Below are 57671 nucleotides of genomic sequence, written 5' to 3' on the forward strand. Positions count from 1 at the left end.
GCGCGAACGGCAAGGCGCGCGTGCAGGCGATCGCCAACGACATCGAGGGCGAGTACGAGATCGGCGCGGTGCTGGTCGGCGCGGACGGCTATCCGCCGGTCACCTTCGTGCTGCGCAACATCGGTTCGCTGATCTACGCCGACGGGTTCGACACGCCGTGCAGCCCGTTCCCGTGAGGTACTGAGGTCGCCGCGCGGCAGCCGGCCGCGCAGTGACCGCGATATCGGAATGCCCCGGCGGTTTGTGCTGTGATGCGCGGGCCCTGCACCGATCCGGTGCAGGGCCTGTGCGTTTCAGGGGGAACGATGAGCACACGAATCGCGGCGAGCCTGGCGCTCGCGGGTTTGGCTTGGGTGGCCACGTGGGCGGGCGCGACCACGCTGGAGGAGGACGAGGCGCGCATCGAGGCGCTGATCCGGGCCGAGCGTGCCGGAAAGACCGTCGATCCCGCGCCGCCGCCCCCGGTGGCGGCGGCAACGCTGATCGTCGCCACCGCAGTGCCGGTGCCGGCGCCGGTGGTCGCCTCGGTGGTCGCGCCGCCGGCATCGAGCGAGGAATGGCTGGCCGCGCCCGCGCGCGACGCGGGTCTGCCGTTCTCCGAGCTGGCGCAGCGGATCGGCCAGCGCGTCACGATCATCACCGCGAACGAACGCGTGCACCGTGGCGTCGTCGGCTCGGCCGACGCGCGCCAGGTGACGCTGCGCGTGAAACGCGTGGGCGGCAACGCGACCTACACGCTCAGCCGCAGCCAGATCGCGCGCATCGAACCGCGCTAGGAGTCCTTCGATGACTTCGCTGCTGCTGCTCTCGCTGGCCGGGCTGATCTACCTGTTCACGGTCACGCGCGTGTGGCAGGCGAGCAGGAAGCTGGCGGTCGGCATGATGCTGTTCATGCCGACCGGGCTGTACGTGCTGGCGCGCTACTGGAACGACCGGGAGATCGGCGTGCGCGTGCCGCTGCTGGCCGCGTTCGCGATGTTCGGCGTGTCGTGGGTGCTGCTCGCGCCGGATCTGCGGCGGCTCGAGGTCTACGCGAGCGAAGCCGACGCGGGCGCGATGTCGCCGGCGCCGAAGGCGCGCGTCGCCGATGCCGTGGACGACCGGCTGCGCCTGTCGATCGCGCTGGCCAAGCTGCCGCAGCGCGGCGGACGCGTCGAGATCGAACCGGCCAAGGCGGCGATCGAGGTGCCGCCGCATTTCCGTTTCGTCGATCGCGCCGGCCTGCTGGCGCTGTACGCGGAAATCGGCACCGAGCTGGAGCCGTCCAGCGTCGGCTGGCTGGTGCACGAGGACGTCGACCTCGGCGCCGACGACGCCTGGTTCGTCGAGATCGAGTGGCTCGGCGACGGCTACGTGCGCGAGAACGGTTTCGCCGCGCGGCCGAGCGAGCGGATGCTGGCCGAGGCGCAGAGCGCGATCGCGCAGTTGTCCGCGCGCCAGGGCGAGGAGGCGCAGGGATTCAGTCTGGTTCGCTACGTCGAGGAGCCGGCGTTCGACGTCGGCCGGGACAGCGCGACCTGGGTCGAGGAACTCGCCTACGCGGGCGACGCCGAGCATCGGCTCGACTGCTACGCGGCCAAGCTCGGCCGCGGCGGCGCGCTGCTGTTCTCGATCCTCGAAGTGGGCATGCGACGGCAGGAGCTGTGCCTGCGCAGCGTGCGTCTCGCCGCCGGGCGCACGCACTTCGATCCCGGCCAGACGTACGCCGACCATTCGAGCCTGTTCGACCGCAAGGCGAAATACGATCTCGCCGCCGTCGTCAGCGGCGCCGCGGCGTTGCGGGAACTCTGAAGAACGATGGGATGGCCACCGTCACGTCGGTGCCGGCTGCCGGATTCAAGCAGTAGCCACGAACCCGGGGAGTCGGCTGAAAAGCGGCCTCTCGCAGAGACGCAGAGAGAAAAATCTTTCCTCTGCGTCTTTGCGTCTCTGCGAGAACATCTTCTTCGTCTGCCGCGATCGCGGCGCGCGGCGACGGAACTATCTCCCGCCGAACAGAAAGCGCCGGTAGCCGCCGGCGACGAGCGCGGCGATGTCGATCAGCAGTCCCGGCACCCACAGCCCGCGCGGATAGGCGAGATACGAACCGGTCCATTCCGGCCCGAACTTCTCCTTGTAGCGCCGCAGTCCCTGGTAGTTGTAGAAGCGTCCGCCGTACTGGAACGCCAGCGCGGCGAGGCGCTCGTTGACGCGCGCGTAGGGGTTGTCGCCGACCGCCGACAGCGGCGCCATGCCGAGGCTGAAGCTGGCGTGGCCCTGTTCCTTCGCCCACTGCATGACCTTGGCGAACAGGAAATCCATCGTCCCGCGCGGTGCGCCGTCGACGTGGCGCATCAGGTCCACGCTGGCGGTGCCGTTCGGGCCGTACGGCGGCAGCACGTTGGCGAAGGCGAGCAGTTCGCCGTCGCGGCGCACCAGCGCGAGCGGGCTCCAGGCGAAGTAGTCGGCGTCGAAATGGCCGAGCGAGAAGCTCTTCTCGCGCGCGTCCTTGTCCGCCAGCCAGTTGTCCGAGACGCGTTCGAGTTCGCTCATCAGTACGGTGTCGAACGGCGGTTCGACCAGCTCGAAGGTCAGGCGCTCCTTGACCGACCGATTGACCGCCTGGCGCAGGTCCTCCCAGCGCTTGCCGGCGAGCGTGAATTCCTCCAGCCGGATCGTCGCCAGTTCGCCGAGCTTGAACAGGTCGAAGCCGAGGTCGTGGTAGAGCGAGAGATCCGGCTCCAGCACCTCGTAGAACAGCGGCACGCGGTCCTGCGCGTCGGCGAAGTGGCGGAAGTCGAGGATCGCGCGCTTGATCGCGCTCTCCGGTCCGCACGGCGAACCGAGCGCGACCAGGCGGTCGCGCACCGCGCCGTAGGCGACCACGGCATGATGGTCGCCGGACCAGAACAGGTGCTTGTCGCCCATGAACGACAGGTGCGCGAACTCGCCGCCGCCGTGTTCGAGGTAGACCTCGCGCGCGCGCTCCAGCTCGGCGCGGTCGGGACGCTTCAGCGGCGGCCGGCGCACCGAGAACGATTGCCAGATCAGGTAGATCGCCAGGCCCAGCGCGGCAGCGAACAGGCCGCGCGCGAGCTTGGAGGAATGCTCGCCGTGGCCGAAGTACCAGAAGTCGAAACTGTCGTCGCCGAGCACGGCGAACACGCCGATCGCGAAGAAGGCCAGCACGACCGCGATCAGGCCGGCGAACCAGGTGAACGTGGTCAGCGAGGTCAGGCTCATCGCGCGCTGGGTGAACTCGCGCTTGCGCGTGCGCAGCAGCGCCGCGATCGCGAGCAGGAACAGCGCCTCGCCGAAATGCAGGCCTTTGGTCACCGACAGCGCCGCGCCGACCACCAGCGCGATCGAGGCGAGCCGGTAGGCGACGCGCAGCCGCCCGTCGATGCCGCGGCCGAGGCCGAGCAGCAGCACGCCGGTCACGATCGACAGCCAGTACGAACTCTCGACCGCGGCCAGCGGCAGGTGCTCGCGCACCACCTCGATGTGCTCGTGCACGCTTGGGATCGCCGCCGAGGCGAGCAGCACCAGGCCGGCGAGGAAGGTCAGCACCGCCAGTACGCGGATGCCGAAGCCGGCGAGCAGGCTGGCGGGGAGCCCGAGCAGGCCGAACAGCGGATGCGCGCGCAGCCGCGCACCCGCGCGCACCACGGCCGGCAGGCGCTCGGCCAGCATGCCGGAGCCGAAGTACAGCCCGGCCAGCAGCGGCACCAGGTAGTACGCGATGCGGAACAGGAACAGCGCCGACAGCACCGCCGCGCTCTCGTAGCCCTCGCTGGTCAGCGCCAGCAGCATCAGCCCGTCGAACACGCCGAAGCCGCCCGGGATCAGGCTGAGCAGGCCGAGCGTCTGCGCCGCGGCGAAGCTGCCGAGCAACGGGCCGGGTCTGACGTGCACACCGGTCATGTACAGGCAGGCGTACAGCACCGCGGCGGCGAGCAGCCAGTCGACGAACGACAGCACGGCCAGGCCCAGCTTCAGGCGCAGGGGCGGCAGCGCCATGCCGCGCGGCAGCCAGCGCATCAGGCGCCGCCGCGTGGTCAGGACGAAGAACGCCGGCAGATACAGCGCCGCGGCGACCAGCACCGTCAGCGCGAGCCAGCGCGAGGTCGCGCCCGGCGTGATCGGCGTCTGGCCCAGGCTGAGCGTGGCGACGATCAGCACCGACAGGCCCAGCGGCAGCGACAGCACCTGCAGGCCGATCAGCGCCGCGCCGACCGGCAGCTCGACGCGCCGCGCCGACAGACCGAGCAGGCGCACGCCGGAGCCGACCGCGCCGGACAGGTTCAGCGTGTTGGACAGCGTGTTCGCGACGAAGGCCAGGCGCAGCACCTCGCGCACCGGCATCGGCACGCCGAGCCAGCGCGCGATGACGACGTCGATCGAGCCGGTGAAGGCCACCGCGAACAGCGCCAGCGCGGCGACGCCCAGGGCCGGCAGCGTCGGCACCTCGAGCAGGGTGCGCTGCATCTCCTGCAGGTTGAACTCGCTGATGCCGCGCACCAGCAGCCAGCCGACCAGGAAGAGAAACGCGAGCGGGACCAGCCAGCGCAGGTACGCGCGCCAGCCGTGCTTCGCGGCCGGCGCCGATTCGTGGATCGTTTCGTCGCTCATTGCCTGGCGATCTTCCGTGACAGGTTGCAAAGTGTAACGGCTTCGGCAAGGCGCGTTCCCGTGCCCGCGCGAGGGAGGTTCGCGCGCAGCGCGCGGCGAACGCCGGCTCGATCGACGCGAGAGCGTGGCCGGCACGGCGCAGCTGCGCGTGTGCGCAGGCGCGGCGGCTGGCGGAAGCGTTCGCGCGCGCTCAGCGGCGCCGGCGAAGCGGCGAAGCGAGCGCGGTCACGGCCGCGTTCCGCCGGCGAGCACGTCCTCCAGGCTCTGCCGGTACTGCGGCATCCAGTTCTTCGGCACGCCGAAGCCGTGGCCGACCTTCGGCAGCATGACGGCAAGGGAGTCCTTCTGTCCGGCGGCGAACTCGGGCGCGAACTTCGGATCGCAGACCTGATCGCTTTCGCCCTGCAGGATGCGCCAGCGCGCGTGCACCGTCTCGCGCTTGTCGAACACCCAGGTCGGCGGCTGCTTCTGCCAGTGCGCCGTGAGGCCGCCGTCGCCGGGGCAGAACGGCTTGTGGATCAGGAGGTCGGGGCAGAAGCCGAGGCTGATGCCGCCATCGAGGCGCCGGCCGGCGTCGGCGGCGAGCGCCGCGTAGACCACCGTCGCGCCCGAGGAGTAGCCGATCAGCGCCGGCCGCGTTTCGCGCGGCAGGCCGACCTGACGTGCGAGGTCGCGGCCTAGCGCGGCGAGGCGGCCGTCGGCGTCGCTGCAGGCGGCGTCGGCCGCATCGAGTTCCTTCAGGAATCGCGGTGTGCTGAAGCCGGCGACCCAGTAGCCGAGCGCGACCGCCTCGTGCGCCATGTCGGTCACGCCGAGATTCCAGCCGCCGTCGCCGGAGGCGAACAGCACCAGGCCGCGCGGCTCGCCCTTGGGTTTGTAGAGCGCCACTTCGCCGAAGCCGGCGATCTCGAGCCAGCGGTCGACCTGCGCATCGCGCGGCGGCGGCGGTTTCGGCTTGGACTTGCGCGCGGCCGGCGGAGCCTTGCTGCCGGGTGACGCGGTGCAGACGATCGCGCTCGAACCGAGGCAGAACGCGAGGGCGAGGAGAAACACGCGAAGGGGACGGATCACGCGACCGTTCCAGCAAGGGCGGCCGCGCCACGCTAGCGCAGAACGCGGCGGGCGTCACCGGCGCGGGAGGCGAAATTTCGTGACGCGACGCGCGCGCCTCCGGTCAAGTCCGCTCGCGCCGGCGCGATTCGTCGTCGGCGTGCAGCTCGAACCACATCGCATTGAGGATCGCGAACGACAGCGCGAGCCCGAGTCCGAGAATCCAGCTGAAGTACCACATGGGCAAAACTCCGGTTTGGTGATTGGTGATTGGTGATTGGTGATTGGAGAAGAGCGTGTCGGCACCCGCGGAGAGGGCCTTGCTTCTACGAATCACCAATCCCCTCTCTCAATACAGACTGTGCGTCCGCCGCACGTGCTCCAGCGACACGCGGCCGCGCAGCACGTGGTACACCCATGCCGTGTAGGCCATCACCAGCGGCAGCAGGATCACGGTCGCGAGCAGCATCAGGCCGAGCGTCGTGCGGCTGCTGGAGGCATCCCAGACGGTCAGGCTGCTGCGCGGGTCGAGGCTCGACGGCAGCAGGAACGGAAACAAGGCCAGTCCGGCCGAGGCGATCGTGCCGGCGACCGCGATCGAGCTGGCGACGAAGGCCGGCAGATGCCGGCGCCGGCCGGTCAGGAATGCCGCCGTCAGCGCGGCGACGAGCGCGAGGATCGCGGCCAGCACGGCCCAGCCGCCGAGCGGCGAATCGACCAGCCAGTTGCCCTGCTGCACGACGGTCTTGGCCAGCGGGTTCGACGGCCCGTCGTACAGGTTGCCCTGCAAGGCGTAGCCGGTCACGCCGAAGTACAGCCACAGGCCAGCGGCGAGATAGAGCAGGACGAACGTCGGCGCGAGCACGCGCACGGCGCGCTCGGCGCGCGCGAGCACGACGTCGTCGCTCTTCAGCGCGACCCAGGCGGCGCCGTGCAGCAGGATCATCGCGACCGAGACCAGTCCGACCAGCAGCGGGAACGGGCGCAGCAGGTCGAAGAAGCCGCCGTCGTACGTCAGGCGCAGCGTCTGGTCGTAGCGCAGCGGCACGCCGAGGAACAGGTTGCCGAACGCGACGCCGAACACCAGCGCCGGCACGAACCCGTGCACGGTCAGCAGCCAGTCCCAGAAGCCGCGCCAGCGCGGGTCGGCGAACTTGTTGCGGAAGTTGAAACCGACCGGCCGCACGATCAACGCGAGCAAGGTCAGCAGCATGGCGAAGTAGAAGCCGGAGAACGCGGCGGCGTAGAGCAGCGGCCAGGCGGCGAAGATCGCGCCGGCGCCGAGGATCAGCCAGACCTGGTTGCCTTCCCACACCGACTCGACCGTCTCCAGCACGGCGCGGCGTTCGGCATCGTCGCGGCCGAGCACGCGCAGCAGCGCGGCGATGCCGAGGTCGAAGCCGTCGGTGACGGCGAAGCCGATCAGCAGCGCGCCGAGCAGCACCCACCAGATCACGCGCAAGGTTTCGTAGTCGAACATGGCGGTCTCCGTGCGTTCGCGTGTCAGTCCGCTGCGCGCGAGGTGTGGCGCTTCATCGCGCGCCCTCGATCACCGCGTGGTCGGGCACCGGCTCCGGCGCGGCCGGCGGCCACATGCCGAGGCCGTCCGGTCCCTTGCGCGCGTACTTCAGCATCAGCACCGCGTCGACCACGGCGAGCGCGGTGTAGAAGACGACGAAGCCGGTCAGGCTGATCGCGACCTGGCTGGCGGATACCGAGGACACACCGAGCGCGGTCGGCAGCACGCCCTCGATCGCCCATGGCTGGCGGCCGTACTCGGCGACGATCCAGCCCAGTTCGGCGGCGAGCCACGGCAGCGGCAGGCTCCACAGCGCGGCCTTGAGGTACCAGCGGTGGCGGTCGAGCTGGCGCCGCGAAGACAGCCAGAACGAATAGGCGAACAGCGCGATGAACCAGAAGCCGCAGGCGACCATGATGCGGAACGCCCAGAACAGCACCGGCACGTCCGGAATCGTGCTGGCCGCCGCCTTGGCGATCTGCGCCGGCGTGGCCGCGGCCGGATCCGCCGCCACGCGATGCAGCAGCAGCGCGTAGCCGAGATCCTTCTTGTACTGCTCGAATTCGGCGCGCGCCTCGGCGTCGTCGCGGTTCGCGCGCAGCCGCTGCAGCGCGGCGTAGGCCTTGGTGCCGTCGGCGATGCGCGTCTGCGCCTCGGCGACCAGCTCGCGGATGCCGGGCAGCACGCGGTCCAGCGAGCGCGTGCCGATGATGCCCATGACCCACGGGATGTGGATCGCGAAGTGCGTCTTGCGCTGCTCCACGTCGGGGAAGCCGAACGCGGTGAACGAGGCCGGCGCGGGTTCGGTCTCCCACATCGCCTCGATCGCGGCGAGCTTCATCTTCTGGTTTTCCGACACGGTGTAGCCGGACTCGTCGCCGAGCACGACCACACTGAGCGCGGCGGCGAGGCCGAAGCTCGCCGCCACCGTCATCGAGCGCTTGGCGAATTCGACGTTGCGGCCCTTGAGCAGGTACCAGGCGCTGATCGACAGCACGAACATCGCGCCGACGACGTAGCCGGCGCTGACCGTGTGCACGAACTTCGACTGCGCCACCGGATTGAAGAACACCTCGCTGAAGGAGGTGATCTCCATGCGCATCGTGTCGACGTTGAACTCGCTGCCGACCGGGTTCTGCATCCATGCGTTGGCAATCAGGATCCACAGCGCCGACAGGTTCGTGCCCAGCGCGAGCAGGAACGTCACGATCAGATGCTTGACGCGCGAGAGGCGATCCCAGCCGAAGAAGAACAGGCCGATGAAGGTCGCCTCGAGGAAGAACGCCATCAGGCCCTCGATCGCCAGCGGCGTGCCGAAGATGTCGCCGACGTAGTGCGAGTAGTAGGCCCAGTTGGTGCCGAACTGGAACTCCATCGTCACGCCGGTGGCGACGCCCATCGCGAAGTTGATGCCGAACAGGACGCCCCAGAACTGCGTCATGCGCTTCCAGATCTCGCGCCCGGTCATCACGTAGACCGCTTCCATGATCGCCAGCATCCACGCCAGGCCCATCGTCAGCGGCACGAACAGGAAGTGGTACAGGGCGGTCAGCGCGAACTGCAGGCGCGACAGCGCGACGACGGACTCATCGATCATGCGCGGTCTCCGAAGCGGGGGCGAGCAGGTGATTGCGCACCGCCGGCGGCGCGGTGTCCGCGCGCGGCAGCGGCCGGATGCAGAAGAACCAGAGCAGGATCAGCGCGAGCAGCTTGAGCAGCACGATCGCGGCGAATTCGCGGCCGAAGCGCCGGCCGCCGCGGCTGCGGAACCAGGAGTAGGCGGGCGGTGGAGGCTGGCTGTCCACGACGCGCCCAAGGCTACGCCGATGGGCGGGTTTTGTCGTGCGACCTGGTGTCGCAAAGGGAACAATGGGAAGAAATCGACGCGTGGCACGGCAGCGCCTCGTGGAGGCGATCGGCGCCGGGAGGAGGCGCCGATCGCGTCCGAAGCCGGCGTCGGGCGCTCAGCCTCCGTCGAAGCCGTCGGCGAAGATGCGATCGAGGATCGGATTGCCGAGCGTGCCGTCGCCGCGCAGGTTCTGCACGCGGATCGTCGTCGCGCCGTCGGCACCGTCCTGCCACGCATAGATGACGGCGTTTCCGGAAGCGCCCTTCACGGCCACCGTGCGGCCCGTGGGACGCGCGTTCTTGATCGCCACGTTCTGTGCGTCCCACACGTAGTTGCCGCTCTGGTCGAGGCGGGTGGCAGTGATCGGCTGGTCCGGAGCCGGAATCGCGCCGGTCGTCCAGCTGCCGATGAAGCCGCCGCGCGGGCCGCCGAGCAGCGACGGCGCCGACACCGCGGTCAGCTGCGAGATCGAGTGCGTGCCGTCGGTCGCGATGGCCATCGGCACCAGTTCCTTGCCGGTGTCGCCCCACTGGCGCTGGCCGCTGGCGTCGACGCGCTGGGCGTATACGCCGTCGTAGACCTGCATGTCGTCGCGCTGCACGGTGTCGATCCAAATCGCGTAGATGTCGCCGCTGGCGCGGTCGAACGCGGCCGCTGTGGCGACGTGGTCGTTGACGGTGTCGGTGGTGGTCAGCACGCCGTTCGGATCGAGCATCGGCGCGCCGTTCGCGTCGAGACGCTGCACGCGCGCGAAGAAGCGCACGCCGACGACGTCGTAGTCGTAGAACACCGCGCCGCCGTCGCCGGCGTCGATGAACTCGGGGAAATACCCCATCTGCAGTCCGCCCTGGCCGAACACGCGCACGCCGCCGGTGCCCCACAGCCCGGCGCCGTCGGCGGCGGCGAGCTTCTGCGCGCGCAGCGTGCGCGCGGGACCGGCCTGGTTCGACCACGACACGATCACGTTTCCGGCGTCCGACGGCTCGATGTCGGCCAGCAGCGCGAGGCCGTTCGGCGGGTTGACCGCCACGCCGCCCTGGGTCCACTGCGCGGCGCCGTCGACGTCGAGCTTCTGCACGCGGATGAAGTTCGGATCGACGCTCCAGGCGACCGCGACGAAGCCGTCGCTGGTCATCGCCAGATGCGCGGCGTACGGCCGTTCCGTCGAGGCAGGCGCCGACACCGTGATGCCGGCGGCGCCCCACTCCAGCGTGCCGTCGGGCGTGACCTTGCTGACGGCGATGTGCTCGTCGTCGGAGTTGTTCGCGCAGCAGTTGTATCCGAGGTAGGCGTTGCCGTCGGCGTCGATGGCGAGGCCGTAGTCGTAGGTGAAGCCGAGCTGGCGTTCGGCGACCAGGATGCCGTCGTGCTCCCACAGCTCGTTGCCCTGCGCATCGAGGCGCTGGAGATGGATGCCGAAGCCGTGCGCGATGTCGTCGAACCAGCTCACGTAGTAGCCGCCGTCCGGCGTGGCGACGATCTTCGGCTGGGTCTGGTCGGCGTATTCGTCGGCGACGATCAGATTGTCGCCAGGGTTGGCGGACCACTGGGCATGGCCGCACGCGGGGCCGAGCGCGGCGGCGGCGCCGAACACGGCGACGGCGAGCCCGGCGTGACGGAACGAGGACGATTTCATGGCGTGATCTCCTGGCTGGGGATGCTCTGATCGGTGGGTTTCCGGCGCTGCGATGCCGTCGGCGGGGTGGATGAATCGCAGAGGATCCGCACGCTCGCCGGCAACTCGGCGATGAACGAATCGAAACGATGCTGGCGCAGGCCGTAGCCGCCGATGCGGCGTGCATCGGCGTCGACGGCGGTTGCGGCGACCAGGGTCCAGTCGCGCGGCACCTCGACGCCGTGCGCGGCGAGGAAGACGTCGAGCCGCTGCGTGCCTTCCCGCGCGGTCCATACGACCGCGCGGCGCTGGCGGCTGCTGCCGGCGTGGCCGACGCGCAGGGCGCCGTCGCGGCTCGCGGCGACGAATTCGAGCGGCGCGGGAAGTTCGGCGGAGCCTTCGGCGACGCCGGGGCAGCGAGGAAGGGTCCGCACGTCCTCGTCGATGTCGGCCGCTCGAACGCGGGAATCCACGGTGTTTTCTTCGGCGGACGTCAGGGGCTCGGAAAGCGACGACGCCTGCGCCGCTTCGCCGGCAGGGGCGGAGGTCGGCGCGGACTCGTACGCCTGCAGGCCGCCGGCCGCCGTCCACGAGAACGCGATGCGCCGGTCGTCGCGATCGTGCGCGATGCCGCCGAGCTGGCCGGTGTCGTCGATGGTGCGGCCGATGCTGTGCGCGCCCGGCAGTCCGGCGATCCGGTGCGCGTCTGCGGCGGCATCCCACCAGGTCGCGACCTCGTCGGCGTTCTCGTCGAGCGAGGAGCCGGCGACGTAGCGGCCGGACGGCGAGATGCCGCGCACGGAAACCGCGTGCGGCAAGGTCTGCGCGCCGTGTCCCTGCCGCCAGCGGAAGCCGCCGCCGGCGCTGCCGGCGAGGCTGCCGGCGGCGCTGCGGCCGTCGTCGGCGAGCGCGGTCAGCTGGCTGCCGGGCAGATCGAGCGCGAGGAAACCTTCGGCCATCGCCGGCAGGGGCGACAGCAGCAGGGCGATGGCGAGGCGCAGCGACATGCCGCCGACTCTCCGCCGACGCCGCGTCGAACGCATGAGTCCGCCCTGGCGCGCCCTTGAAAGCGCGTTGAACGTTGCCTGACAGCGGGCTGAAAACGCGCCTTTTCAGCCACTTGGCTACAGCGGCAGGCGTGGATCGCGCTCGCCCGCCAGGCGCTTCGCGCGCGCCTCCGCGTCGCCCGCGAAGCCGCTGTTGCCGAGCGCGCGATACAGCGCGGCGACGGCGCGGGCGGCGCCGTAGTCGCGTTCGGCGTACGGCGCCAGGCGTCCGACCACGGTCGCCGCGAGTTCGGCCTGCCGGTGGCGGACCAGGTAGTCGGCATAGGCGATCGCCGCGGCGACGAAGGCCTCGGGTGCGCCGTGCCGGTCGGCCTCGGCGAACGCGTCGGCGTAGGCCTGGGCGGCGGCGGGATCGTCTTGCAGCGCGAGCTGCTGCGCGCGGCCGAGGCGGCGGGCGAGGTCGACGTCGACGCGCGGGTCGTTCGGCTCGTCCTGCCGCGCGCGTGCCAGCGCCTGGTCCAGCAGCGCCGGCGCGGCGCCGCGCCGTGTCGCGACGACGGCGAGCTGCACCACGTCGCCGGCGTTCAAGTCTTCCTGCCGCTCCGCCGCCCGCGTCAGCGCCGCGCCGGCGCGTTGTGTGGCACCGGCCACGTCGCCGCGCTCGAGCCGCAGGCGCGCGCGCAGGAGGTCGAATTCGGCGCCGTCCGCAGCGTCGCGCCCGCCTGCGTCGAGCTTGGCCTGCGCCGCGTCCAGCTCGCCGTTGGCGATCAGGGCGGCGCAGCGCGCGGCCGCGATGCGGCGCTTCAGCAGCGGGTTTTCCAGTTGCGCGGCGAGTTCCTCGGCGCGCGCGCTGGCGGCCAGCGCGCCGGCGCCGTCGAGCAGGGCCAGCTGCGCATTGGTCTTGCCGAGCAATGCGGCGGCGAGGTGGTCGCGCACGCCGAAGCGCGTGAACACCGCGATCGCACGGTCGAAGGCCTGCACCGCATCGGCGTAGTGGCCGCGATTGCCTTCGAGCAGGCCGAGATTGACGTCGACCGTGGCGGTGCCGGTGCGGTCGCCGGCGCGGTCGAGTTCGACCCGCGCGCGGCCGAAGTCGGCCAGCGCGGCGTCGAAGCGGTTGCGCGCCGCCTGCGCGGCGCCGCGGCCGCTGTAGGCGCTGCCGACCAGGTCCGGCGGCGCCTCGTTGGATTGCGCCAGCGCCGCGATCGCCGCCGAGTAGTGCCGCTCCGCGTCGTCGAAGTGCGCCTGGCGCACGGCGACCGCGCCGAGCCCCATCAAGGCCTGCGCGCGCACCGAGGCGGTCGTCGCCGCCGTCGCCAGCGGCGCGAACGCCTCGCCGGCGGCTTGCAGCTGGCCGGCGCGGAACGCGATCTGGCCGATCCGCACCGCCGTTTCCGGATCCCGGCGCGCGGCGGCGGGCAGCGCGTCGACCAGGCGGCGCGCGGCGTCGAGGTCGCCGGCCAGCATCGCCGCGTCGATGCGCTTGAGCGGTTCGCTCGCCATCGTGCCCGCGGCCGGTTCGCGCGTGCCGAGGCCGAGGTCGGCGACGAAGCGTTCCACCGCGATCGTCGCGGCTTCCAGCGGATTGGCGCCGCTCGCCTCGAAACTGCGCACGCCGCCGTCGTGGTAGGCGTCGAGCAGGAACTTCCACTCGCCGTGTTCGAACGTGGCGCTCGGCGCGAGCACGTAGCCGGCGCCGGTGGCCAGTTCCAGCCGGTGCAGCGCGCCGGCGTCGGTGGGGTCGGTGTCGTGGCCGATCAGCAGCAGGGTCTGCTCGCTCGGCAGCACTTGCAGGCGCGCGCGTTCGCGCAGCTGCGTGGCGATGTAGTCCATCGCGCCGAGGCGCAGCCATGCGCTTTCGTTGTCGCCGCCCTCGCGCTGCACCGGCAGCACCAGCACGCCGCCGGCGGCGGATTTCGGCGGCGGCGCGGCGTGTTCGCGCCATTGCCAGACGGCGAGCGCGGCGACGGCGAGAGCGAGCGGCAACAGCAGCGCGGACCAGCCGCGGCGCGCGCGCGCCGCCGCGGCGGCCGGCGTCGGTGGCGCGGCATCGGACGGGTGCGCCGGTGCCGGCCCGGCGATCTCCTCGAGCGGCAGGATCCAGCGATAGCCGAAGCGCGGCACGGTGCGGATCGCACGCTGCTCGTTGCCGGTGTCGCCGACCGCGCGGCGCGCGCGCAGCAGGGTCTGCGCGAGCAGGTCGTCGCTGACGTCGGTGCGTCCCCACACCGCGCTGATCAGCTCGTCGCGCCCGACCGCGCGTTCGCGATGCTCGATCAGATAGGCCAGGCAATCGAACGACTTCGGCGGCAGGGCGATCAGCTGCCCGCCCCGCCACAGTTCGCGCGCGCCGGGGGCGAGGCGGAACTCGCCGAATCGATGCTCGGGTGCGGTCATCCGTTCAGGGTAGCGCTGCGCCTGCGCGCTGGGTATCGCCGCGTGGCGTTCTAGGCCTGGTCGACGTCGTAGTACTCGAAGATCAGGTGGATGCGCGGCTCGCCGCCGCCGTTGTGCACCGCGTGGCGGCCGAGGTTGTTGACCTCGTAGGCCTGGCCGACTTCGAAGTGGTAGGTTTCCGGCTCGACATAGAACGCGACGCCCGGATTGGTCAGGATCGGGATGTGGATCTTGTGCGGCCAGCGCGCGGCCGGATTGGCGTCGACGTGCGGATGGATGATGCCGTTCGGCGGCATCTTGGCCAGCATGACGCGCGGGAACGCGCCGTTGGCGTAGCCGTACGGCCTGGTCGCCTGCGCGAGCAGCGGCTCGATGCGCGACTTCCAGTCGGACCACAGCGGCGTCTCGTAGGACTGGCGCCAGTCCTCGAAGCTGGAGACGAAGCGGAAGATGATGTGCTGCGTCTGGTCGAGCGCGCCGAACTTGTTCGGCTTGCTCGCGTTCTCGCGCGCCCAGATCTCTTCCGGGATCGCGAGGATCTCGTCGCGGACGCCGCCCAGGTCAACCGGACCCAGGAATCTGACGGCTTTGGTCTTGCGCGGGTTGGCGTGCATGCGGATCGAATCGGTAATTGAACAGGGCGAGGTCGTCGCGATAGAGCTGCCCGACCATCGCGATCAGCTCGTCGTCGTAGTAGGCCGCGTACGGTCGGTGCGAGGAGGCGTTGACGCGCTCCAGCGTCGAGCTCGCGACGCCCAGCTGCGTGCAGATCGCATCATACGACGCCTGCATCTCCTCGGTGCGCCCGACGTAGTCGGTCAGCAGCCGGCCGTCGGCGTCGACCAGGAATTCGCACTGCGGCCGGAACAGGATGTGGTCGAACGGACGCAGTTCGCGGATCACGTATTTCATGAAGGCCAGCGGCGCGCGCTCGAAGTCGCCGGTGTCGCGGCTGACGAAGGCGCAGTACGACACGAAGCGGTCGAACGGATTGCGCACGAAGGCGAACTTGAAATAGCTGGCGAAAGTTTCCTCGCCGAGCACCGGGCGGATCTGCGCGGCGCTGATGTGGCCGTGCGGGATGTTGGCCAGCTGCGGGAACGGGAAACGCTTGCGCACGAACAGGCCGACCTGCTCGAGATCCTCCGGGTCGAGGATCGCGCGCAACGCCTGGCGGACCGAATGCGTGCCGGTCTTCGGAATGGCGACGAAGACGAAGCGGTGCCGGTGGGAAATGATCAAGTCGCCGCCCCTTGCGACTGCGCCGCGAACGCGTCGCGGGTCAGGTTCTCCGGTTCGCCGTCGGTGCAGACCACGTCGTCCTCGATGCGGATGCCGCCGTACCGGCGGAACGCCTCGATCCTGGCCCAGTCGATCTCCTTCGCCAGCGGCTGGTCCTTGAGCTTGGCCAGCAGCATGTCGACGAAGTACAGGCCCGGCTCGATCGTGACGACCATGCCCGGTTCGAGCACGCGCGTCATGCGCAGATACGGATGGCCGGGCGGCCGCGTGAGGGTGCCGCCGCTGTCGCTGGCCTGGAAGCCGGCGACGTCGTGCACCTGCAGCCCGATCGGATGGCCGAGGCCGTGCGGGAAGAACGCCGAGGAGACGCCCGATTCGACCGCGCTCTCCGCGCTCATGCGCACGAAGCCGTGTTCCTTGAGGATGCCGGCGAGCACGTGGTGCGCGTGGATGTGCAGTTCCGGATAGCTCTGGCCCGCGCGCACCTTCGCGCACAGGCCCTGCTGCGCGGCGTCGACCGCGTCGATCAGCGCGCGGAACTCGTCGGCGCCGTCGGCCGCGTAGGTGCGCGTGATGTCGCTGGCGTAGCCGTGGAAGCTGGCGCCGGCGTCGATCAGGAACGAATGCGCGTGCGCCGGCGGCGCGTGGCCGAGTTCCATGTAGTGCAGCACGGCGGCGTGCTCGTTGAGCGCGATGATGTTGGAGTAGGGCAGTTCGTTGTCGCCCTGGCGCGCCGCGCCCATGTAGGCGACGTGGATGTCGAATTCCGAAACGCCGCTGCGGAACGCGCGTTCGGCAGCGCGGTGCGCGCGCGTGCCGATCTTGCTGGCGACGCGCATCATCGCCAGCTCGTACGGCGTCTTGTAGCTGCGCTGGTAGTGCAGGTAGTTCAGCACGTCGGGCGGATTGTTCGGCGCGAAGCCGTCCAGCGCGGCGTGCGCCTCGCCGATGACCGCGCAGCGCGCGGCGTCGTTCGGCAGCAGCGCGCGTGCCTCGTCCGCCTCGCGGATGATCGCGATGTCGAAGTGTTCGACCCAGTAGCCGGCCGGCGACTCCGGCACCACGTGCCAGTAGTCGTGCGGCTGCAGGTAGATCAGCTTCGGCTTGCGGCCCGGCGTGTAGACGATCCAGGAATCGGGCGCCTTGGTGACCGGCAGCCAGTGCTTGAAGTGCGGATTGACCGCGAACGGATACGGGCGGTCGTCGAGAAACTGCAGCGTGGGCCGGCCGGCGGCGATCACCAGGTGATCGAAGCCGCCGCGCAGCAGCGCCTTGTCGGCGCGCGCCTTCAGCGTGGCGAGGTGGTCGGCGAACAGCGGGTGGAGGTCGGGGTGCTGGGTGTCCATGAGCGATCCTGGCGACGAACGCGCATTGTGCCGCGCGTGCGCGCCAGCGGATAGCCGCGCTACGCCAGCGCAGCAGATCGCCCTGACGGTGCGCCGGTGCGGTTCGCGCCGCGTTCCTCGACCCGTCTCGATCCCGACGACGAGGCGATGTTCCGCGACGAGCGGCACGGCCGGCGAGCGGGGCTCCCCGGCGCCGGGCCGATCGCCCGGTCGATCAGCGCGCCGGCGCCGCGAACTCGCGCCGCAGCCAGTCGTCGAGCATGCGCTTCTCGTAGCGCAGCGGATCGTCGTTGTCGATCGTGCCGCGGGTGAGATAGCCCGGATCGGTCAGCTTGCGCTCGCCTTCGCCGAGCACCTTGCCGCTCGCGTCGGTCAGCGTGAAGCGCAGGTCGATGCGCGGCGGGTAGATGTCCTTGACCACGCGCACGTCGTTCCACTGCGGGCCGCGCCAGGGCTCGTAGGAACCGGCGCGCTTGATGTCGGTGAAGGTGACGGCGAGATGCTCGCCCGCCGGCAGCATCGAATCGGCGCGGCCGCGCAGGTATTTCGCCAGCGTCGGCAGCCATTCCTCGGGCTTCTGGCGACCGACGCCGGGCCCCGGATTTTCGCGCACGTCGGCGAAGGCCTCCGGGCTGGTCCAGTCGACATTGACGCGTGCGGCGGCGTTCGGATCCGCCGGCGCCGTGGCGCAGCCGGCGAGCAGCGCCGCGGCGAGCAGCGCGAAAAGGATAATCGGGCGGCGGATCGGACGTTTCATGGGACACCTCGCTGGCATGGGAATTCACGGTAGGCGCCGCAGCGCGTTCGTTTCAATGGACGCTGCGGCGGGCGCGATCGTCGCCGTCCGTGCCGGAACACGGCCGCGTTCCGGCGCTCACCACCAGCGGCGCTTGTCGCCGGCGAGAATGCGCAGCATGTGCCGTTTGGCCAGCGGCAGGCGACCGAGCGGGCCGAAGCAGGCGTCGCGCAGCGGCGCGAGCAGGGCCGCGTCGGACTGGAACAGCGGCGTCAGCCAGCGACTGAGGAATTGGTAGATCGCGACGTGGCGCGCCCGCCGTCGCGCGTAGTCGTCGAGCGCCGCGGCGAGGTCGCCGCGCGCGGCGAGCGCGGCGGCCAGCGCCTGCGCGTCGAGCAGCGCCATGTTGACGCCCTGGCCGAGCTGCGGGCTCATGCCGTGCGCGGCGTCGCCGACGTAGACGACGCGTTCGCGCCACGGCCGGCGCAGCACGACGTCGCGATAGCGCGCGCGATTGAGCAGGCCCGGATCGTCCAGCGCGTTGGTGCGTTCGGCCAGCTCCGGCCAGAGCGCGGCGACCTCGCCCTGCATGCGCGCCAGCGCGGCGCGATCGAAGCCCTCGACAGCGGCGCCGGGCAGGCTGTAGTAGAAGGTCAGCCAGCGGCGTCCGTCCGCGTCGCCGGGGCGGCTGCCGACCGGCAGCACGCCGAGCATCGTGCGCGTGCCGTCGTAGCGCTGGCGCAGTTCCGACGGATGCGCCCAGTCGTCCGCCGGCAGCAGGCACCACATTGCGCCCCACGGATACAGGCGTTCGCGCACGAGCAGGCCGCTCGACGTGCGCAGCGCGGAATGGCTGCCGTCGGCGACCACGATCAGGTCGTAGGGGCCGTGGGCGACGTCGTTCCCGTCGACGAGGTGGCGTCCGTCCGCGGCGATCGAAGCGATGCGCGCGCCGGTGCGGATCGCCGCGACCTGGCGGCAGCGTTCGTGCAGCAGCGCGAACAGAGCGCCGCGCGTCATGCCGAGGCCGCTGGCGTCGGCGGCGAACTCGGCATAGCGCATGTCCATCACCGCGCGCCCGGCCGCGTTCGCGCCGTGCAGGCGTTCGATGCGCGCCCCGCATGCGCGGACGTCCGCGCCGAGGCCGAGCGCGTCGAGCACGCCGAGGCCGGTCGGCTGCAGCAGGAAACCGGCGCCGACCGGGCGCAGTTCGGAGCTGCGTTCGAAGATCTCGATCGCGTGCCCCTCGCGGGCGAGAAACAGCGCCGCCGCCTGTCCGGCGCTGCCGTAGCCGACGATGCCTATCTTCATCCGTGCCCCTTCGTCCGTTCTCCTTCGACCATGCGACTGTAGTCGGCCGGCGCCGCGGCGCGAAACGCCGCGGGTGGTCGCGCTTGGGCGAACGTGCTTCAATGCGCCTCGAAGCGGGGGTGCCGGCGCGGCCGGCTGAGAGAGTCCCTTCGAACCTGATCCGGTTGGTACCGGCGTAGGGAGCTTCGCGGACGGAGGCCATGGGCCGACGTCGCGTCTCCGCTTCGGCAGGCGAGTTTCTCGCCACGACCCGCACGTCTCGTGCGGATTCCTTCACCGAAGCCGAGATCCCAGCCGATGAACGCCGTGCCCGCCGAGCTGCTGCGCGCCACCGCCGAACTTTCCGAAACCGTCACGCGGCCGATCCCGGGTTCGCGCAAGATCCACGTCGAGGGCTCGCGGGCGGACCTGCGCGTGCCGATGCGCGAAATCGCGCTGTCCGACACGCCGTCGCTGTTCGGCGCCGAGAAGAACGCGCCGTTCGCGGTCTACGACACCTCCGGGCCGTACACCGATCCGGATTACCGCGTCGATCTCGCCGCCGGACTGCCGGCGTTGCGTGCGGCCTGGATCGCCGAACGCGGCGACACCGAGCGGCTCGCCGATTTCAGCTCGCCGTTCACGCGCCGGCACGCCAGCGCGCCTTCGCTCGCCGACGTGCGCTTCCCGAACATCCCCAAGCCGCGCGTGGCGAAGTCCGGCGCGAACGTGTCGCAGATGCACTACGCGCGCCGCGGCATCGTCACGCCGGAGATGGAATACATCGCGATCCGCGAGAACCAGCGCATCGAGGCGATCCGCGAGGCGCATCTGCTCAGGCAGCATCCCGGCCAGTCGTTCGGCGCGGCGATCCAGAAGCGCATCACGCCGGAATTCGTGCGCGAGGAGGTCGCGCGCGGCCGCGCGATCATCCCCAACAACATCAACCATCCGGAAAGCGAGCCGATGATCATCGGCCGCAACTTCCTGGTGAAGATCAACGCGAACATCGGAAATTCCGCGGTGACCAGCTCGATCGCCGAGGAAGTGGAGAAGATGGTGTGGGCGATCCGTTGGGGCGCCGACACGGTGATGGACCTGTCCACCGGCAAGCACATCCACGAGACGCGCGAATGGATCCTGCGCAACTCGCCCGTCCCCATCGGCACCGTGCCGATCTACCAGGCGCTGGAGAAGGTTGGCGGCGTCGCCGAGGATCTGACCTGGGAGCTGTTTCGCGACACGCTGATCGAGCAGGCCGAGCAGGGCGTGGACTACTTCACCATCCACGCCGGCGTGCGCCTGCCGTTCGTGCCGCTGACCGCGCGCCGCGTCACCGGCATCGTCAGCCGCGGCGGCTCGATCATGGCGAAGTGGTGCCTGGCGCACCACCGCGAATCGTTCCTGTACGAGCGCTTCGAGGAAATCTGCGAAATCATGAAGGCCTACGACGTGGCCTTCTCGCTCGGCGACGGGCTGCGTCCGGGCTCGATCGCCGACGCCAACGACGCCGCGCAGTTCGCCGAACTCGACACGCTCGGCGAGCTGACGAACGTGGCCTGGAAGCACGACGTGCAGACGATGATCGAAGGGCCCGGCCACGTGCCGATGCACCTGGTCAAGGAGAACATGGAGCGCCAGCTGGAGAAGTGCGGCGAGGCGCCGTTCTACACGCTGGGGCCGCTGACCACCGACATCGCGCCCGGCTACGACCACATCACCTCGGCGATCGGCGCGGCGATGATCGGCTGGTACGGCACTGCAATGCTCTGCTACGTGACGCCGAAGGAGCACCTCGGCCTGCCCGACAAGCAGGACGTGCGCGACGGCATCATCACCTACAAGATCGCCGCGCACGCGGCCGACCTCGCCAAGGGCCACCCCGCCGCGCAGGCGCGCGACAACGCGCTGTCGAAGGCGCGCTTCGAGTTCCGCTGGGACGACCAGTTCAACCTCGGCCTGGATCCGGAGAAAGCGAAGGAATTCCACGACGAGACGCTGCCGAAGGACGCGCACAAGAGCGCGCACTTCTGCTCGATGTGCGGTCCGAAGTTCTGCTCGATGAAGATCACCCAGGACGTGCGCGACTACGCCAGGGAGCACGGCGTCGGCGACGCGGACGCGCTGGCCGACGGCATGGCGGAAAAGGCCGCCGAGTTCCGCGAGCAGGGCGCTGAGGTCTATCGGCGCGCGTGAAGCGGCTATGATCCGCGCATGAAACTTCCGGTTCCCTTCATCCAGCTGCCGCTGTCGTTCGACGCGTCCGCATTGGCGGCCGAGATCGCCGCGTTCGACGAGAGCCTGTGGCGGCCGCACCCGAGCGGCATGCCCGGCAACTCGGCGCTGCCGCTCGCGGCCGTCGGCGGCGATCCGGCGCGCGGCGACGCGCTCGAGGGGCCGATGCGGCCAACGCCGGCGCTCGAACGCAGTCCGTACCTGCGCCAGGTGCTCGGCAACCTCGGCGCGGTGCTCGGGCGCATCCGCCTGATGCGCCTCTCCGGCCGCGCGGAGGTCGAGGAACACGTCGACCTCGACTACTACTGGAACGAGCGCGTGCGCGTGCACGTGCCGATCGTGACGCAGCCGACCGTGCGCTTCTCCTGCGGCGATGCGCAGATCAACATGGCCGAGGGCGAGTGCTGGATCTTCGACACCTGGCGCATGCATCACGTGCTCAACGACGCCGACCGCGCGCGCGTGCATCTGGTCGTCGACACGGTCGGCGGTCCGCTGTTCTGGGACCTGGTCAACGCCGGCCGGCCGCACACGGCGCCTGCGCAGGGCTGGTCGCCGCGTTTCGTCGCGCCGCAGCCGCAGGCCGCTGCGCCGGCGCTCGCGTTCGAGACGGTCAACAGCCAGTCGCCGATGAGCTACTGGGAACTGCGCGGCCATATCACCTTCCTGCTCGGCGAGGCCGAGCCGCATCCGCGGCTGCAGGAAGTCGCGCATCTGGCCGGACTGTTCGTGCGCCACTGGCAGGGCCTGTGGTTCCGCCACGGCACCGACGAGGCGGGGCTGCAGGAATACCGCGATCTGCTCGCGGGCTTCTTCGCCCGCATCGGCCCGGTGGCGGGCGAAATCCGGCTGCGCAACGGCGTCGACCTCGGCGCCGCCGTGCGCGGACTGCTCGGCCGTGCCGTGCGCCGGTCCGACGCGACAGCGGCCACCGAGGAGACCTCGCGCAGCGCACCGAGAGCGGCGGCGCGCGCCTGATCGGCCGCTTCGGGCGGCGGTTTCGATCGATGCGGGCGGGCGCAACCGCGTCAGTCAGCGCAAGGACATGCAGCCGGCGTACGATGCCGGAACCAGAGCGTGCGTACGCACGGATCCGGCATCCCACCCTCAGGAGGCAGGCATGGCCGCGAAACTCGGCAACGACAAGCCCTTTCTTTCCGACATCCAGACGATCCGCCGGCGCGCCCGCGCACACATGGAGCGCGGCGCCGTCACCGACAGCTACTCGCTCGACCGCGAGACGGTGCTCAAGCTCCTCAACGAAGCGCTCGCCACCGAGATCGTCTGCGTGCTGCGCTACAAGGCGCACTACTACCTCGCTTCCGGCATCAACGCCAAGAGCGTGGCGGCGGAGTTCCTCGAGCACGCCGGCGAGGAGCAGGAGCATGCCGACCGCATCGCCGAGCGCATCACCCAGCTCGACGGCACGCCGAACTTCGAGCCGGACGGCCTGTCCGGGCGCAGCCATTCCGAGTTCGTCGTGCCCGACGACCTCGCCGCGATGATCGAGGAGAACCTCGTCGCCGAGCGCATCGCGATCGACAGCTATCGCGAGATCATCAACTACGTCGGCGATCGCGACACCACCACCAAGCGCATGCTCGAGGAAATCCTCGCGGTCGAGGAGGAGCACGCCGAGGACATGAAGACGCTGATGGAGAACTTCGGCGACAAGGGCGAGCCGGCCAAGCCGCGCGACAACGGCAAGAAGAAGAAATAGCCCGGGGCCGGCTCCCGGAGCGCGGCGCGACCTCCGGGAGCCGCCGTCCTCGCCAAGTCCGCGGCACGCCTTAGAATGGGCGGCATCGCCCGGCGGCGGTGAGCCGGCGTGGCAAGTCGATCGAGGGCAGTCGTGGACGGAAGCGGGGTGAACAGCATGCGTCACTGGATGTTCCGCGGCCTCGGCGTGGCGCTGGCCGCCTACGTCGTCGTCGTTCTGGCGCTGATGTGGTGGTGGGACTACGAACCGCCGCATTTCGACGTCGCCAAGGAAGCGCAGACGCGCGCCGCGGCGAAGCAGCAGTCGGTGGTGACCGGCTCGGTGACGACGGCGACGCTGATCACGATCGCGCAGACGCTGCTCGACAAGCGCGGCGGCTATCTCAGCAACGACAAGTTCCCGCCCGGCGTGCTGATGGACAACGTGCCGAACTGGGAATTCGGCGTGCTGACCGCCACGCGCGACCTCGCGCGCACGCTGCGCAACGATTGGAGCCGCTCGCAGACGCAGTCGGTCGAGGACAAGGACCTGCAGGAGGCCGAGCCGCTGTTCAGTTCGCCGAACGACCGCTGGCTGCTGCCGAGTTCGGAAAGCCAGTACCGCAAGGCGATCGCGCACGTCGACGGCTATCTGACGCGGCTGGCCGACCACGACGCCAGCAACGCGCAGTTCTACGCGCGCGCCGACAATCTGGCCGACTATCTGCAGACCGTGTCGGCGCGACTCGGCTCGCTGTCGCAGCGGCTGTCCGCCGCGGCCGGGCAGGTGCGCATCGACACCGACCTGGCCGGCGACCGCAACGCGCAGCAGTCCAAGCCGGCGCCGAGCCCGCGTCTGGTGCAGACGCCGTGGACGAAGATCGACGACAACTTCTACGAGGCGCGCGGCTACACCTGGGCGCTGCGCGAGCAGCTCGAGGCGGCGCGCATCGACTTCGCGCCGGTGCTGCACGACAAGAACGCGCTGATCAGCCTCGACCAGGTCATCCGCGAACTGGAAGAATCGCAGAAGCCGCTCGGCAGTCCGGTCGTGCTGAACGGCCGTCCGTTCGGCTTCTTCGCCAACCATTCGCTGGTGATGGCGAACTACGTCTCGCGCGCGAACGCCGCCGTGCTCGAACTGCGCGAACTGCTCAAGCGCGGTTGAGGTCCCGGGCGCGCCGGTTCGCACCTGCGCGCCGTTCACGCTTCGTGTACTGTCGCGCCTCCCCGCGCAACCGGCAGCGACATCCGTGAGTTCAACGCCGCAGCTTTCCAGTCCGGACATTTCGCCGCAGGGGCCCTGGCACAGGCTGCTCGAGCAGCCGTTGTTCCTCGGCATCCTGCTGCTGCTGCCGATCGTCTGGCTGCTGGTGCCGGTGCCGATCGACGAGACGCGCTATCTCGCGGTGGCCTGGGAAATGCGCCAGACCGGCGAGTTCCTGGTGCCGCATCTGAACGGCGAGACTTACGCGCACAAGCCGCCGCTGCTGTTCTGGCTGATCAACGCCGGGTGGCTGGTCACCGGCGTTCACGCCTGGACCGCGCGCGCGATGACCTTGCTGTGCTCGATCGCGAGCCTGCTGCTGGTGCAGCGCCTGACCTTGCGCATGGGCGGCTCGGAGGCCGCCGCGCGCAACGCGATGTGGTTCCTGCTCGGCGCGATCTACTTCGCCGCGTTCGCCAACGCGATCATGTTCGACGTGCCGCTGACCACCTGCGTGCTGCTCGCCGTGCATGGGCTGGTGGATCTCGCCGAAGGGCGCACGCGCCGCGGCATCGCGCTGACCGGCGTCGCCATCGGGCTCGGCATCCTGGTCAAGGGGCCGGTGATGCTGCTGTTCGTCGCCATCGTCGCGCTCGGCGCGCCGTGGTGGAGCGATCGCCTGGACGGACGCCGCGCGCGCTATTTCGGCGCGTTCGCGCTGGCCTTCCTGCTCGGTGCCGCACTCGCGCTGGCGTGGGCGATTCCGGCCGCGCTGCACGGCGGGCCCGACTACGCGCGCGCGATCTTCCTGAACCAGACCTTCGATCGCATCGAGGGCGTGGTCGGCGCCAGCACGCACAGTCGTCCGTGGTGGTGGTACTTCGTGATCTTTCCGCTGATGCTGCTGCCGTGGCCGCTGGTGATCCGCGGCAGCTGGAGTGCGCTGCGCGCGCTCGCGCGCGCGCCGGCGCTGCGCCTGGCGCTGGTGTGGGTCGTGCCGACCTTCGTCGCGTTCTCCTGCATCGGCGGCAAGCAGCCGCACTACCTGCTGCCGGCGGTGCCGGGCGTCGCGCTCGGTCTCGCCTTCGCGCTGGACCGCGGCGCGCTGCGCGTGCGCAGCGGCCTGTTCGCGTGGTTCCTGGTCGCGCTCGGCCTGGTGCTGGCGGCGGCGCCGTATTTCGCCGCGTCGCGCCAGCGGCTCGGCTACATTGAGGACGCTACACCGGGCTGGGGTATCGCGCTGGCCGTGCTCGGCGTGCTGCTGCTGGTGTTCGTGCGTCGCGCGCGCACGCCGATGCTGCCGGCGCTGGCGATGTTGTCGGTCGCGCTGCTGGTCAAGTTCGCGGTGATCGAGGGGCCGGGCCAGCGCTACGACCTCGAGGCGATCGGCGCCAGGCTTGCCCAGGCGCAGCAGCGCGGCCAGGCGATCGTGCACCTGGGCTGGCATCACGGCGTGTACGAGTTCGCCGGCCGGCTGAAGCAGCCGATCCCGGCGATCGAGGATCCCAAGCTGCTCGAGGCCTGGGCGCAGCAGCACCCGGACGGCCTGGTGATGACCTTCTACCGGCGCTTCCGCTTCCGCGCCACGCCGGTGTTCACGCAGCCGTTCCGCGGCGGCGAGGTGTCGATCTGGAACGTGCGCGAGGCGCTCGCCTCCGGCATCGACCCGGCGGTCGCGCATACGCGCGACGCGGCCGAGGACTTCTCCGACGACTGAGTTCTTCGGCGCCGGGAGCGGGTGAGGAATTCCCCTCTCCTGCAGCGGTCGGCGCGATCCCCGCGAACGCGGGGATCCACGGGGCCTTTCCCGCTCGCTTCATGGACGATCAGCCTTGGGCTGTCGCGCCTCCTGCTTTCGCGGGAATGACCTTGGTCGAGGCTTCGAGCTAGCTGCGAGCGAGCAGAGGGAGCTACGCGCGCTCTGGAAAACCGGACCTCAGTTCGCCTTCGTGTAGCGGTCGACGCCGGCGCGAATCTCGCGCTTGGCTTCCTCGGCGCCGACCCAGCCCTCGATCTTCACCCACTTGCCCTTCTCCAGATCCTTGTAGTGCTCGAAGAAGTGGCCGATACGATCGAGCCAATGGGCGGAGACTTGCTGGATGTCGGTGATGTGCGCGTAGCCGGCGAACACCTTCGATACCGGCACCACCACCAGCTTCTCGTCGCCGCCGGCCTCGTCGGTCATCTTCAGCATGCCGACCGGCACGCAGCGGATCACCGAACCGGGCACCAGCGGCAGCGGCAGGATCACCAGCGCGTCGAGCGGATCGCCGTCGCCGCCGAGGGTCTGCGGCACGTAGCCGTAGTTGCACGGATAACGCATCGGCGTGGACAGCACGCGGTCGACGAAGATCGCGCCGCTGGCCTTGTCGACTTCGTACTTGACCGGCTCGGCGTCCTTCGGGATTTCGATGATGACGTTGATCTCGTTCGGCACGTCGGCGCCGGCGGAAACGCGTTCCAAGGCCACAGCTTGCTCCTGATTGCGGGGGTTCCGGACGAAGCCCGGAAGGGGCGCGAAGGATAATGCAGGCTGCTGCGGCGCAGCAATTCAGTGACGAGACGGCGGCAGCGTCCCCCGGCAGGGGCGTGCCGCCGTCGCGCTCAGGATTTCAGCGCTTCCTTCAGCTTCGCCACCTGCTCCGGGAACCACTGGCCGTTCTGCTCCAGCGCGTCGGCCGCGACCTGGTCAGCGTCCGCCTGGCGATGCAGCGCCTTCAACGCCTTCACACGCAGGGTGGCGACGCCGAGGCGGTTCACGCCGTAGGCCTTCTCCGCGGCCTGCTCGAGCAGCGGCAGCGCCTGTGCCGGCTGGTCGCGGTCGAGCAGGCTCTTGCCGTAGCGGTACGGGTAGACGTAGTCGTCCGGATAGGCGGCGATCAGTTTCGGATACAGCGCGTCGAGTTCGCCGTCGCGCTTGGCGCGCATCAGGTATACGCGCAGGTTGTCGGCGGCGTTGCGGTCCTTCTTCAGGTCTTCGCCGAGGCGTGTGCGCGTGTCGTCGATGGCATGGTCGAGTACCGCGGTCTCGGCGGCCTTGTCGCCGAGCGCGGCATCGAGGTCGGCGGCGGCGATCACGCTGCTGCGCTGATCGGCGCAGGCCGGCGCGGCGACGAAGACCTGTTTGGCCAGCAGCTCGTCGAGCGGCGCCTTCTGCGGCGCGAGCGCGGCGCGGCGTTGCGCCTTCGGCAGCTTCTCGCTGGCTTCGAGCAGCTGGTCGAGGACGTAGGGCCGGTCGCAACCGATGTCGCCGGCGAGCACGCGCTGCGCGGCCTTCACCGTCGCCGGCTTGTCCTCGGCCTTGTCGGCGCGCGCGAGTTCGAGGCGGTCGCGCCAGAGCGCGATCGTCTTGTCCTTGGCCGCGTCCGCGCGAACCTTCGGCGGCAGGCCGGCGTACCAGTCGAGCCCGGACTTTCCTTCGCCGCGCGCCTGGTACGAGCCGAGCACGCCGGCGATCGCGTCGGACGAACCCGCCGCGGCCTTGCGCTTCAGATCGTCGAGCGTGCTCGCGCCGGCGAGGATCTTCTCGACGTTCGGATAGAACTTCTCGCGCGGCTGCTCGGCCAGGATGCGGCCGAGTTCCGCGCCGTTCTCGTCGAGCACGACGTAGGCCGGCAGCGCCTTGACCGTGAGCTTCTTCATCCAGGCGTTGCCGTCGGGAGAGTCGGCGTCGATCTCGGCGATCACCGCCTGGCGATGCAGGGCGTCCCATTCCTTGCCGTTCAGCACGTGGGTGGCCATGAAGTAGCACGAGTAGCACCACGGCGCGCTGAAATCGATCAGCACCGGCTGGTGCGCCTTCTTCGCCTGCGCCAGCGCCTCGTCGACGGTGGCCGGACCGGCCGCGTGCAGCGCGCCGGAGAGGAGGAGTGCGAACAGCGGAAGGGCGGATTTCATTGCGGGGCCTGCGCGAGGTGGTTCCAGAGGAAGGAGTAGGCGAGCGCGTGCATGAAGGCCGATTGCCGGTTGTCGGCGGCGGCGCCGTGGCCGCCTTCGGTGTTTTCGTAGAACCAGACGTTCCGGTAGCCGAGCTGCTCGGTCATCTTCGCCGCCATCTTGCGCGCCTGCACCGGGCCGACGCGATCGTCGCTGGTGGCTGTGTAGAACAGCACGGGCGGGTAGTCCACTCCCTTTTCGACATTTCGATAGGGCGAGAACTTCTGGATGTAGGCCCATTCCTCCGGCTTGTCCGGATCGCCGTACTCGGCGATCCACGAGGCGCCGGCGGAGAGCTTGGTGTAGCGCTGCATGTCCAGCAGCGGCACTTCGCAGACGATCGCGCCGAACAGCTGCGGATACAGCGTCAGCATGTTGCCGACCAGCAGGCCGCCGTTGCTGCCGCCTTCGGCGCCGAGATGGGCGCGCGAGGTGATGCCGCGCTTGACCAGATCCTCGGCGACCGCGGCGAAGTCCTCGTAGGCGCGCAGGCGATTGGATTTCAGCGCGGCCTGGTGCCAGCGCGGCCCGTATTCGCCGCCGCCGCGGATGTTGGCGATCACATAGACGCCGCCGCGCTCCAGCCACGAGCGGCCGACGCTGCCGCTGTAGGCCGGTTGCAGCGACACCTCGAAACCGCCGTAGCCGTACAGCAGCGTGGGATTGCTGCCGTCGCTCTTCATACCCTTCGGCGCGATCACGAAATACGGCACACGGGTGCCGTCCTTCGAGGTCGCGAAATGCTGCTGCACGTCGTTCTTGGACGCGTCGAAGAACGCCGGCGCGCGCTTGATCGGCGTCGCCTCGCCGTCGCCGAGGCTGCCGTAGTAGAGCGTGGTCGGGTCGAGGAAGCCGCTGACGGTGAGGAAATACGCGTCGTCCGCGTCGGCGTCGACGGCACCGGCCTCGATCGTCGACAGCGCCGGCGCGCCGCCGAGCGGCGCGCGCTGCCATTCGCCGGACGATCCCTTCGGCGGCGTCAGCACTTCGAGTTTGCTGACGACGTCGTCGAGCACGTCGAGGATCAGATGACGGCGCGTCCACGAGTAGTTCGACAGCGACGTCGTCTCGCTCGGCGTGAACAACGCGGCGATCTCGCGCTTGCCGCCCACGTAGTCGTCGAAGCGGGTCGCCAGCAGCGAGCCCGACGGGTAGGTCTTGCCGTTCACCGTCCACGCCGTGCGCGGCTGGATCAGCAGCCATTCGCGCTCGGTGCCGACCACCGCGTCGAGCGGCACGTCGATCTTGGTCAGCTTGCCGTCCTTGCCGCGCAGGAAGGTCTCGCTGGTGAAGAAGTCGATCGTGCGCACGACGAAATCGCGCTCGTAGCCGGGCGTGAGGTCGCGATAGGCCGAGATCGCGAGGTCATCGTCGGTGCCTTCGTAGACCAGCGTCGCCGACGACAGCGGCGTGCCGCGCCGCCATTCCTTGACGATGCGCGGATAGCTCGACTTGGTCATCGAGCCGGGACCGAAGTCGGTGGCGACGTAGATGCGGTCGGCGTCGATCCAGGCGACCTGGGTCTTGGCTTCCGGCAGCTCGAAGCCGCCGGCGACGAATTTCTTGTCGACCAGGTCGAATTCGCGCACGACGTCGGCGTCGCCGCCGCCCGGCGACAACGACACCAGGCAGCGGCGGTACTGCGGCTTCAGGCACTGCGCGCCGTGCCAGACCCAGGACTTGCCCTCGGCCTTGCCGAGCGCGTCGACGTCGATGACGGTTTCCCAGGCGGGCTGGTCCTTGCGGTACTCGGCCAGCGTCGTGCGCCGCCACAGTCCGCGCGGGTGCGCCTTGTCCTTCCAGAAGTTGTAGTAGCGCTCGCCGATCTTGGCGACGAACGGAATCTTCGCGTCGGAATCGAGCACTTCGAGGATGCGCGAGCGCATCGTCTCGAACTGCGGCGTCTCCGCGTAGGCCTTCGCGGTGCGCTCGTTCTCGGCGCGCACCCAGGCCAGGGGCTTTTCGCCGTGGATGTCCTCGAGCCAGAGATAGGCGTCGTCGCTCATCGTTGCGGGTTTCTCGTTGGCGGCGGCGGGCGCCGGAGCTTTCTTCTCGACCGGTGCGCAGGCGGCCAGGAGGAGGGCGGTCAGCGCGAGCGCGCGCCGGGCTGCGGAAGGCTGCATGACGGCTCCAGATCGGAAGGGCGGCCTATCCTAAACGCAGGCGCGCCTCGGGCTGCGTGCAAGTGTCGACGGTTGGTGCGTTCGGCTGCGCGAACGGGGTCGATTTCGTCGTGCCGTCAGTGACTTGCGCATGGGCCTGCGCGGGCATGAGCCGTTTCGCCGCCGGACTGCGAATCCTTGGCTGGCGGCGTCGAACCGCGCACGTATCGGCCGGAACGAATCGGCGAACGAGCGCGGCGGGCACCGCCGAGGCCCGGCCATGAACCGGGATCGTGGAAATCCATGTCCGTCAGGAGATCGTGCATGAAAGTGCGTTCGCTCGTGCTGCTGTGTTCCGCCGTCTTCGTCTGCCCGCCGTCGCAGGCGGATTCGGTGCGTGAAACCCTCGCCGCGGTTCCGGCCGTGCTCGCCGCCCAGGCCGGCGCCCGCTTGCCGGATGCCTGTGCCCTGCTGCCGCAGTCGGACCTCGAGGCGCTGTTCCCGGGGCAGTCGATCAAGAAGGACGAGCCGAGGCTGAGCGCGTTGTCGAAGGGCCCGCAGTTCGTCGAGAACTGTTCCTACCGGGTGCGCGTGCCCAATCCGCGGACGACCGGCGATCAGACCAAGTTCGCCTGGCTGTTCATCCTCGACAACGGCGCCGGGCCGCGCGACTTCGCCGACCGCTTCAAGTCGCGATCGGACACGGCCGCGATGCGCAAGGCCACGGTCGAGAAGGTGGACGGCATCGGCGACGAGGCGTTCCAGGACGTTTCCGAGCGCGAGACGACCGTCTACGTACGCAAGGGCGCGTTGTTCTTCGACGTGCAACTGGACACCTACTCGGCGCAGACCTTGCCGAACGCGCTGGCGCTGGCGCGGCAGGCGGCCAGCCGCTGGAGCGATGCTGCCGGCATGGGGCCCGGCGACGGCACCATCGCCAGGAACGAAAAGATCGAGATTCCGGCCGATACGCGCGAGTCGATGCAGGCGCCGGCGGAACAGTGGCCCGACGCGTGCGCGATGCTGACCAAGGAAGACGTGCAAGCGGTCTATCCGGGCCTGGACATCGACGGTCCGGACAAGCGCATGGCGATGCTGACGCGCGAGTCGCGCGAGCAGAAATCCGTGCCGCTGCCGCATCCGATCGGCTGCGCCTACACCGCCACCGAAACCAGGAACGTCAGCGGCGGACGCGACATCAACACCACCTCGATCCGCCTGAACATCGCCGACATGGCCGCCAAGCCCGAGTACGCGCAGCGCATGTACAAGGTCATCCGCGGCGACGCCGACCTGCCGGGACTGGGAACGGCCGAGCAGGCGAGCATCAAGGCGGCCTCGGGTGAAGTCGCGATGCTCAAGGGCGCGCTGACGCTGACCTTGAAGGCGAGCAGCTACAAGGGCTCGCGCGATCAGGCGCAGCGCGACAAGGACGTCGAACTCCTGAAGGCGCTGGCGGCACGCGTCGCCGCGCGCCTGCCGTAACGCGCGAGCGGGCGGCGGTGCGCGCGATGCGGTATCGTTGGCCGCATGTCCGCCTCCGCCGCCCTGCTGCGACTGCTGCTGAGCCTGGTGCTGGTCCTGAACGGGATCGGCAGCGTGGCGGCGTCCGCGCGCATGGCCGGTGCGATGGACGGAGCGCATCACGCGGCCGTATCGAAACCCGCGGCCGCCAAGCATTGCGCTCAGAGTGCGATGGCCGAAGCGACGGCGGATCCGCACGCCGGCCACGACAGTCACGCCACGGCGCCGCCGTGCAGCGACCACGCGAAGCCGGACTGCTGCGACTCCTCCGCTTGCGGCTGCGCCTGCGCGCAGAGCGGTTCGACGGCGCTGTTCGCCGTCGCGCAGCTGTCGCCGGTGTTCCTGCACGGCCATCTCGCGCCGCCGCCTTCCGCCGGACACGTGGCTCCGGCGCTGGCCTTCCCGACTCGACCTCCGATCGCCTGAGCGTCCGCGGCGCCTTTGGCGCCGTTTCGTCGCGTCCGCAGCTTGCCGCCCGGCGCTGTCTGCTTTCCCGTTTGCGGAAACGAGCAGGGTGAGAGCAAGCGGAGCGTACCGCTTCGATTTCCCTCACGCGCGCCGTCGGCGCGACCTCTCCCGCTAACGGGAGAGGTGATGGACTTCCGGGCGTTCCGCGCAGCGACGAACACGACGGTGATTCCCGCTCGAGCGGGTCGTTCATAGGCTTTCGGAGTTCCATTCATGTCTTTCGATTTCTTCGGCGGCGACGCCGATGCGCCGCGCGCATTGACGCGGCGCCGTTTCGTGCAAGGGCTGGCCGCCGGCGGCGCGCTCGCCGCGTTCGGCCTGCGGCCGCGCACCAGCTGGGCGCTGAAAGGCGCCGGCGAGCAGAACGTGCTCGCCGGCACCGAGTTCGACCTGCGCATCGGCGAGACGCCGGTCAACTTCACCGGGCGCACGCGCTACGCGGCGACGGTCAACGGCTCCGTGCCCGCGCCGATCCTGCGCTGGCGCGAAGGCAGTACGGTGAACCTGCGCGTCGCCAACGCGCTGCCGGCCGCTTCGGTGTACGGCCACCACACCTCGATCCATTGGCACGGCATCCTGCTGCCGGCGAACATGGACGGCGTGCCGGGCCTCAGCTTCAACGGCATCGCGCGCGGCGAGATGTTCCAGTACCGCTTCGACGTGCGCCAGAGCGGCACCTACTGGTATCACAGCCATTCCGGCTACCAGGAACAGGCCGGCCTGTACGGCGCGCTGATCATCGATCCGGCGGCACCTGAGCCATTCCGCTACGAGCGTGACTACGTCGTGCTGCTGACCGACTGGACCGACCTCGACCCGAACGCGCTGTTCCGGCGCCTGAAGAAGATGTCGTCCTACGACAACTACGCCAAGCGCACGCTCGGCGATTTCTTCCGCGACGTGCGCCGCGACGGTTTCGACGCGACGTTCGCCGACCGCCTCGCCTGGGGCGACATGCGCATGACGCCGACGGACCTGTCCGACGTCAACGCCCACACCTACACCTACCTGATGAACGGCACGACCTCGCTCGGCAACTGGACCGGCCTGTTCCGTTCCGGCGAGAAGGTGCGGCTGCGCTTCATCAACGGATCGGCGATGACGTATTTCGACGTGCGCATTCCGGGCCTGAAGATGACCGTGGTCGCGGCCGACGGCCAGTACGTGCATCCGGTCACCGTCGACGAATTCCGCATCGCGGTGGCGGAGACCTTCGACGTGATCGTCGAGCCGTCCGGGCAGGACGCGTTCACGATCTTCGCGCAGGACATGGGCCGCACCGGCTACGTCAGCGGCACGCTGGCGACGCGCGAGGGCCTGCGCGCGCCGGTGCCGGCGCTCGATCCGCGCCCGCTCCTGAGCATGGCCGACATGGGCCACGGCGGCATGGGGCATGCCGGCCACGACATGGGCGCGATGCAGGGCATGGACCACGGTGGCGGCGCGATGGCCGGCATGGATCACGGCGGCGCGGCGATGCAGACGCATCCGGCGAGCGAGAAGAACAATCCGCTGGTCGACATGCAGACGATGGCGCCGGTGCCCAAGCTCGACGATCCGGGCATCGGCCTGCGCGACAACGGCCGCCAGGTGCTGACCTACGCCGCGCTGCGCTCGCTGTTCGAGGATCCGGACGGGCGCGAGCCCGGCCGCACGGTCGAGCTGCACCTGACCGGCCACATGGAGAAATTCGCCTGGTCGTTCGACGGCATCAAGTTCGCCGACGCCGAGCCGCTGCGGCTGAACTACGGCGAGCGCCTGCGCATCACGCTGGTCAACGACACGATGATGACGCACCCGATCCATCTGCACGGCCTGTGGAGCGACCTGGAGGACGAGCGCGGCGACTTCCTCGTGCGCAAGCACACGATCGACATGCCGCCCGGCAGCAAGCGCAGCTATCGCGTGCGCGCCGACGCACTCGGCCGCTGGGCCTACCACTGCCATCTGCTCTATCACATGGAAGCGGGCATGTTCCGCGAAGTGCGGGTGGAGGAATGAACGCCATGCATCATCATCCGAACCTCCTGCCTTGCGCCATCGCGCTCGCGCTCGCCTTGTCGAGCGGCGGCGTGCTCGCGCAGGACATGGACCATTCCCAGCACCAGGGGCACGCGCCGGAGCAGTCCGAGCCCGCGCACGACCACGCCGCGATGGATCACGGCGCCAAGGCGCCCACCGATGCCGAGTCGCGGAAGGCTCATGCACAGCACGGCGAACACGCACAGCACGGCGAAGCCGAGCCGTCGGCGCCGGTCGATCACGGCAGCATGGATCACGGCAGCCACGCCGGCATGGACCACGCCGCGATGGGGCATTCCAAGCCGGCGGCGAGCAGCGAACCGCGCGAGCCGATCCCGCCCGTCACCGACGCCGATCGTGCCGCCGCGTTTCCGCCCGGCATGCACGGCCACGAATTGCACGGTTCGCCGATCAATTCCTACTTCCTGCTCAATCGCCTGGAAGCATCCGGTGCCGATTCCGGCGGTGGCCAGGCCTGGGAAGCGACCGGCTGGATCGGCGGCGACATCAACCGCCTGTGGCTGCGCAGCGAAGGCGAGCGCGAAAACGGCAAGACCGAATCGGCCGATCTCGACCTGCTGTACGGCCGCGCGATCTCGCCGTGGTGGGATGTCGTCGCCGGCGTGCGCCAGGATTTCAAGCCGGGCGAATCGCAGACCTTCGCCGCGATCGGCGTGCAGGGTCTCGCGCCGAAGAAGTTCGAGGTTTCGGCGATGGCCTACATCGGCGAACGCGGCCAGACCGCGGCGCGCTTGGAGGCCGAGTACGAGCTGCTGCTGACCCATCGCTGGGTATTGCAGCCGCTGGTCGAGGTCGAACTGTTCGGCAAGGACGATCCGGCACGCCACGTCGGCTCGGGTCTGAGCACCGCGGAAGTGGGCCTGCGCCTGCGCTACGAGATCACGCGCCAGCTCGCGCCGTACGTCGGCGTCGTCTACGAGCGCGCATTCGGCGGCACCGCCGACTATCGCCGCGCGCATTTCGAGAAAGCCGACGAGACGCGTCTGGTCGTCGGCCTGCGCGCCTGGTTCTGAGGAGGCCTGCATGAACACGACAGCGAAGACTTTGCTCATGCTCGGCTTGCTCGCCGCCGCCGGCGTGGCCGTGGTGTATTCCGGCGTCTACGACGTCGCTGCGGACGTGCCGCACACGCGGCCCGTGTACGCCGTGCTCGAACTCGCGCGCGAGCGCTCGATCGCCGCGCGCGCGGGCAGGCTCGAAGTGCCGGACGGCCTCGACGATCCGGCGCGCATCCGCCGCGGCGCCGGCAACTACGACGCGATGTGCACCGGCTGCCACCTGAAGCCGGGCGCGCAACCGACCGAGCTGAGCCGCGGCCTGTATCCGGCGCCGCCGGATCTGACGCGCACGAGCGTGCCGGTCGCGCAGGCGTTCTGGGTCATCAAGCACGGCATCAAGGCCAGCGGTATGCCGGCCTGGGGGCGCAGCATGGGCGACGAGCATCTCTGGAACATGGCCGCGTTCGTGCGCCAGTTGCCACAGCTCGACCGCGCCGCCTACGACGCGCTCGTCGCGGGCAGCGAAGGCCACTCGCACGGCGGCGGCGAAACCGAAGGGCACTCGCACGCGGGCGGCGACGAGGCCACGCCGCACGACGCAGACGCGCCGCACGCCCACGACGGAGCGCCGCACGGTCAGGGCGCGCCACACGCCCATGACGAAGCGCCGCACGGCGAGGGTGCGCCGCACGGGCACGACGAAGCACCGCCCGCCGCCGCGGCCGAGCAAGGCACCACGCACGTGCACGCCGACGGCAAGACGCACGTGCATCCGCCCCGACGCACGCACGCCGACGATGGCCATGCGCACTGACGTCCACCGAGGAGAACGTTCGATGAAGTCCCGTCCGATGAGTCCCCGCTTGCCGATCGCCGTTTCACTCGCCGCCGCGTTCGCCCTGCCGTTCGCGGCGAACGCGCACGACGCCAGGTCCGCCGAGCCCGTCGCCGACGCCGTCAGCGCGCAGGCGCAGCCGGCGGTCGCCGTGGTCGAGCGGTTTTCCTCCGCGCTGCAGGCCGGCGATCTCGACCTCGCCGGTTCGCTGCTCGCCGACGACGTGCTGATCCTGGAGAACGGCGGCGCCGAGCGTTCGCGCGCCGAATATCTCGGCGGGCACGCCAGGCACGATGCGCAATTCCTGAAGCAGGTGCATACGCAGGTGATGCGGCGCACGGCCAAGGCCGAGGGCGACCTGGCCTGGGTCGGCACCGAGAGCGAGCTGCACGGCCGCAAGGACGGCAAGCCGACGACCGTGCTGAGCACCGAGACGATGCTGCTCCAGCGCGGTGCGGACGGCTGGCGCATCGCGCACATCCACTGGTCCTCGCGACCGAAGCGCTGAGGAGAACGCCATGTCGATTCGTTGGATGGTCCGCGCGTCGCGGATCTGGCTCGCTCTCGCCTTCGGTGCCGCTGCGTCACCCGCGTTCGCCGCGGCCGAGGCCGCCAGGGCCGACGCGGCGCTGCCGCCCGTGCTCGTGCACAAGAGCTCGACCTGCGGCTGCTGCGGCCTGTGGGTCGAGCACATGCGCCGCGCCGGTTTCCGCGTCGAGGTACGCGACGACGAAGACCTGTACGCGATCAAGCAGCGCCTCGGCGTGCCGTACGGCAAGGGTTCCTGCCATACGGCGGAAGTCGGCGGCTACTTCGTCGAAGGCCACGTGCCGGCGGACGACGTGCGCCGGCTCCTACGCGAGAAACCGGAGGCGAAGGGGCTGGTGCTGCCGGGCATGCCGGCCGGTTCGCCCGGCATGGAAATGCCGGACGGCCGCGTGCAGCCGTACGTGGTCGAGCAGGTCGCGCGCGACGGCAGCACGACGGCCTTTGCGCGGCACGAGCGCGCAGCGGGAGACCGGGCGGCAGGTGACTGACGTCCGCGCCGGTGCCGGTGCCGATGGCGCCGGCGCCGCGCGTCAGCCGCCGCTCGTATCGTCGCGCGGCGGCGCGGCGTGATCGTCTTCCGCGAACAGGCCGAGTCGCAGCAGCACGAAGGTCGCCGCGGTGGCGATCAAGGCGATGCCGAGGCAGCCCAGACCGACGGTGACGCCGATCGCCGCGGTCATCCAGATGCCGGCGGCGGTGGTCAGGCCGCGCACGTCGCGTTCGGCGCTGAGCTTGAGGATCGAGCCGGCGCCGATGAAGCCGAGCCCGGTGACGATGCCCTGGATCACGCGCGAGAGTCCTTCGGTGGAGAAGTTCGCGCCGATGCAGGCGATCACGAACACCGCCGTGCCGAGGCAGACGAGGATGTGGGTGCGCAGTCCGGCGGGCTTGCGCGCCTTTTCGCGCTCCCAGCCGATCACCGCGCCGAGCACGATCGCCGCGACGATGCGGATGACCGCCTGGCCGATGTGGCGGAAATCCGGCAGTCCGGTGCCGAGCTCCTGCAGGATCAGATCCATGGACGCTCCCGTCGGCGAAAAAGGGGCCTTCGATGGTAGTGCGGACGGCCTGTGGCGAGAACCGCGGCCCCCCTGCGTACGTTCCCTCGGCGTGCCGGGTGCGCGAACGACATAGGGTATCCACCAATGGGCCGTCGATTGCGCGGGGGCTAGCATCGAGGCGGGATGGGTTCCAGCCAGGATTTCCACAATGGGCACACCGTCGATCGGCAATACCCCACTTACCGCGGCACGGCCGCCCGCATCGGCGGACAGCCAGGACTTCGTCGCCGAACACGGCGATACGTTCGACAGCGTCGCGCGGCGGCTCGGCGTCGACGAAGAGGCGCTGCGCAAGGCCAATCCGCAGGCGCTCAATCCCGAAGGGCTCTATCCGGGGCAGCGCCTGACGATTCCCGGGTCGCCGCAGGCGGGCGGCAACGGCGCAGCCGCGCCGGTCGATGCCGCCAAGCCCGGGCACGCCACGGTCGGTACGAGCTTCAAGGACGGCGCCGCGTCGGTGACGCAGAAGACCACCGCCGCCGATCCGGTGGAAGGGCGCAGCGCGGACGCCACGCTCGGCGCGACCGCCGACAAGAACGGCGTCAAGGGAACCGCCCAGTTCACGGCGTCGACGAATGCGCAGGGCGTCGACGGCACGAAGGTCGGCGGCAGCTCGACGACCACGGCCGGCGCCGGCTTCGACAACAAGGGCGTCGGCGTCGACGTCGTGGCGGACAAGAAAACGACGACCACGCAGGCGGACGGCTCGAGTTCGGGCACCTCGACCTCGACCACGGGCAACGTCAAGTTCGGCGAGGACGGGCTCAGCTTCGGCGGCAGCCGGAAGAACGGCACCGAGACGCAGGGGCCCGCCGGAACTCCGGCGAAGGCGAGCGAAAGCACCGAGCACAAGGGCAACCTCACGCTCTCCACGAATTCGATCGGCGGATCGGTCGAGCGCGAGCGCGCAACCGCCACGACGAATGCGCAGGGCACGACGACGACCACCAAGCACTCACAGAGCGGAAGCGCGACGCTCGGGACTGACAGCTTCAAGATCGAGAAGGGCGTCGGTATCGACTTCAGCTACAAGAGCCCCGGCGGCGTGTTCGGCGCCGGCGTCGGACTTGCCGTCAACGGCAAAGTGGAAGGCCGCACCGACAGCAAGGACGGAACGACCACTTCTTCCCTCTCGGCGGAGGCGAGCGCGACCGCGAAAGCCAACGCGTTCCTCGGAGGCAAGGAGGACAAGGCGGCGGCCAAGACGCCGCTGCGGTGGAGCCTCGAGGGCAGCATCACCCCCGGCTTCAAGGTGTCCGCGGAAACCAAGGTTCCCGATGCCGAGGCCAAGGGCAAGGACACCTCGCCTCTGAAAGTCAATCCGCTCGATCCGGATTCGATGCCGAAAGGCTCGCAGTTCACGCTGAACACCTCGGCCTTCGTCAACACCGACGTGAAGGCCGGAGTCGGCCTGGTGAGGGCGCAGACGAAAAGCTCCTCGGAAGACGGCTTCACCGTGGTGGCCGAGAAGACCGACGCGAACCGGATCCGCCTCACCGCCGGCCCGACCGCCGCACTGTCGGCGTCCATCGGGGTCGGCGTGGACGTCGGCGTGGCCAGCGCGATGCTCGGCCGCGGCGACAAGTTCGCCGACGCCAAGCTGACCAGCGCCGAGTTCGATCTCGCCGATCCGCAAGGACGCGCGAGCTATCGCGAAGCGCTGCTGACCGGCCGTTTCCCGACCGACAACGGCGCCGGCGTCGCGGACGTGAAGACGATCCAGAAGCTCGACGTCTCGACGCAGGCAAAGCTCGACGGCAAGCTGGCCTCGTTCGACTTCTCCATCAAGGGGGCGGGAAGCACCGCCAGCGACGTCCTCACCACCGAGCCGGGCAAGCCGGCGACGCGCGAGACGACGCTGCAGTTCGACGACAACGTGGCGCTGGTGATGACGCGCAAGTACGACGCGAACCAGAACGAGCTGCTCGACGAGCGCCGCTATTCCTACAAGGTCGACATCGACGGCAAGAGCGACTGGCTGGTCTCCTCGCAGTTCATGAAGCTGAGCGCGCCGGTGCCCAGCGCAGGTCCGGTGAAGAGCGCGCAGCTGACCTACACCGAGAACGACATGCGCGCGCTCAAGGACGGCGCCGAGCATGCGGCGGCCAAGGACCTCGTCAGTGACGCCGAGGTGCGCAAGCTGAGCGGCGATTCGGTGAACGGCACCTTCGCCGGCATGAAGCCGCAGGACTTCGCCGTCGCCCTGGTCAAGGGCATGGGCAGCACGAACGGCGCGGACGGCGGGTTCGTGCAGCATCTGAAGAACATCTTCACCGACTCGAAGGTCGTGCGCGGAGCGGACGGGCTGCCGCAGCTGATCGACGACGCCAAGGCCCAGTTGCCGGGCAGGCTGGAGATTCGCTAGCGCTGCCGATGCTTCGCGGCAATGCGGAAACGGCGGCGATCGGGCCGCCGTTTTCTTTCGGCTTCCGGACGGGTCTTGCTGCGCCGGTCGTCCGGCATTCGAGTGTCCGGGCATGACGACGGGTTTTTCGCCGATCGAGGCCTTGACCCTGGACTAAGGTCAAGGGTTGATACTGGCGCCATTCGATCCACGAAAGGCGTCCAGACCCATGAAAATCGGACAACTCGCACAACGCTCGGGTGTCGGCATCGACACCGTGCGCTACTACGAACGCGAAGGCCTGCTGCCCAAGCCCTCGCGCCTCGCCTCGGGCTATCGCAGCTACGACCTCGGCGATCTCAAGCGCCTGCGCTTCGTGCGCCGCGGCAAGGCGCTCGGCTTCACCTTGCCGGAAATCCGCGAGCTGCTGGCGCTGTCCCAGCACGGCGACGAGGACATGGCCTCGATGAAGGCGGCCGCGCAGCAGAAGCTCGCCGACGTCGAACGGCGGCTGGAAGAACTCGCACGCATCCGCGACGGCCTGAACGCCTTGATCGAAGCCTGCCCCGGACACGGGCTGCTGGAGGACTGCCCGATCCTGAACGCCCTCGCCGAGGAGGAATCGGCATGAGCGGGCACGGCAGGCATCACGGACACGATCACGCGCACGCTCAGGGAGGCGATCACGGCGGCGGTGCTCACGCCGGGCACGATCACGGCGGACACGCGCCGTCGTCCTCATCTGTGAGCGCCCACGGCTGCTGTTCGACGAAGCGCACCGGGGCGAGCGTCTCCCAGGCCACCGTGCTCGATCCGGTCTGCGGCATGCAGGTCGATCCGTCGACGAGCGCGCATCGCGCCGAGCACATGGGCCGCTACTACCACTTCTGCGCCGCGCGCTGCCGCGAGAAGTTCCTCGCCGATCCGCAGGCCTACCTCGAGCCGACGGCGGAAGCACGGAGCTGCTGTTCGACCAAGCACGCCGGCGCTCCGGAAGCGGAGACGGCCGGCGTGCTCGATCCGGTCTGCGGCATGACGGTCGATCCGGCGACGAGCACGCATCGCGCGACGCATGCGGATCACGAATACCACTTCTGCTCGGCACGTTGCCGCGAGAAATTCCTCGCCGATCCGCAGAAGTATCTCGCGCCGCAGCCCCCGGCCGAGCCGGCGCCGGCAGGCACGATGTACACCTGCCCGATGCATCCGGAGATCCGCCAGGACCATCCCGGCACCTGTCCGCTCTGCGGCATGGCGCTCGAACCGGAGATGCCGAGCCTGGAAGAGGAGGACAACCCCGAGCTGCGCGACTTCTCGCGCCGCTTCTGGTGGACCTTGCCGCTCAGCCTGGTCGTGCTGGTGCTGGCGATGTTCGGCCACTCCTTCACGTTCCTCTCGACCGCCGCGCGCACGTGGATCGAATTCGCGCTCAGCGCGCCGGTGGTGCTGTGGGCCGGCTGGCCGTTCTTCGAGCGCTGCGTGCAGTCGATCCGCAACCGCAGCCCGAACATGTGGACGCTGATCGGCATCGGCGTCGCCGCCGCGTTCGGCTACAGCACGGTCGCGACGCTGGCGCCGGAATGGTTCCCCGATTCGTTCCGCGAACACGGCCGCGTCGGCGTCTACTTCGAAGCCGCCGCGGTGATCGTCTCGCTGACCCTGCTCGGCCAGCTGCTCGAGCTGCGCGCGCGCTCGAAGACCTCGGCCGCGATCAAGGCGCTGCTCGGGCTCGCGCCGAAGACCGCGCGCCGTCTGCGCGAGGACGGCGGCGAGGAGGACGTCCCGCTCGAGCACGTGCACGTCGGAGATCGCCTGCGTGTGCGTCCGGGCGAGAAGGTGCCGGTCGACGGCGTCGTCGTCGACGGTCGTTCCAGCGTCGACGAATCGATGCTGACCGGCGAGTCGATCGCGGTGGAGAAGACGCAGGGCGACACCGTCATCGGCGCCACCCTCAACGGCACCGGCAGCCTGGTGATCCGCGCCGAGAAGGTCGGCTCCGGCACGATGCTCGCGCAGATCGTGCAGCTGGTCGCGCAGGCGCAGCGTTCGCGCGCGCCGATGCAGCGCATGGCCGATCGGGTGTCGTACGGGTTCGTGCTGACCGTGCTCGCGATCGCCGTGCTCACGTTCCTCGGCTGGGGCCTGTTCGGCCCGCAGCCGTCGTGGACCTACGCCGTGCTGAACGCCGTGTCGGTGCTGATCATCGCCTGTCCGTGCGCGCTCGGTCTCGCCACGCCGATGTCGATCATGGTCGCCACCGGCCGCGCGGCGCAGGTCGGCGTGCTGTTCCGCGACGCGCAGGCGATCGAACAGCTGCGCACGATCGACACGCTGGTGGTCGACAAGACCGGCACGCTGACCGAAGGCAAGCCCGCGTTCCGCGAACTGATCGCCGCCGACGGCTTCGCCGCGGACGAGGCGCTGCGCCTGGCCGCCAGCCTCGAGCTCGGCAGCGAGCATCCGCTGGCGGAGGCGATCGTCGCCGAGGCGCGTCGCCGCGGGCTGGCGCTGGCGCCGGCCGAGGCGTTCGAATCGATCACCGGCCAGGGCGTACGCGGCCGCGTGCAGGGCCGCGCGCTCGCGCTCGGCAACCAGGCGCTGATGCGCGAGGTCGGCGCCGATCCCGCGCCGTCGCTCGAACGCGCCCGCCGCCTGCGCGAACAAGGCGCGAGCGTGATGTACCTCGCCGTCGACGGCCGCCTCGCCGGCGCGATCGCGGTGGCCGACCCGATCAAGGCGACCACGCCGGCCGCGCTGGCGGCGCTGCGCGCCGACGGCTTGCACATCGTGATGGCTTCCGGCGACGCGCAGGCGACCGCCGCCGCGATCGGTCGGGAACTCGGCATCGACGACGTGCGCGGCGAAGTGCGCCCGCAGGACAAGGCCGAACTCGTACGCCAGCTGCAGGCGCAGGGTCGCCGCGTGGCGATGGCCGGCGACGGCGTCAACGACGCGCCCGCGCTCGCCGCCGCCGACGTCGGCATCGCCATGGGCACCGGCACCGACGTGGCGATGTCGAGCGCGCAGGTGACCCTGGTCAAGGGCGACCTGCGCCGCATCCTCGAAGCGCGCGCGATCTCCGAGTCGGCCGTCGCCAACATGAAGCAGAACCTCGGCTTCGCCCTGTTCTACAACGCGATCGGCGTGCCGCTCGCCGCCGGCGTGCTGTATCCGGTGTTCGGCCTGCTGCTGAGCCCGATGATCGCGGCGCTGGCGATGAGCCTGAGTTCGGTGTCGGTGGTCGGCAATGCGCTGCGGCTGGCGCGCAGTCCGCTGAGCGTGGCCGCCAAGGAGGGCTGATCGGTTCGCGCGAACGCGCCATCCATGCATACGGCGTCCATCGCGGGAAGGACGGCGGAACATCCGTAAGGCCGCGCAAGCGGACCCCTGCAAACGAAGACGGCGGCCTCGCGGCCGCCGTCTTCGTTTCCTCGAGCTTGCCGCGCACCGCTTCCGCAGGGCGCGCCTCGGTGCTTACAGCAGCGGTACGAGCAGCAGCGCCACGATGTTGATGATCTTGATCAGCGGATTGACCGCCGGGCCGGCGGTGTCCTTGTACGGATCGCCGACGGTGTCACCGGTCACGGCCGCCTTGTGCGCGTCCGAACCCTTGCCGCCGTGGTGGCCGTCCTCGATGTACTTCTTGGCGTTGTCCCAGGCGCCGCCGCCGGTGGTCATCGAGATCGCGACGAACAGGCCGGTGACGATGGTGCCGATCAACAGGCCGCCGAGCGCCTTCGGGCCGAGCAGGAAGCCGACCAGGATCGGCACCGCGACCGGCAGCAGCGACGGGATCATCATTTCCTTGATCGCCGACTTGGTCAGCAGGTCGACCGCGCGCGAGTAGTCCGGCTTGGTCGTGCCTTCCATGATGCCCTTGATCTCGCGGAACTGGCGGCGCACTTCCTCCACCACGCTGCCGGCGGCGCGGCCGACCGCTTCCATCGCCATCGCACCGAACAGGTACGGAATCAGGCCGCCGATCAACAGGCCGATGATGACCATGTGATCGGAGATGTCGAAGGTGAAGATCTTGTCCGGATGCTGCGCGCCGAGCTTGTGCGTGTAGTCGGCGAACAGCACCAGCGCGGCGAGGCCGGCCGAACCGATCGCGTAGCCCTTGGTGACCGCCTTGGTGGTGTTGCCGACCGCGTCGAGCGGATCGGTCACCGCGCGCACTTCCGGCGGCAGCTCGGCCATCTCGGCGATGCCGCCGGCGTTGTCGGTGATCGGGCCGTAGGCGTCGAGCGCGACGATCATGCCGGTCATCGACAGCATCGCGGTCGCGGCGATCGCGATGCCGTACAGGCCGGCCAGCCAGTACGCGCCCCAGATCGCGGCGCAGACGGCGAGCACCGGCCAGGCGGTCGACTTCATCGAGATGCCGATGCCGGCGATGATGTTGGTCGCGTGGCCCGTGGTCGAGGCCTTGGCGACGTGGCGCACCGGCGCGTATTCGGTCGCGGTGTAGTACTCGGTGATGACGACCATCGCGCCGGTCAGCACCAGGCCGATCACCGCGCAGCCGAACACGTTCCACACGCCGTAGGTGCTGCCGGCCATCAGTTCCTGCGTCACCGGGATGAAGGCGAGCAGGGCGAGCACGCCGGACACGATCACGCCCTTGTACAGCGCGTTCATGATCTTGCCGCTGCCGCTGGACTTGACGAAGAACGTGCCGATGATCGAGGCGATGATCGACACGCCGCCGATGACCAGCGGATACAGCACGCCGTTGGCGCCGGTTTCGCCGGCCATGATGCCGCCGATCAGCATCGTCGCGATCAGGGTGACCGCGTAGGTCTCGAACAGGTCCGCCGCCATGCCGGCGCAGTCGCCGACGTTGTCGCCGACGTTGTCGGCGATCACCGCCGGGTTGCGCGGATCGTCTTCCGGAATGCCGGCCTCGACCTTGCCGACCAGGTCGGCGCCGACGTCGGCGCCCTTGGTGAAGATGCCGCCGCCCAGGCGCGCGAAGATCGAGATCAGCGAGGAGCCGAAGGCGAGGCCGACCAGCGCGTGCAGGGCTTGGTCCGGCGTGCTGCCGGTCTTCAGCAGGCCGACGTAGTAGCCGGCGACGCCGAGCAGGGCGAGCCCGACGACCAGCATGCCGGTGATCGCGCCGCCGCGGAACGCCACCGCCAGCGCCGCCGGGATGCCGCCCCTGGCGGCTTCGGCCGTGCGCACGTTGGCGCGTACCGAGATGTTCATGCCGATGTAGCCGGTGAGGCCGGACAGGATCGCGCCGATCGCGAAGCCGATCGCGGTGCCCCAGTCCAGCGCGAAGCCGATCGCCACGAAGAGCACGACGCCGACCAGCGCGATCGTGCGGTATTGGCGATTGAGGTAGGCGCGGGCGCCTTCCTGGATCGCCGCGGCGATTTCCTGCATGCGCGCATTGCCGGCCGGCTTGGCCAGAATCCAGCGGATCGACCAGACCCCGTACAGGATCGCGAGCACCGCGCAGACCAGCGCGATCAAAAGCCCATGTTGCTGAAACAGCATCGAACCCTCCCTTGACGTACCAGGACGAAAGACGAACAACGGGAAATCGCGAGCAACCGGCCGAGTATAGCCACGCCATCGCGGCGAACGCATTGGCGCGGCGCAGCAGGCGCGGTGGAGTTCGCGAAAGGCGCGATGCGCCGGGCGCGGCTAGCGATCCTCGATCGCGTAGGCGGGCAATTTCTTCCGCACGAGCTTCCGTTCGAGCCGAACGTAGTCCGGCAGGCCGTCCTTGCCGTACCTGGGCGGATCCTCGCCGCGGATCAGCGGTTCGAGATAGCGCCGCGCGGCGGCGGTGATGCCGTAGCCGTCCTTGCGGATGAAATGCTTCGGCAGCTTCTTCTCGTGGTTGGCGATCTTCGCCAGCGGCGCGGGTTCGATCTTCCAGCGGTAGGGCGAATCGGACGTGCGCACGATCACCGGCATCACCGCGTTCCTGCCGGCCAGCGCGTACTCGACGGCGGCCTTGCCGACCGCGTAGGCCTGTTCGGCGTCGGTCTTCGAGGCGAGGTGGCGCGCCGACCGCTGCAGGTAGTCCGGCAGCGCCCAGTGGTACTTGTAGCCGAGCCGGCTCTTCACCAGCTGCGCGAGCAGCGGCGCGACGCCGCCGAGCTGGCTGTGGCCGAACGCGTCGCGCGTGCCGGCCTCGGCGAGGAACTGGCCCTCCGCGTTGCGCAGGCCTTCCGAGGCGACCACGGTGCAGTAGCCGACCTTTTCCACGATCGCCTTCACGCGGGCGAGGAAGCTCGCCTCGTCGAAGGCGATCTCGGGGAACAGGATCAGGTGCGGCGGATCGTCGGCGCGGCGCGCGGCGAGACCGCCGGCGGCGGCGATCCAGCCGGCGTGGCGGCCCATCACTTCGACGATGAAGACCTTGGTCGAGGACTCGCACATCGACTCGACGTCGAGGCCGGCCTCGGCCACCGACACCGCCGTGTACTTCGCCACCGAGCCGAAGCCGGGGCAGGTGTCGGTCACTGCGAGGTCGTTGTCGACCGTCTTCGGCACGCCGATCACGTCGATCGGATAGCCCAGTTCACGGCCGATCTGCGAGATCTTCAGCGCGGTGTCGGCCGAGTCGTTGCCGCCGTTGTAGAGGAACCAGCGGATGTCGTGCGCCTTGAACACCTCGATCAGGCGTTCGTACTGCGCGCGGCTGTGTTCGATCGACTTCAGCTTGTAGCGGCACGAACCGAACGCGCCGCCGGGCGTGTGGCGTAATGCCGCAATCGCCGCGCGGCTTTCCTTGCCGGTGTCGATCAGTTCCTCGCGCAGCGCGCCGATGATGCCGTTGCGCGCCGCCAGCACGGGCAGCCTGACGGCGCGCGCGGTCTGGATCACCGCGCAGGCGGTGGCGTTGATGACCGCGGTGACGCCGCCCGATTGCGCGTAGAGAAGCTTGCCTTGCGCCATGTGGTGTTTCCTCCTGCGCCCGTCTCCGGCGGCGAAAATCGAGAGCGGCGCGGTTTGACAGGGTTTCGGCCAGCCGCTAGCGTTGCCGGCATTCTAAATCGGTTCGGCGCGCGCGTTCGGTGATCCGACGCGACACGGCAATAGATGGGGCGCAGTCCGCTGCGCGTTGCCGCAAACACTCCACGCGATCGGCAACGCCGCGGCGGCGGCATGGGAGCAACATGCGACTCGTTCTACTCGGCGCGCCCGGCTCGGGCAAGGGCACTCAGGCGGACATTCTGAAAGCCGAACTCGGCGTGCCGCACATTTCCACCGGCGATCTGCTGCGCGCCGCGGTCAAGGCCGGCACGCCGCTCGGCTTGCAGGCGAAGGCGGTGATGGATGCCGGCCAGCTGGTCTCCGACGACATCGTGCTGGCGATGCTGGAAGAGCGCATCTCGCAGCCCGACGCCAAGAGCGGTTTCATCCTCGACGGCTATCCGCGCAACCTCGCCCAGTGCAAGGCGCTGGAGACGCTGCTCGAACGCATCGGCCAGCCGCTCGACGTCGCGGTCAAGCTGGACGTGCCGAGCGAACTGATCGTCGAGCGCATCGCCGGCCGCGCCGCGAAGGAAGGACGCAAGGACGACACGCCGGAAACCGTGCGCGAACGCCTGCGCGTCTACGCCGAGCAGACCGAGCCGGTCGCCGCGCACTTCGCCGAGGAAGGCCTGCTGAAGGTCGTCGACGGCGTCGGCGAACTGGCCGACATCACCCGTCGCGTCCTGGCCGCGCTGCCGCGGGGCGGCGACGCGAATCGTCTGCGCGCCTGAGCGCGAGGTACCGCCCGCGACGCCGCCACGGCGCGTTTCGAGTCCGAATCCCATGGCGATCGCGAGTTCCGATTTCGTCCGTCTCGTCGCGGACCTGTGCCGGCTGCGCCGCGGTCCGCAGGATCTGCCGCACTCGCCGACGCTGCTCGCCTGGCTGATCGGCGCGGTGCTCGCGCTCGACGTGTCGATCGGCGGCCTGCTCGGCGACGGCGGCGACGCGCTCGCGCATTCCCTGCTCACGACCGGCGTCGTGCTCGGCCTGGCCTGGCTCGAACTGGCCTTGCGCGGCCGCCGCAGCCGCTACGTGCAGACCGCGACCGCGCTGTGCGCCTGCGGCCTGGCCATCTCGCTGACGCAGTTGCCGATCGCCGCGCTGATCGAGTTGCCCGCGGCGGGCGGCGCCGACGAGGCGCTCGCGCTCGGTCCGTGGCAGGCCCTGCTGCGCTGGCTGCTGCTGGCGACGCTGATCTGGCAGGTCTTCGTCAACGCGAACCTCCTGCGCCACGCGGTCGAGATCGGTTTCGGCTTCGCGCTCGCGCATGCGACGAGCTGGCTGGTCGCGTACTGGGTGCTCGAAAGCCTGTTGTTCGGCAAGGCCGCCTGACCGCTCACGGAAACCCACGGCATGAAACTGCACATCCTCGGCATCTGCGGCACCTTCATGGGCGGCATCGCCGCGCTCGCGCGCGAACTCGGGCACGAGGTCGAAGGTTCCGACGCGAACGTGTATCCGCCGATGTCGACCCAGCTCGAACGGCTCGGCATCGTGCTGAAGCAGGGCTACAGCGCGGAACACCTCGGCGGCGGCGATCCTGCGCGCGCGCCGGACCTGGTCGTCGTCGGCAACGCGCTGTCGCGCGGCAACGCGGCGATCGAGCACATGCTCGACGCGCGCCTGCCGTACGTGTCCGGCCCGCAATGGCTCGGCGAAACCCTGCTCGCGCAGCGCCGCGTGCTCGCCGTCGCCGGCACGCACGGCAAGACCACGACGACGTCGCTGCTGGCCTGGATCCTCGAGGCGCAAGGCCGCGCGCCCGGCTTCCTGGTCGGCGGCGTGCCGGCGAATTTCGGGGTGTCGGCGCGATTGGAGCCGGGATTGGGGATTGGGAATTCGGGATTCGGAGAGCGCAGCGGTCCATCGCCTTCCCAATCCCCAATCCCCAATCCCCAATCCCCGCTCTTCGTCATTGAGGCGGACGAATACGACACCGCCTTCTTCGACAAGCGCTCGAAGTTCGTGCACTACCGCCCGTCGATCGCGATCCTCAACAACCTCGAGTACGACCACGCCGACATCTTCCCCGACGTGGCCGCGATCCAGCGCCAGTTCCATCACCTGGTGCGCACGGTGCCGGGCAACGGCCGCCTGATCGTCAACGCCGAGGACGCGCGGCTCGCCGAGGTGCTCGCGATGGGCTGCTGGACGCCGGTCGAGACGTTCGGCATCGACGACGGCGACTGGCGCGCGCGCCTGCTCGCGGCGGACGGCAGCGCGTTCGTCGTTTCGCATCGCGGGCGCGAACTGGGCGAGGCGCGCTGGGAATTGAGCGGCCGCCACAACGTCATGAACGCGCTGGCCGCGCTGGCGGCGGCGCATGCGGCCGGCGTCGACGCGGCGCAGGCCCTGCCGGCGCTGGCGGATTTCCGCAACGTCGCCCGGCGCATGGAGCGGATCGGCGAGCACGCCGGCGTGCGCGTCTACGACGACTTCGCCCATCACCCGACCGCGATCGCGACGACCCTCGCCGGTCTGCGCGCGAAGGTCGGCTCGGCGCGCATCCTGGTCGGCATGGAGCCACGCTCGAACTCAATGCGCATGGGCGCGCACGCCGACGAACTCGCGCCGTCCTTGCGCGACGCCGACGCGGTGGTGTTTCTGCAGCGACCGGAGTTGCCGTGGGACGCCGGCCGGATTCTCGGCGCGCTGGCCGGACGCGGCCGCACCGCCGGCAGCGTCGCCGATCTGGTCGCCGACCTGCTCGCGCAGGCGCGTGCGGGCGACCACGTGGTGTTCATGTCGAACGGCGGCTTCGAAGGCGCGCCGCGCAAGTTCTTCGCCGCGCTGCAGGCGGCCGGCGCCTAGTCGGCGCCGCCGTCGACATGCCGGATTCGTCGGCTCGGCCGCCTGCTAGACTCGTCGCGTGAGCCTCGTCAACATTCCGCTGTTCCCGCTCTCCGCGGTGCTGTTTCCAGGCGGCTTGCTCAATCTGCGCATCTTCGAACCGCGCTACATCGACCTCGTGCGCGACTGCACGCGCAACAATTCCGGCTTCGGCGTCTGCCTGATCCTCCAAGGGCGCGAGGTCGGCGAGCCCGCGGTGCCGGCCGCGGTCGGCACGCTCGCGCGCATCACCGACTTCTACACGCTGCCCGACGGCCTGCTCGGCATCGGCGCGGAAGGCTACGGACGCTTCCAGGTCGCCCACACGCGCGTGCGCGACAACGGCCTCGTGCACGGGCAGGTGCGCTTCCTCGACGACGAGCCGCTGCTGTCGGTGCCGCCCGAGCACGGCCTGCTCGCGACGATCCTCGAACGCCTGCACGAACGCGCCGGCGGCCCGTTCGCGCAATCGGACCGCGCCAGCTACGACGACGCCAGCTGGGTCGGCTTCCGTCTCGCCGAGGCGCTGCCGCTGGAGCCTTCCGAGCGGCAGGAACTGCTGCAGCTGTCCGACCCGTTGCAGCGCCTGGCGCGACTCGCGCAGCACATCCCGCGCTTCCAGCGCGGGTGACGCCGCGCTCGCGCGCGGCGTGTCAGAACGCCACGCGCAGGCTCAGCGCATAGCTCGCCGGAGCGCCGTAGTAGGTGTTGTCGTATTCGTCGAGCACGTAGTACGTGCGGTCGAAGAGGTTGTTGGCGTTGAGCTGCAGGGACACCTGCGGCGAGAACTGGTAGCGCGCCATCACGGTCGCCGTCGCGACGCTGCCCTGCCGTAGCGTGGTGCCGCCGTCGGGCGAGCCGACGAAGGTGCGGCTGCGCGATTGCCAGTTGACGCCCGCGCCGAGCGTCAGGCGCTCCCACTGCGCCGGCTTCCACGTCGCGAACAGGCGCACCAGTGTCGACGGGATGAACGTGCGCACGGCGCGGTCGTCGGCGTCGCGCGTGAGCTGGCGCGACCAGCCGAGCGAGACGTTCCATTCCTCGCCGAGCCGTCCGACCGCTTCGATCTCGAAGCCGCGCGTGCGCGCGCCGTCGATCGCGCGCGAGACCTGCGAGCCGTCGGGCAGCCTCACCGGTTCGCCGGTTTCCGGATCGAACACGGGCGCGGCGACGTTGTCCTGGCGCGTCTCGAACACGGTCAGCGCGGTGTTCAGTCCGCCGTCGAGGTGCTCGCCCTTGATGCCGAGTTCGACGCTGCGGCCCTCGACCGGGTCGAGCCAGTGGCCGTTCGCGTCGCGGCTGTTCTGCGGCTTGAAGATGCCGGTGTAGCTGGCGAACGCGGAGAAGCCGCGGCCGAGGTCGTAGACCAGGCCGGCGTAGGGAATCGTCTCGCGATAGTCGTAGCGTGAATCGTGCGGGTCGTCGTAGAGATAGAACGAATCGGTCTTCCACGTGGCGTAGCGCGCGCCGGCGATCAGCTTCAGCGGATCGGCCAGCGACAGGCGCGCCGCCGCGTAGGCGCCGTTCTGGCGCGTGCGGATGTCGGTGAGGCGATTGCCCCGGGCCTCGAAGCCGGGGTTGGGATACGAACCGTCCCAGTCGAAGAAATTGCCCGGATCGGCGAGCGGGCCGCTCACCGCGTATTCCTTGCCGGTATTGGTCGAACGCGAGCCGTTGTAGCCGAGCACCAGTTCGTGGCGGTGGCCGAACAGGTCGAACGGGCCGCTGGCGTAGACGTCGAGCGCGCGCTCGACGATTTCGCCCTTGCTGCGGTAGGCGGATGGTTCGAGTCCCTCGCCGCTGACCGGATCGGGGAATCCGGACAGGTAGAACAGCGCCAGGTCCTCGTCGTAGCGGCGCCAGTTCGCCACCGCGTGCAGCTGCCAGTCGTTGTCGAAGGCGTGGCGCAGCTCGCCGAACACGGTCTCCGTGCGCCGGTTCCAGAACGTCCAGTCGGTCGCGGTCGTCACCGAGCGCGACCAGTCCGCGCGCGTGCCGTCGGCGAGGAACAGCGGAAACGAACCCCAGGTGTTCCCGCGCGGCCGGTTGTTCTGGTAGTCGATGCCGAAGGAGAGCGTCGTCGACGGCGACAGGTCCGCATCGACGATGCCGTACAGCACGGCGGTCTTCTTGTGATAGAGCGCCTGGTACGACTCGCGGTCCTCGTAGACCGCGATAGCGCGGCCGCGCACGCTGCCGGAGGCGTTCAGCGGCGCGGAGACGTCGACTTCGCCGCGCCGGTTGCTCCACGAACCCACGCCGAGGTCGACCGCGACGCGCGGCGTCGTCGCGTCCGCGTGCTTGCGCACCAGGTTGACCGAGGCGCCGGGGCTGCCCGCGCCGTTCATCAGGCCGGTCGCGCCGCGCACGATCTCGATGCGCTCGTAGGGCGCGGTGTCGATGGTCTCGTCGATCGAGCCGGTGTTGAAGTTCGGCAGCGCCGGCACGCCGTCGACCATCAGGCCGTCGACCGGAAAGCCGCGCGAGAAGAACAGCACGCGCTCGCTGTCGTAGGCGTCCGAATAGACGCCGGTGACGTTGTCGAGCACCTCGCGCAGCGAGTTCAGGTTCTGGTCGTCCAGACGCTCGCGCGTGACGACAGTCACCGACTGCGGCGTCTCGCGCAGCGACAGCGGCAATTTCGTCGCGGCCGCGGTGCTGTCGACCGTGTACGGCGCGTCGTGCGCGGTGGCGACGACGCCTTCGAGCTGCACCGGTTCCTTCTGCAGCGGCACGTCGTCCGCGGCGGCGGCATGCGCGCAGGGCCAGGTGGCGGCGAGCGCGAGTGCGAGCAGGCGGCGTGGAGGTGTGCGCAGGCGCATGACCGGAGCAGGGCGGGTCCGAAGGGATCGTGGATTCATGAGCGGCGGAAACGTCGTCGAGTGAAGGAGTCGGGCGGCGAACCGTCGACCCGCCGATGTGCGAGTGCCGTGGAGCACGACGGCACGCGCGGATTCCCCGCGTCGCGACGGCGCGACGGGTTGATCAGACGGCACATGGAAGGGCTTGGCGGATCGAGGTTTCGCGGGAGGATTTTCGTATTGTAAACGCAAATGAGAGTAATTCACATTTACGACAGTAAGATCACGCATTTCGGCGTGTCGGGCTGGCTATCGCACTCGATCCCTCGTCGACGAAAATGGCCGTCTCGCACGGGACCGGTCGGGGCGCAGGCGCCACACGCACGCCGCCCCGGCCAGCCCATGCACCGATCGGAGAGCGAGATGAAATACCTGCACACGATGATCCGCGTCCGCGACGTCGACGCGACCCTGCGCTTCTTCTGCGACGGCCTCGGCCTGCGCGAACGGCGCCGCAAGGAGAGCGAGGCCGGGCGCTTCACGTTGATCTTCCTCAGCGCCGACGCCTCGCCCGACGCCGAGGTCGAGTTGACCTACAACTGGCCGGCCGCCGACGGCTCGCCGCCCGAGGACTACGGCAGCGCGCGCAACTTCGGCCATCTCGCCTTCGAGGTCGACGACATCTACGCGACCTGCGCGCACCTGCAGTCGATGGGCATCACCATCCATCGCCCGCCGCGCGACGGCCACATGGCCTTCGTGCGTTCACCGGACCTGATCTCGGTGGAACTGCTGCAGAAGGGCGAGCGTCTGGCGCCAGCGGAGCCGTGGGCGTCGATGCCGAACACGGGCACGTGGTAGGCGCGATCGCCCGCGACCTGGGGTTTCGCGCGACGTTCCGAACGGGTGTCGCCAGGCAGTCCGACGCGGCCGGCCATCGCCGCACTTCCCGAACCAAGGCTTGAACCATGGATGATGCTGCATCGAGGACTTCCGACCTGCTCGCCCTCGGCCCGCGCTACTGGCTGCCGGTCTACCGCCCGCGCCAGATCGTGCTCGATCGCGGCGAGGGCGCGCGCGTGTGGGATCGCGACGGCCGCGACTACGTCGACTTCGGCGCCGGCATCGCGGTCAACGCGCTCGGCCACGGCGATGCGGACCTACTCGCCGCGCTGACCGCGCAGGCCGGCAAGCTGTGGCACGCGAGCAACGTGTTCTACACCGAGCCGCCGCTGCGCCTGGCCGAGGAACTGGTGGCCGCTTCGGAATTCGCGGAGCGCGTATTCCTGTGCAATTCCGGCGCCGAGGCGAACGAGGCGGCGATCAAGCTCGTGCGCAAGTGGGCGGCGGCGAACGGCAGGCCGCCAGAGCGGCGCGTGATCGTGACGTTCCGCGGCTCCTTCCACGGCCGCACGCTGGCCACCGTGACCGCGACCGCGCAGCCCAAGTACCAGGAAGGCTACGAGCCGCTGCCGGCCGGCTTCCGCTATGCGACGTTCAACGACCTCGACGAACTCGAGCAGGCGTTCGCGCCGGGCGACGTCGCCGCGATGCTGGTCGAGCCGGTGCAGGGCGAGGGCGGCGTGACGCCGGCGGCGCCGGGCTTCCTCGCGCGGGCGCGCGAGCTGTGCGACGCGCACGGCGCGCTGCTGGTGCTCGACGAGATCCAGTGCGGCATGGGCCGCACCGGCACGCTGTTCGCGCATGCGCAGGACGGCGTCGTGCCGGACATCGTGACGTTGGCGAAGGCGCTCGGCTGCGGCTTTCCGATCGGCGCGATGCTGGCGGGGCCGAAGGCCGCCGAGATCATGCAGTTCGGCGCGCACGGCACCACCTTCGGCGGCAATCCGATCGCCGCCGCGGTCGCGCGCGTGGCGCTGCGCAAACTGTCCTCGCCGGCGCTCGCGGCGAACGTCGCGCGGCAGGCGCAGGCATTGCGCGACGGACTCGCGGCGCTCGAGCGCGGGCGCGGCCTGTTCGCCGAGGTGCGCGGTCGCGGCCTGATGATCGGCGCGATGCTGGCGGATGCGTACAAGGGCCGCGCCGGCGAGATCCTCGATCGCGCGGCGGCGCAGGGACTGCTGTTGCTGCAGGCCGGTCCCGACGTGCTGCGTTTCGTGCCGCCGTTGACGATCACCGACGCCGAGCTGTCCGACGGCCTGCGACGCCTCGTTGCGGCGCTCGACGATTTCGCGGGCGCCTGAGAGGACCGGCGCCGCCGAATGCGCATACGGGCGCACGCTCCGCCACGGCGAACGAGCCGCGCCCGCGTCGACGCTGCTACGCTTCGCCGAAGGCGGCGGCGTCACGCGGAAGGGGTATGGACCTCCAGGACGAAACGGAATACGAGACCGAGATCGGTCTGCGGCTGGAAACCCTGGTCAAGGAGCGCGCCCTCGATCTGTCGGCGCTGATGACCGGACTGCAGAACGAGCTGCGCCAGATCGCCCATCGCCAGCGCCGGCGCGGCGGGGTCGGCGAGACGCTGTCGACCACCGCGCTGGTCAACGAGGCGTATCTGAAGTTCGCCTCGTCGCCGGAGCTGTTCGGCCGCGTCGACCGCAACCACTTCCTCGCCATCGCCGCGCGCGCGATGCGCAACATCGTGATCAACCACGCCCGCGACCGCGTCGCGCAGAAGCGCGGCGGCGGCGCGGCGCACGAAACGCTCGGTGAGGTCGAGGCGTTCGACGCCGACCTCGCCGAGGCGAACCGCATCCTCGAACTCAACGATGCGCTCGGCCGGCTGGAGCAGGTGCGCCCGCGCCTCGCCCAGGTCGTGCAGCTGCGCTACTTCGCCGGCCTCAGCGAGGAGGAAACCGGTGAGGTGCTCGATCTGGACCGCAGCACCGTGCGGCGCGACTGGCTGAAGGCGCGCGGCTGGTTGTTCGAGCGCCTGCATCCGGATTCCTGATGGGGAACACCGAATCGCAGCGGGATTCGCCGATGGAATCCTCGCCCGCCGACTGGCAGCGCCGCGAAGACCTGCTCGACCGCCTGCTCGACCTGCCCGAGCGCGACCGCGCCGCCTTCGTCGAGGAAGTCGCACGCGCCGATGCCGAGGACGCGGCGGCGCTGCGCGGCTGGCTGGCCGGCATCGAGCGCTCGACCGACTACCTGGTGCCGCAGGCCGCCTCCGATCCGATCGGCCACGATGGCGAGATCGTCGGCAACTGGCGCGTGCTGCGCTTGCTCGGCCGCGGCGGCATGGGCGAGGTCTGGCTCGGCGAACGCGCCGACGGCCTGTTCGCCAAGCAGGTCGCGATCAAGTTCATCCGCGACGACCGTCCGCTGCTCGCGCGGCACATCGAATCCGAGCGGCGCGTGCTCGCCGGCCTGCATCATCCGGGCATCGTGCGCCTGCTCGACGCCGGTTCGCTCGTCGACGGCCATCCGTACCTGGTCACCGACTACATCGACGGCGTCGCGCTCGACGCCTGGCTCGAGCGCGACGAACCGGCGCTGGCCACGCGGATCGACCTGTTCCGCCAAGTGGCCGCCGCGGTCGCCTACGCGCACGAGCGCCTGGTCGTCCATCGCGACATCAAGCCGGCCAACATCCTGGTCGACGCGGACGCGCGCGCGCACCTGCTCGACTTCGGCATCGCGCGCGCACTCGCCGCCGATGCCGACACGGCGCAGGCGACGCAGATCGCGTTGACCCCGGAGTTCGCCGCGCCCGAGCTGATCGTCGCCAACACGGCCAGCGTGCGTTCGGACGTCTACGCGCTCGGCGGCCTGCTGTACTTCCTGCTCTGCGGCCGTCCGCCGCTGTCGCTGCGCGGCCTCTCGCTCGGCGCGATGGTCGAGAAGATCCGCCTCGAACCGCCGCGCGCGCCGAGCGAGCTCGCCGCCGCCACGCCGCTGCGCGCCGAGCCGGCGCACCTCGCCGCCGACCTCGACGCGATCGCGCTGAAGGCGCTGTCGAAGGAGGCGTCCGCGCGCTACGGCACGGTCGAGGCGCTGCTCGCCGACGTCGAAGCCGCGCTCGAACGCCGCCCGATCAGCGCGCGCGCGCCGGACGCGTTCGACCGCCTGCGCCGCTACCTGCATCGCCATCGCGTCGGCGTCGGCGTCGCCGCCGTGGTCGCGCTGTCGCTGCTGGCCGGCATGGCCGGCACCTTGTGGCAGGCGCACGAGGCGCATCGGCAGCGCGATCGCGCCGAAGCCGAGGCGGCGCGCGCGACGGCGCAAGCGCAGGCGGCGGGCGCGGTGCGCGACTTCCTGGTCGGCGTGTTCGAGTCGGCCAATCCGGAAGTCACCCTCGGCAAGCCGCCCAGCGCGCTGGAACTCGTCGACATCGGCGTGCGCCGCGCGGAGGCCGACCTGAAGCAGCAGCCGGACATGCAGGCGCAGTTGTTCGAGGCGCTCGGCCGCACCTACATCGGCCTCGGCGAGTACGACAAGGCGGCGGCGCTGCTGCAGCGCGGCTACGAGATCGCCGTCGCCGCGTTCGGCAAGGATTCTCCGCTGGCCGTCACCTTGGCGACCGGCTACGCCGGCGCGATCGGCCACGGCGACGGGCCGCAGGACGCCGCCTTCGCGATGCTGGAACCGATCGTGCAGCGCGATTCGCACGCTTCGCCCGAGGCCGCGCAGCAGACGGCCGTCGCCGCCTACCAGCTCGCCACCCTGCACAAGCGCCTCGGCCATCTCGACCAGGCGGAGGCGAACTTCCGCCGCTCGGTCGAACGGCTGCGCGAACTCGGCGCGCCGGCGGAGTCGGAGCTGGCCGAAGCGCTGCACCAGTTCGCCGGTCTCGACGAGGCCAGGGGTCGGCGCGGGGAGGCGATCGAGCGCCTGCAGCAGGCGATCGCGATCCGCGAGCGCTCGGCGCTCGGACCGTCCACGGACGTGAACCTGATGCGCGTCGAGCTGGCCAACCTGCTCGGCGGCGCCGGCAGGAACGACGACGCGGTGGCGATCCTGCGCGAGGTGGTCGACTCCAATCGCGCGATCTACGGCGAGGCGCATCCGCGCTACCTGGAAAGCGCGAACTGGCTCGCGCGCGCGCTGGTGCGCAAGCCCGCCTACGCCGAGGCCGATGCGATCCTCGAGCAGGCGCTGGCGACCTCGCGCAGCCACTACGGCGAGGACAGCGAGACGACCGCGCAGGCCGAGGTGGCGCTGGCGGCGTCGAAGCTCGCGCAGGGGCAGCTCGACGCGGCGATCGAATTCGGCGAACGCGTGCGGCGCTACGCCGTCGCGCACGGCGGCGAGGACAGCTACCGCGCGATCGTCACGACGCAGAACCTGGCGCGCCTGCGCCTGGCCAATGGCGAGTACGACCAGGCGGAGAAGATCGCGCGCTCCGTGCTGGCCGCGCTCGAGCGCATCGGCTCGAAGAGCACCAACGACGCGCTGGAACTGCTCGGCA

Annotated in this window: 47 protein-coding genes and 1 riboswitch (2 of these 48 running past the window's edge); of the genes, 26 read left to right on the plus strand and 21 right to left on the minus strand. The window is 70.0% G+C overall.

Annotated features, from left to right (window positions below; genetic code table 11):
* The 3 genes from J7520_RS04445 to J7520_RS04455 form a co-directional block, all read left to right on the plus strand.
* Nucleotides 1-176: the final stretch of an Ig-like domain-containing protein gene (locus tag J7520_RS04445; protein WP_291184557.1), read on the plus strand. It extends 1543 nt beyond the left edge of the window; 176 of the gene's 1719 nt are visible here — the last part of the coding sequence; its start codon lies off the left edge, out of view; its stop codon occupies nucleotides 174-176.
* 129 nt (nucleotides 177-305) lie between these two features.
* Entirely contained in the window at nucleotides 306-776 is a 471-nt protein-coding gene (locus tag J7520_RS04450) for a hypothetical protein (protein WP_291184559.1), read from the plus strand.
* Nucleotides 777-786: 10 nt separating this feature from the next.
* Nucleotides 787-1791 (plus strand): DUF2167 domain-containing protein, encoded by a 1005-nt coding sequence (locus tag J7520_RS04455; protein WP_291184561.1) that lies wholly within the window; start codon nucleotides 787-789, stop codon nucleotides 1789-1791.
* A gap of 189 nt (nucleotides 1792-1980) precedes the next feature.
* Here J7520_RS04455 and mprF read toward each other — a convergent pair whose 3' ends face one another.
* The 14 genes from mprF to J7520_RS04525 form a co-directional block, all read right to left on the minus strand.
* Nucleotides 1981-4611, minus strand: coding sequence for a bifunctional lysylphosphatidylglycerol flippase/synthetase MprF (mprF, locus tag J7520_RS04460; RefSeq protein ID WP_291184563.1), 2631 nt, complete (start codon nucleotides 4609-4611; stop codon nucleotides 1981-1983).
* A gap of 225 nt (nucleotides 4612-4836) precedes the next feature.
* Nucleotides 4837-5682: a hypothetical protein gene (locus J7520_RS04465; protein ID WP_291184565.1), complete on the minus strand. Its 846-nt coding sequence runs from the start codon at nucleotides 5680-5682 to the stop codon at nucleotides 4837-4839.
* A gap of 103 nt (nucleotides 5683-5785) precedes the next feature.
* A complete protein-coding gene (gene cydX, locus J7520_RS04470) occupies nucleotides 5786-5902 on the minus strand; it encodes a cytochrome bd-I oxidase subunit CydX (RefSeq protein ID WP_291184567.1) in 117 nt (38 codons plus the stop codon).
* A 108-nt stretch (nucleotides 5903-6010) separates the two neighbouring features.
* The gene (cydB, locus tag J7520_RS04475; protein WP_291184570.1) at nucleotides 6011-7141 is read right to left on the minus strand and encodes a cytochrome d ubiquinol oxidase subunit II; all 1131 of its coding nucleotides are present in this window, start codon (nucleotides 7139-7141) and stop codon (nucleotides 6011-6013) included.
* Nucleotides 7142-7193: 52 nt separating this feature from the next.
* Nucleotides 7194-8777 carry a cytochrome ubiquinol oxidase subunit I gene (locus J7520_RS04480; RefSeq protein WP_291184573.1) on the minus strand — a complete coding sequence of 528 codons (1584 nt, stop codon included), beginning with the start codon at nucleotides 8775-8777 and terminating at the stop codon, nucleotides 7194-7196.
* A complete protein-coding gene (gene cydP / locus J7520_RS04485; protein WP_291184576.1) occupies nucleotides 8767-8985 on the minus strand; it encodes a cytochrome oxidase putative small subunit CydP in 219 nt (72 codons plus the stop codon). Before cydP ends, J7520_RS04480 begins: the two co-directional genes overlap by 11 nt.
* A 159-nt stretch (nucleotides 8986-9144) precedes the next feature.
* A complete protein-coding gene (locus J7520_RS04490) occupies nucleotides 9145-10665 on the minus strand; it encodes a hypothetical protein (protein WP_291184579.1) in 1521 nt (506 codons plus the stop codon).
* Nucleotides 10662-11651 (minus strand): hypothetical protein, encoded by a 990-nt coding sequence (locus J7520_RS04495; protein ID WP_291184582.1) that lies wholly within the window; start codon nucleotides 11649-11651, stop codon nucleotides 10662-10664. Before J7520_RS04495 ends, J7520_RS04490 begins: the two co-directional genes overlap by 4 nt.
* A gap of 117 nt (nucleotides 11652-11768) precedes the next feature.
* A complete protein-coding gene (locus tag J7520_RS04500; RefSeq protein WP_291184585.1) occupies nucleotides 11769-14048 on the minus strand; it encodes a transcriptional regulator in 2280 nt (759 codons plus the stop codon).
* 50 nt (nucleotides 14049-14098) lie between these two features.
* Nucleotides 14099-14662 carry an aspartyl/asparaginyl beta-hydroxylase domain-containing protein gene (locus J7520_RS04505; RefSeq protein ID WP_291184587.1) on the minus strand — a complete coding sequence of 188 codons (564 nt, stop codon included), beginning with the start codon at nucleotides 14660-14662 and terminating at the stop codon, nucleotides 14099-14101.
* The gene (locus J7520_RS04510; RefSeq protein WP_291184590.1) at nucleotides 14610-15290 is read right to left on the minus strand and encodes a sulfotransferase family 2 domain-containing protein; all 681 of its coding nucleotides are present in this window, start codon (nucleotides 15288-15290) and stop codon (nucleotides 14610-14612) included. The genes J7520_RS04505 and J7520_RS04510 overlap by 53 nt, the downstream gene beginning before the upstream one ends.
* Nucleotides 15287-16636 (minus strand): Xaa-Pro dipeptidase, encoded by a 1350-nt coding sequence (gene pepQ, locus J7520_RS04515; RefSeq protein WP_291184593.1) that lies wholly within the window; start codon nucleotides 16634-16636, stop codon nucleotides 15287-15289. The genes J7520_RS04510 and pepQ overlap by 4 nt, the downstream gene beginning before the upstream one ends.
* A 214-nt stretch (nucleotides 16637-16850) precedes the next feature.
* On the minus strand, nucleotides 16851-17393 hold the full coding sequence (locus tag J7520_RS04520; RefSeq protein ID WP_291184596.1) for a DUF3016 domain-containing protein: 543 nt from the start codon (nucleotides 17391-17393) through the stop codon (nucleotides 16851-16853).
* Nucleotides 17394-17510: 117 nt separating this feature from the next.
* Nucleotides 17511-18683, minus strand: a complete 1173-nt coding sequence (locus tag J7520_RS04525; protein ID WP_291184599.1) for an NAD(P)/FAD-dependent oxidoreductase — start codon at nucleotides 18681-18683, stop codon at nucleotides 17511-17513.
* Nucleotides 18684-18788: 105 nt separating this feature from the next.
* Nucleotides 18789-18882: riboswitch (TPP riboswitch) on the plus strand.
* 98 nt (nucleotides 18883-18980) lie between these two features.
* Here J7520_RS04525 and thiC point away from each other — a divergent pair.
* From thiC to J7520_RS04550, 5 genes are all read left to right on the plus strand, one after another.
* Entirely contained in the window at nucleotides 18981-20858 is a 1878-nt protein-coding gene (thiC, locus tag J7520_RS04530) for a phosphomethylpyrimidine synthase ThiC (RefSeq protein ID WP_291184602.1), read from the plus strand.
* An 18-nt stretch (nucleotides 20859-20876) separates the two neighbouring features.
* Nucleotides 20877-21875, plus strand: coding sequence for an aspartyl/asparaginyl beta-hydroxylase domain-containing protein (locus J7520_RS04535; RefSeq protein ID WP_291184605.1), 999 nt, complete (start codon nucleotides 20877-20879; stop codon nucleotides 21873-21875).
* A 142-nt stretch (nucleotides 21876-22017) separates the two neighbouring features.
* Complete coding sequence (locus J7520_RS04540) at nucleotides 22018-22617, plus strand: ferritin-like domain-containing protein (RefSeq protein ID WP_291184609.1); 600 nt, start codon at nucleotides 22018-22020, stop codon at nucleotides 22615-22617.
* 156 nt (nucleotides 22618-22773) lie between these two features.
* On the plus strand, nucleotides 22774-23763 hold the full coding sequence (locus tag J7520_RS04545) for a DUF2333 family protein (RefSeq protein ID WP_291184900.1): 990 nt from the start codon (nucleotides 22774-22776) through the stop codon (nucleotides 23761-23763).
* 85 nt (nucleotides 23764-23848) lie between these two features.
* Entirely contained in the window at nucleotides 23849-25519 is a 1671-nt protein-coding gene (locus tag J7520_RS04550; RefSeq protein WP_291184612.1) for a glycosyltransferase family 39 protein, read from the plus strand.
* Between the two features lie 219 nt (nucleotides 25520-25738).
* Here the strand turns inward: J7520_RS04550 and ppa are convergent, their stop codons facing one another.
* The 3 genes from ppa to J7520_RS04565 form a co-directional block, all read right to left on the minus strand.
* Entirely contained in the window at nucleotides 25739-26272 is a 534-nt protein-coding gene (gene ppa, locus J7520_RS04555; RefSeq protein WP_291184615.1) for an inorganic diphosphatase, read from the minus strand.
* 134 nt (nucleotides 26273-26406) lie between these two features.
* Nucleotides 26407-27699: a thioredoxin family protein gene (locus tag J7520_RS04560; RefSeq protein WP_291184618.1), complete on the minus strand. Its 1293-nt coding sequence runs from the start codon at nucleotides 27697-27699 to the stop codon at nucleotides 26407-26409.
* Nucleotides 27696-29861: a prolyl oligopeptidase family serine peptidase gene (locus J7520_RS04565; RefSeq protein WP_291184621.1), complete on the minus strand. Its 2166-nt coding sequence runs from the start codon at nucleotides 29859-29861 to the stop codon at nucleotides 27696-27698. The genes J7520_RS04560 and J7520_RS04565 overlap by 4 nt, the downstream gene beginning before the upstream one ends.
* Before the next feature lie 303 nt (nucleotides 29862-30164).
* Between J7520_RS04565 and J7520_RS04570 the strand changes: the two genes are divergently transcribed.
* From J7520_RS04570 to J7520_RS04600, 7 genes are all read left to right on the plus strand, one after another.
* Nucleotides 30165-31325, plus strand: coding sequence for a hypothetical protein (locus J7520_RS04570; RefSeq protein ID WP_291184623.1), 1161 nt, complete (start codon nucleotides 30165-30167; stop codon nucleotides 31323-31325).
* 45 nt (nucleotides 31326-31370) lie between these two features.
* A complete protein-coding gene (locus J7520_RS04575; RefSeq protein ID WP_291184627.1) occupies nucleotides 31371-31790 on the plus strand; it encodes a CopL family metal-binding regulatory protein in 420 nt (139 codons plus the stop codon).
* Nucleotides 31791-32045: 255 nt separating this feature from the next.
* Nucleotides 32046-33833 (plus strand): copper resistance system multicopper oxidase, encoded by a 1788-nt coding sequence (locus J7520_RS04580; RefSeq protein ID WP_291184629.1) that lies wholly within the window; start codon nucleotides 32046-32048, stop codon nucleotides 33831-33833.
* 5 nt (nucleotides 33834-33838) lie between these two features.
* Nucleotides 33839-34888, plus strand: coding sequence for a copper resistance protein B (locus J7520_RS04585; RefSeq protein WP_291184632.1), 1050 nt, complete (start codon nucleotides 33839-33841; stop codon nucleotides 34886-34888).
* Nucleotides 34889-34898: 10 nt separating this feature from the next.
* Complete coding sequence (locus J7520_RS04590) at nucleotides 34899-35687, plus strand: cytochrome c (protein WP_291184635.1); 789 nt, start codon at nucleotides 34899-34901, stop codon at nucleotides 35685-35687.
* Between the two features lie 22 nt (nucleotides 35688-35709).
* Nucleotides 35710-36216 carry a nuclear transport factor 2 family protein gene (locus J7520_RS04595; RefSeq protein ID WP_291184638.1) on the plus strand — a complete coding sequence of 169 codons (507 nt, stop codon included), beginning with the start codon at nucleotides 35710-35712 and terminating at the stop codon, nucleotides 36214-36216.
* A gap of 10 nt (nucleotides 36217-36226) precedes the next feature.
* On the plus strand, nucleotides 36227-36745 hold the full coding sequence (locus tag J7520_RS04600) for a DUF411 domain-containing protein (protein WP_291184640.1): 519 nt from the start codon (nucleotides 36227-36229) through the stop codon (nucleotides 36743-36745).
* A 42-nt stretch (nucleotides 36746-36787) separates the two neighbouring features.
* Here J7520_RS04600 and J7520_RS04605 read toward each other — a convergent pair whose 3' ends face one another.
* Nucleotides 36788-37276 carry an MgtC/SapB family protein gene (locus tag J7520_RS04605; protein WP_291184643.1) on the minus strand — a complete coding sequence of 163 codons (489 nt, stop codon included), beginning with the start codon at nucleotides 37274-37276 and terminating at the stop codon, nucleotides 36788-36790.
* Between the two features lie 190 nt (nucleotides 37277-37466).
* Here J7520_RS04605 and J7520_RS04610 point away from each other — a divergent pair, with 190 nt between their 5' ends.
* From J7520_RS04610 to J7520_RS04620, 3 genes are all read left to right on the plus strand, one after another.
* Nucleotides 37467-39683 carry a LysM peptidoglycan-binding domain-containing protein gene (locus tag J7520_RS04610; protein WP_291184646.1) on the plus strand — a complete coding sequence of 739 codons (2217 nt, stop codon included), beginning with the start codon at nucleotides 37467-37469 and terminating at the stop codon, nucleotides 39681-39683.
* Nucleotides 39684-39891: 208 nt separating this feature from the next.
* Complete coding sequence (locus tag J7520_RS04615) at nucleotides 39892-40293, plus strand: heavy metal-responsive transcriptional regulator (RefSeq protein WP_291184649.1); 402 nt, start codon at nucleotides 39892-39894, stop codon at nucleotides 40291-40293.
* A gap of 173 nt (nucleotides 40294-40466) precedes the next feature.
* A complete protein-coding gene (locus tag J7520_RS04620; protein ID WP_291184652.1) occupies nucleotides 40467-42962 on the plus strand; it encodes a heavy metal translocating P-type ATPase in 2496 nt (831 codons plus the stop codon).
* Nucleotides 42963-43136: 174 nt separating this feature from the next.
* Here the strand turns inward: J7520_RS04620 and J7520_RS04625 are convergent, their stop codons facing one another.
* Both J7520_RS04625 and J7520_RS04630 read right to left on the minus strand, forming a co-directional pair.
* Nucleotides 43137-45164, minus strand: coding sequence for a sodium-translocating pyrophosphatase (locus J7520_RS04625; protein WP_291184903.1), 2028 nt, complete (start codon nucleotides 45162-45164; stop codon nucleotides 43137-43139).
* Nucleotides 45165-45317: 153 nt separating this feature from the next.
* Nucleotides 45318-46580 carry a 6-phosphofructokinase gene (locus tag J7520_RS04630; RefSeq protein WP_291184655.1) on the minus strand — a complete coding sequence of 421 codons (1263 nt, stop codon included), beginning with the start codon at nucleotides 46578-46580 and terminating at the stop codon, nucleotides 45318-45320.
* A 221-nt stretch (nucleotides 46581-46801) separates the two neighbouring features.
* Between J7520_RS04630 and J7520_RS04635 the strand changes: the two genes are divergently transcribed.
* The 4 genes from J7520_RS04635 to J7520_RS04650 are packed head-to-tail and all read left to right on the plus strand — an operon-like array spanning nucleotide 46802 to nucleotide 50124.
* Nucleotides 46802-47392, plus strand: a complete 591-nt coding sequence (locus J7520_RS04635; RefSeq protein ID WP_291184657.1) for an adenylate kinase — start codon at nucleotides 46802-46804, stop codon at nucleotides 47390-47392.
* 52 nt (nucleotides 47393-47444) lie between these two features.
* Nucleotides 47445-47996, plus strand: a complete 552-nt coding sequence (locus tag J7520_RS04640) for a hypothetical protein (RefSeq protein ID WP_291184660.1) — start codon at nucleotides 47445-47447, stop codon at nucleotides 47994-47996.
* Between the two features lie 21 nt (nucleotides 47997-48017).
* Nucleotides 48018-49475: a UDP-N-acetylmuramate:L-alanyl-gamma-D-glutamyl-meso-diaminopimelate ligase gene (gene mpl / locus J7520_RS04645; RefSeq protein WP_291184663.1), complete on the plus strand. Its 1458-nt coding sequence runs from the start codon at nucleotides 48018-48020 to the stop codon at nucleotides 49473-49475.
* Between the two features lie 58 nt (nucleotides 49476-49533).
* Nucleotides 49534-50124, plus strand: a complete 591-nt coding sequence (locus tag J7520_RS04650; protein WP_291184666.1) for an LON peptidase substrate-binding domain-containing protein — start codon at nucleotides 49534-49536, stop codon at nucleotides 50122-50124.
* 22 nt (nucleotides 50125-50146) lie between these two features.
* Here J7520_RS04650 and J7520_RS04655 read toward each other — a convergent pair whose 3' ends face one another.
* Entirely contained in the window at nucleotides 50147-52315 is a 2169-nt protein-coding gene (locus J7520_RS04655) for a TonB-dependent siderophore receptor (protein WP_291184669.1), read from the minus strand.
* Nucleotides 52316-52717: 402 nt separating this feature from the next.
* Here J7520_RS04655 and J7520_RS04660 point away from each other — a divergent pair, with 402 nt between their 5' ends.
* From J7520_RS04660 to J7520_RS04675, 4 genes are all read left to right on the plus strand, one after another.
* Nucleotides 52718-53155 carry a VOC family protein gene (locus J7520_RS04660; RefSeq protein ID WP_291184673.1) on the plus strand — a complete coding sequence of 146 codons (438 nt, stop codon included), beginning with the start codon at nucleotides 52718-52720 and terminating at the stop codon, nucleotides 53153-53155.
* A gap of 107 nt (nucleotides 53156-53262) precedes the next feature.
* Nucleotides 53263-54498, plus strand: coding sequence for an acetylornithine/succinylornithine family transaminase (locus tag J7520_RS04665; protein ID WP_291184676.1), 1236 nt, complete (start codon nucleotides 53263-53265; stop codon nucleotides 54496-54498).
* 116 nt (nucleotides 54499-54614) lie between these two features.
* Nucleotides 54615-55208 carry an ECF-type sigma factor gene (locus J7520_RS04670; RefSeq protein WP_291184679.1) on the plus strand — a complete coding sequence of 198 codons (594 nt, stop codon included), beginning with the start codon at nucleotides 54615-54617 and terminating at the stop codon, nucleotides 55206-55208.
* A gap of 32 nt (nucleotides 55209-55240) precedes the next feature.
* Nucleotides 55241-57671, plus strand: partial view of a serine/threonine-protein kinase gene (locus tag J7520_RS04675; RefSeq protein WP_291184682.1) — the 5' portion only. Its footprint extends 521 nt past the window's final position; the window shows 2431 of its 2952 coding nt (coding positions 1-2431); it begins with the start codon at nucleotides 55241-55243; its stop codon lies off the right edge, out of view.

The sequence above is a fragment of the Dokdonella sp. genome, from assembly GCF_017744955.1.
Taxonomy (GTDB): domain Bacteria; phylum Pseudomonadota; class Gammaproteobacteria; order Xanthomonadales; family Rhodanobacteraceae; genus Dokdonella_A.

Excerpts from the sequence above, each read along its gene's own strand:
- J7520_RS04610 (WP_291184646.1), top strand. The coding sequence starts at position 37,467 with ATGGGCACACCGTCGATCGGCAATACCCCACTTACCGCGGCACGGCCG.
- J7520_RS04580 (WP_291184629.1), top strand. The coding sequence starts at position 32,046 with ATGTCTTTCGATTTCTTCGGCGGCGACGCCGATGCGCCGCGCGCATTG.
- J7520_RS04455 (WP_291184561.1), top strand. The coding sequence starts at position 787 with ATGACTTCGCTGCTGCTGCTCTCGCTGGCCGGGCTGATCTACCTGTTC.
- J7520_RS04630 (WP_291184655.1), bottom strand. The coding sequence starts at position 46,580 with ATGGCGCAAGGCAAGCTTCTCTACGCGCAATCGGGCGGCGTCACCGCG.
- J7520_RS04490 (WP_291184579.1), bottom strand. The coding sequence starts at position 10,665 with ATGAAATCGTCCTCGTTCCGTCACGCCGGGCTCGCCGTCGCCGTGTTC.
- J7520_RS04570 (WP_291184623.1), top strand. The coding sequence starts at position 30,165 with ATGAAAGTGCGTTCGCTCGTGCTGCTGTGTTCCGCCGTCTTCGTCTGC.
- J7520_RS04585 (WP_291184632.1), top strand. The coding sequence starts at position 33,839 with ATGCATCATCATCCGAACCTCCTGCCTTGCGCCATCGCGCTCGCGCTC.
- J7520_RS04590 (WP_291184635.1), top strand. The coding sequence starts at position 34,899 with ATGAACACGACAGCGAAGACTTTGCTCATGCTCGGCTTGCTCGCCGCC.
- J7520_RS04605 (WP_291184643.1), bottom strand. The coding sequence starts at position 37,276 with ATGGATCTGATCCTGCAGGAGCTCGGCACCGGACTGCCGGATTTCCGC.
- J7520_RS04560 (WP_291184618.1), bottom strand. The coding sequence starts at position 27,699 with ATGAAATCCGCCCTTCCGCTGTTCGCACTCCTCCTCTCCGGCGCGCTG.
- J7520_RS04520 (WP_291184596.1), bottom strand. The coding sequence starts at position 17,393 with ATGAAACGTCCGATCCGCCGCCCGATTATCCTTTTCGCGCTGCTCGCC.
- J7520_RS04540 (WP_291184609.1), top strand. The coding sequence starts at position 22,018 with ATGGCCGCGAAACTCGGCAACGACAAGCCCTTTCTTTCCGACATCCAG.
- J7520_RS04450 (WP_291184559.1), top strand. The coding sequence starts at position 306 with ATGAGCACACGAATCGCGGCGAGCCTGGCGCTCGCGGGTTTGGCTTGG.
- J7520_RS04655 (WP_291184669.1), bottom strand. The coding sequence starts at position 52,315 with ATGCGCCTGCGCACACCTCCACGCCGCCTGCTCGCACTCGCGCTCGCC.
- J7520_RS04670 (WP_291184679.1), top strand. The coding sequence starts at position 54,615 with ATGGACCTCCAGGACGAAACGGAATACGAGACCGAGATCGGTCTGCGG.
- mpl (WP_291184663.1), top strand. The coding sequence starts at position 48,018 with ATGAAACTGCACATCCTCGGCATCTGCGGCACCTTCATGGGCGGCATC.
- J7520_RS04595 (WP_291184638.1), top strand. The coding sequence starts at position 35,710 with ATGAAGTCCCGTCCGATGAGTCCCCGCTTGCCGATCGCCGTTTCACTC.
- cydB (WP_291184570.1), bottom strand. The coding sequence starts at position 7,141 with ATGTTCGACTACGAAACCTTGCGCGTGATCTGGTGGGTGCTGCTCGGC.
- mprF (WP_291184563.1), bottom strand. The coding sequence starts at position 4,611 with ATGAGCGACGAAACGATCCACGAATCGGCGCCGGCCGCGAAGCACGGC.
- thiC (WP_291184602.1), top strand. The coding sequence starts at position 18,981 with ATGAACGCCGTGCCCGCCGAGCTGCTGCGCGCCACCGCCGAACTTTCC.
- J7520_RS04600 (WP_291184640.1), top strand. The coding sequence starts at position 36,227 with ATGTCGATTCGTTGGATGGTCCGCGCGTCGCGGATCTGGCTCGCTCTC.
- J7520_RS04615 (WP_291184649.1), top strand. The coding sequence starts at position 39,892 with ATGAAAATCGGACAACTCGCACAACGCTCGGGTGTCGGCATCGACACC.
- J7520_RS04480 (WP_291184573.1), bottom strand. The coding sequence starts at position 8,777 with ATGATCGATGAGTCCGTCGTCGCGCTGTCGCGCCTGCAGTTCGCGCTG.
- J7520_RS04575 (WP_291184627.1), top strand. The coding sequence starts at position 31,371 with ATGTCCGCCTCCGCCGCCCTGCTGCGACTGCTGCTGAGCCTGGTGCTG.
- J7520_RS04660 (WP_291184673.1), top strand. The coding sequence starts at position 52,718 with ATGAAATACCTGCACACGATGATCCGCGTCCGCGACGTCGACGCGACC.
- J7520_RS04535 (WP_291184605.1), top strand. The coding sequence starts at position 20,877 with ATGAAACTTCCGGTTCCCTTCATCCAGCTGCCGCTGTCGTTCGACGCG.
- pepQ (WP_291184593.1), bottom strand. The coding sequence starts at position 16,636 with ATGGACACCCAGCACCCCGACCTCCACCCGCTGTTCGCCGACCACCTC.
- J7520_RS04495 (WP_291184582.1), bottom strand. The coding sequence starts at position 11,651 with ATGTCGCTGCGCCTCGCCATCGCCCTGCTGCTGTCGCCCCTGCCGGCG.
- J7520_RS04505 (WP_291184587.1), bottom strand. The coding sequence starts at position 14,662 with ATGCACGCCAACCCGCGCAAGACCAAAGCCGTCAGATTCCTGGGTCCG.
- J7520_RS04565 (WP_291184621.1), bottom strand. The coding sequence starts at position 29,861 with ATGCAGCCTTCCGCAGCCCGGCGCGCGCTCGCGCTGACCGCCCTCCTC.
- J7520_RS04640 (WP_291184660.1), top strand. The coding sequence starts at position 47,445 with ATGGCGATCGCGAGTTCCGATTTCGTCCGTCTCGTCGCGGACCTGTGC.
- J7520_RS04635 (WP_291184657.1), top strand. The coding sequence starts at position 46,802 with ATGCGACTCGTTCTACTCGGCGCGCCCGGCTCGGGCAAGGGCACTCAG.
- J7520_RS04525 (WP_291184599.1), bottom strand. The coding sequence starts at position 18,683 with ATGAAGATAGGCATCGTCGGCTACGGCAGCGCCGGACAGGCGGCGGCG.
- cydX (WP_291184567.1), bottom strand. The coding sequence starts at position 5,902 with ATGTGGTACTTCAGCTGGATTCTCGGACTCGGGCTCGCGCTGTCGTTC.
- J7520_RS04545 (WP_291184900.1), top strand. The coding sequence starts at position 22,774 with ATGCGTCACTGGATGTTCCGCGGCCTCGGCGTGGCGCTGGCCGCCTAC.
- J7520_RS04665 (WP_291184676.1), top strand. The coding sequence starts at position 53,263 with ATGGATGATGCTGCATCGAGGACTTCCGACCTGCTCGCCCTCGGCCCG.
- J7520_RS04500 (WP_291184585.1), bottom strand. The coding sequence starts at position 14,048 with ATGACCGCACCCGAGCATCGATTCGGCGAGTTCCGCCTCGCCCCCGGC.